Source organism: Mesorhizobium sp. B2-1-3, assembly GCF_006442495.1.
Taxonomy (GTDB): domain Bacteria; phylum Pseudomonadota; class Alphaproteobacteria; order Rhizobiales; family Rhizobiaceae; genus Mesorhizobium.
Map to the genome: position 1 here is coordinate 446,552 of NZ_VFWL01000002.1, position 44,045 is coordinate 490,596.

Genomic DNA, 44,045 nt, shown 5'->3' on the forward strand with positions numbered 1-44,045 from the left:
GCCAGCGAGGGCGGCGAGGGCAAGGACGGTGTCACCACCATCTCCTCCTTTGGCGGATCGGTGGCGGGCAAGGCGCAGGCCGCGGCCGGCTCGCTGTTCGACGCCATGGCAAAGGAGCCTGAGAAGCCGAAATTCAAGACGGTCATCGTGACGCGTGGAACGACGGCCGAGGAATATCAGGTTCCTGCGCGGGACCAGAAATAGGAATATCAGGTTCCTGAGTGGAACCAGAGCAGGACCGGTGGGGACCGGACGGGACGGGAACAATGTTCAGGCAACTTCAATATCGAACGACAGGCCGGTTGCACGTCGCGCAGGCGATGGCGATGGCGGTGACGATGGCGGCGGCCGGCATCTTCGCCGGCCCGGCCAGGGCGGACAACGACATCGTCTATGTCTCGGCGACCAAGAACGCCTCGATCAAGGTCGCCAAGGGCAAGCCAAAGACGATCATGACGAGCGCGGCCTTCTACCAGATCGTCATCGGCGATCCGGAGATCGCCAACGTCAACCCGCTGACCGACAAATCCTTCTATGTGCTGGGCAACAATCTCGGCACCACTGGCATTGCCCTGTTCGACGAGAACAAGCAGCTCGTCGGCACCGTCGACATCGAAGTGACGCTCGATACCGACCAGTTGGCCGACACGATCCGCGCCAGCGTGCCGGACGCCAAGATCAAGGTCGGCTCCGCCAATGGCCGCGTCGTGCTGTCGGGCGAGGCGGATGACGCGGTCGCCGCCGAAAAGGCAAACAAGATCGCCACCCGCTTCTCCGGCAATGAGGAGGTGATCAATTCGGTCAACATCTCGTCCTCGCAGCAGGTCCAGCTCAATGTCCGCTTCGTCGAGATCAACCGCCAGGCGGGGCAGGGTCTCGGCGCCAAATACAGTGCCAATTTCGCTTATGGCATGGGCGGACGCGACGTTACGATTGCTCCCGGCACCATTGAGCCGGCGGGGACCGGCGAGATCATCGGCAAGCTGCTGTCGAACGGCGTTTCCATCGACATCGCCATCAAGGCACTGGAAGAGCGCGGCCTGGCTCGTCGGCTGGCCGAGCCGAACCTGATCGCCCGGTCCGGCGAGACGGCGAGCTTCCTGGCCGGCGGCGAGTTTCCGATCCCGGTTTCCGAAGACAACGGCAAGATTTCCGTCAGCTACAAGAAGTACGGCGTCAGCCTGGACTTCACGCCCACCGTTCTGAAGGACGGGCTGGTCAGCCTCGACATCGCGCCGGAAGTCTCCTCGATCGACGCGTCGGCTTCCTACAATATCGGCAGCATCTCGGTGCCCGGCTTCATCGTGCGCCGCGCCAGGACGTCGGTCGACCTGAAGAACGGCCAGAGCTTCATGATCGCGGGGCTGCTGCAGTCGCAGAACGACATCACCACCTCGCGCATACCGGGCCTCGGCAAGATGCCTGTGCTCGGGGCCCTGTTCTCGTCGAAATCCTACCAGCGGCGCGAGACGGACCTGGTGATCATCGTCACGCCTTACCTGGTCAAGCCGGTGGATCCATCGAAGAAAATGGCCGAGCCGACCGATGGCACGCAGCCTGCCAGCAATGTCGACTATTTTCTCAACAACACCGAGGAGGTGAGGGCGTCGGACACCAATCGCGCATTGGCGCTGGCTGACGGCAGCGCCGCGCGTGCCGCTCCCGCCACCAAAGTCGGGCATTTCCTCGACCTGCCGAAGGACTGAAGCCATGCGTCTGGTCTTGAGCTCGAGCGTCGCCTTGCTGCTTGCCGGCTTCACCGCCGGCTGCACGAGCGACGATTATGTGCGCAGCGAAGGCGTGACGAGCGGCGCCGGGGATGCCCAGGCCGCCAACACCGTCATGCAGATGGTTGATCCCTGGAAATACGGCGTCCAGAACACCAGGCTTCTCGTGCCTGCCCAGCGCGGCAGCACGGAACCCGCCACCGCCGAGCAGGCGGCCAGCGCCAAGGCATCGCAAGCCAGCGCCGACAATTGATCCGAGATCATAGGCTGACAAGTAATGGCAAACCGCATCAAGACCAGGAAAATCCTGCTCATATCGACGGACAGAACCTTCGCGCAGGACACCCGGACGGCGTTTGCCGCCTCGGAGATCATCCAGCTCTCGACGGTGGAAAAGAACATCACCGAACTTCGCGGCGAGGTCCAGGAGGCCGATCTCGGCGCGATCATCGTCGATATGGACGCAGCGAAGCTTGAGGAGATCGATGCGCTGCAACGCGTCATGCGTCGGCTGGAAGGCAAGGCGCCGGTCGTGGTCGTCACCCAGGAATTCAACGCCGCCGCCGCGCGCATCCTCGTGCAGCTCAAGGTCGCGGATTTCCTGGTCAAGCCGATCACCACGGCCGATCTCGTACGTTCGGTGGTGCGTGCGCTGCAAGGGCCGGGGCGCGAGGAAAACACCGAGTCGCAGATCTACACCTTCATGCCCGCGGCTGGCGGCGTTGGCACCACGACGCTGGCTTTGCAGACCGCGTTCCAGCTGCATCATTCAGTGACGCGCGGCGCCTCGACCTGCGTGGTGGACCTCAATTTCCAGCAGGGCGCCTGCGCCGAATATCTCGACCTGGAGCCGCGTTTCGACATCACCGAAATCGAGAACCAGCCGGAGCGTCTCGACAGGCAATTGCTCGACGTGATGCTGTCCAAGCATGCCAGCGGGCTTTGTGTTCTGGCCGCACCGACGCAGCCGGCGGAGATGCGCTCGTTCAAGACCGATGTCGTGGTGCGGATGCTGGACCTCGTCTCGGCCTATTTCGACAATGTCGTCATCGACATGCCGCGCACCTGGTTTCCGTGGACGGAGACGGTGCTGCTCGGCTCCAACAAGCTCTACATCGTCGCCGAAATGACGGTACCGTGCCTGCGCCACACGCAACGCCTGATCCAGGCGGTCTACGAGACCGCCGGCAAGGAAGTGAAGCCGAACGTCATCGTCAACCGTTTCGAGCAGAAGATGTTTGACAGCGGCATCAAGCAGGCGGACGTCCAGGAAATCCTCGGCGAGCATTTCGTCGGCGGCATCGCCAACAATTACCGGCTGGTGCGCGAGGCCGTCGATCGCGGCGTGCCGCTGCACGAGATCGATGCCAATGCCAACGTCGTCAACGACCTGAAGAGGATCATCCTTCCGGAGGAAGTGGCGGCGGCGCCGGGCAAATCGAAATCGCTGTTCGGCTTCGGCAAGAGCCTTTTGAAGAGGAAGGCCGGATGAGCAGCCGCTTTTCCACCTTGCAGAACCGCGATGCGCGTCCGCAGCGCTCCGCCGAGCCGACGGCGGTTGCGCACCACGCGGTCGTCATCCCGACGAGCCGGAAGGTCTTGCCGGCGAAAATCGAAGCCGTGCCGGGCAAGAGCGCCAACAAGGTGCTCGATGCGCGCGTGCGTATCCACCGGTTGCTGCTCGAGGAGATCAATCTTGTCGCGCTGGAGCGGCTGCCCAGGGACGAGATGCGCCGGCAGGTGCATGATTTCGTGTCGGAAAAGACGCGCGAAGAGCGGATGGCGATCAACACCGTCGAACTCGATGCCCTGGTCGACGACATCGTCGACGAGATGGTCGGGCTCGGCCCGCTCGAGCCGCTGCTCAAGGACCCCGACATCAATGATATCCTGATCAACGGCCATCAGAACTGCTTCGTCGAAAAGAAGGGCAAGCTGCAGCAGGTCCACATTCCGTTCAAGGATGAGGCGCATCTGCTTAGAATCATAAACAAAATCGTTGCCGCGGTCGGCCGCCGCGTCGACGAATCGCAGCCGATGGTCGACGCCCGCATGCTGGACGGCTCGCGTTTCAACGCCGCCATCCGCCCGGTCGCGGTCGACGGGCCGCTGGTGTCGATCCGCAAATTTTCCAAGAACAAGCTCGGCCTGCACCGGCTGGTCGAATTCGGCGCCATCACCCAGAACATGGCCGAAGTGCTTGCTGCGGCAGTACATGCCCGCAAGACGACGATCATTTCGGGCGGCACCGGCACCGGCAAGACGACCATGCTCAACGCGCTGTCGGCCTTCATTCCCGAGGACGAGCGGCTGATCACCATCGAGGACGCGGCGGAGCTTCAGTTGCAGCAGCCGCATGTCGCGCGCATGGAAACCCGGCCGGCCAACATCGAAGGCCATGGCGAGCTCAAGCAGCGCGACCTCGTCAAGAACGCGCTGCGCATGCGGCCCGATCGCGTCATCCTCGGCGAGTGCCGCGGCGAGGAGGCCTTCGACATGCTGCAGGCCATGAACACCGGCCATGAAGGGTCGATGGCCACCATTCACGCCAATACGCCGCGCGATGCCATTTCGCGGCTCGAGCAGATGCTGGGCATGACCGGCATGCCGATGACGGTGCAGTCGATCCGCAGCCAGATCGCCAGCGCCATCGACATCATCGTCCAGTTGACCCGGCTCTCCGACGGCAAGCGCAAGGTGACGAGCGTCGCCGAGGTGACGGGCATGGAAGGCGACGTCATCCAGATGCAGGAGATCTTCCGCTTCGTGCGCACCGGCATGGACGCCGACGGCACGATCCTCGGCCATTTCGAAGCGACCGGGATCCGGCCGCGCTTCCTGGAGGACCTGCGCGCCATGGGCATCGAGTTTCCCGGGCGCTATTTCGAACCCGGCCGGCCGCAGGAGTAACCAGGTGTTGGACGGATTCAGCGCGATCTATGTCGTCTATGCCGGGGCTGCATTGACCGGCATCATGATCGCCGAGGCCGTTTACCTGCTCTATGCCGGCCGCAGCGACAGGCGCACCGCCATCAACCGGCGCATGAAGCTGCAGGAAAACAGGATCAGCCAGGAACAGGTGCTGATCCAATTGCGCAAGGAGCGCGGTCTCGATGCGGGCACGTCGCTGTTCTCGCCTGACCGTTTTCGCGCCCTGCGCGCCCAGTCGGGCATGATCATGCCGCTGTCGAAGTTCCTGATGATCACTTCGGGGATGGCGCTGGCTGCGGCCCTTGCCGCCATCTGGTATGGCTTGCCGCTGCTGATGGGCGCCATTCTGTTTGTCGTGGTGGTGCCGGTGCTGCCGGTGATGGCGATGCGCTCAATGCGCAAGCGCAGGCTGAAGCGGTTCGGCATGCAGTTGCCGGAAGCGCTGGAACTGATTACGCGCGGCCTCAAGGCCGGCCATCCGGTACCGGTGGCCATCGCCATGGTGTCGCGCGAAATGCCCGACCCGATCGGCACCGAGTTCGGCGTGATTGCCGATGAGGTGACCTTTGGTTCGGATCTGGTTTCGGCGCTGAATTCGCTGTTCGACAGGGTCGGCCATGAGGATCTGCCGCTGTTCGTCACCGCCGTGTCGATCCAGACGAGTTCTGGCGGCAATCTGCGCGAAATCCTCGACGGACTGTCGACGACGATCCGCGAACGCGGCAAGCTGCGCCGCAAGGTGCGCGCCATTTCAACCGAAGGCCGTCTGTCGGCCTATATCCTGACGGCCGTGCCGGCGCTGCTGTTCACGACCATCATGGCATTCATGCCTGGATATTACAGCGACGTCTGGGGCGTGCCGAAGACGTGGTACATGGTTGGTGGCTCGGTCACCTGGCTGATGCTGGGCAATCTGATCATGTTCAAAATGTCGAACTTCAAATTCTGACATGCAGAAGGTCGTTGAATTCCTCGCCTCGCTCGCGCCGACCTCGCTGATGCCGGTGGCTGTCCTGCTGCTGGCCGTGGGCGCTGCCGCTTTTGCCTGGCCGATGGTGGTGGCAAAGGGCGATCGCAACGAAGTCAGGCGCAGACTCAAGGTCGACGAGGGTCCAGTGGCCGCCAGGCCGGAACCGGCCCAGAAGAAGAATACCGGTGTCGTTCGCGAGAAGGCGGTGAAGAAGGCGCAGGAGTTCTACGCCAAGAGCGATCCGGAAAATGTCGCCCGCCTGCGCTTGAAACTCATCCAGGCGGGCTACATGGAGCCGCGCGCCGTCGGCATGTTCTTCCTCATCCGTTTCACGGCGATGGTGGGCATCGCGCTCGCCGTCTTCGTGCTCAACCGCTGGATGGCCAGTCCCGACGCCACGGTGACCAGCCGCTGGGCCTTCGTCGTGTTGTCGGGCGTGGCCGGCTATTTCCTGCCAGGGCTGGTGCTGACCCAGAAGATACGGGAAAAGATGCGCGAATACCGCAACGGCTTCCCCGATTTCATGGACCTGATGATCGTCTGTTCGGATGCCGGCATGAGCATGGAAGCGGGCGTCGAGCGCGTCTCGAAGGAACTCGCAAAGACCTACCCGTCGCTCAGCCAGAACCTGCAGCTCGTGTCGCTAGAGCTGCGGGCCGGGCGCAGCCTCGACGATGCACTGAAGGCGCTCGCCGATCGCCTGAGCCTGGACGAGGTGCGCTCCTTCGCCACGCTGCTGCAACAGTCCAAGGAGCTTGGCACCAGCCTGTCGGGGGCGCTGCGCGTCTTTTCCGACGAGATGCGCCACAAGCGCATGTCGCTGGCCGAGGAAAAGGCGCATGCCTTGCCGGCCAAGATGTCGGTGCCGGTCGTGGTTTGCATCCTGCCGGTGGTGCTGATGATCGCGGTCATTCCGATCATCGTCAAAATGACCGGCCACTAGGATTTGCTGATATTCAGTGAAGCCGGCGATCTGCAAAGTCCGCAAATGAATGAGAAGTCCATGCGAATGCTGTTGCGCGCTTTTGTCCTCGGCCTTGCCGCGGCCAGTCTGTCGCCCGTCTGGGCTGCAGCCGATTGCGGCGATGCCGCTGCCCTGGTGCAGCAGGCTTATCCCAAGGCCCGCAAGAGCGCTGACGGTGCCTCGTTCACGCTCGAACCCCACACCAGCATCGCCCTGACGTCCGCATTTGGCGACCCGCCGGGGCTGGTCTGCAAGATCTGGCCCGCCCATGAGGCCCTGCTGTTGGTCGCGGTGCCGCTGATGGACAGTTCGCAACCCAGCGACTACGCGCATGCCGGCGATATCGAGCTTCTGGTCATCGACAGGAAAAGCCGGCAGGTGCGCCAGCGTCTGCTGCAGCCCGGGCTGATGAATGATGATGCCATCGCCATCCGCAAGTTCGAACTTGATACCGGCCGGTATGCGCTGGCGCCCGATGTCTCCGCCTTCGGCCTGCGCATCGAAATGGCGAACAATTCGCTGCCTAACCCTTTCAGTGAAACCGACCTGCGGCTCTATGCCGAGGACGGCGATGCACTGCGGATGGTGCTCGATGGCCTGGTCGTGGCCGGCAATGGCGGCGAGGGCGATACCAATTGCGCCGGATCCTTCCATATCAGTCAGGTGAGCCTGGCGATGAGCCCGGCCAAACATCATGGCTACCACGACATCGCGGTGGTCGAACGGATGGATACCGACAATCCGTTGCCCGACAGCAATGGCGAGTGCCAGTCCCACCCCGGCAAGTCCGTGAGCCAAACCTACCGGCTGCGCTATGACGGCAGCCGGTATACGGTTCCGGCGGGACTCAAGGCCCTGGAACCGTGAGAACGCCGCTGGCCGTGATCGAGGCGTTGCGGCCTGGTGGTTAATAGCTGGTGTACCCAAGGCCTAATTTTGGCGGCGTTTCGGCACCTAAGTTTAATTGCTCTGGAATAGTGTGTTTCCTGAAGAACGACCCGGCAAAAAACCGGGCGATGGGGCAGGGGCATGCGTCACAGCAATTTAACGGCAATGGCCGCGATGGCGGCCGTCTTGATGATGTCTGGTTGTACGACGAGTGGCGTCGACACCACCAAAACCACCGCCATTCAACCGGCCGCGAAGGACGTCGGCACATCCGATCTGGCGGAAGGCAAGGCGCAGTTTCGCGACGCGAATTACGGCCTTGCCGAACAGCGTTTCCGCAAGGCCGTCGAGTTGAAGGCCGACAATGCGGAAGCCTGGATGGGGCTCGCCGCTTCCTATGACGAACTCGGCCGTTTCGACTTCGCCGATCGTGCCTACGACCAGTTGCTCAAGATCGCCGGGCGCAAGCCGCAGATCGTCAACAATATGGGCTATTCGCAATTGCTGCGCGGCAACAGGAAAAAGGCAAGGGCGCTGCTGCTCGAAGCCAAGGCCGGCATGGCCGACCCCACGGTCGTCGATGCCAATCTTGCCCTCCTGAACAAGGGCTGACGGCTGTCTGGTGGCCATGATGTCGCGAGGACGATTTTGGGACACTCGGCGTCGACGCTTTGTAAACCCTATCCGAAGGTCTCAGCCGAAAGATCAGTTGAAAATCATGTCTGATGGCTGTCGCTGACCTAGAATGCAGCGGTAAGGCCGACGCTCAGGGAACCCCCGCCCAATATGCTGGATTTCAGTTCGCTCCTGCTCGCAGCCGCGCTGTCGGGCATCTGCCTCAGCATCACCATGTTCGCGATCTGGTTCGCCGCGCCCCGGGCCAGCTTCGTGCTGACGGTGGGGTGCGGCATTCTCGTGCTCGTTGTGCATGTCATCCTGTTCTGGCGATACACGAAGGAGCCTGATCCGCTGCTTTGCCAGGTCGCGCTTGCATTGCTCAGCCTCGGTTTCCTGGTCATCTGCCTCTCGGCCATGCAGTATCTCGGCGTGCCGGATTACCGGCGTGCCATTTTGCCGACATTGGCCGCCATGACGATCTGCGCGGCGGTGACTTCCCTCGGTCTCGACGGGGTAGGCTTCATCGTTACCTATGTAACGGTGACTGTGCTGCTCTCGGCGATCGGAACCATGTTCTGGCTCAACGGCAGTCATGATCGCAAAATCCTGCTGGTGGTTTCGTTCCTAGGCGGCACCTGTGCGGTGTCGTTTGCACTTTGCGCGGTCGTCCTGGTGGCCAAGGGGCAATGGACGCTCGGGGCAGCCCCCGATAACTGGGCCGAACGCCTGAATTCGGTCGTGGCCGTGGCCTGCATGACCGGTCTCGGCGCATTGACGCTTTCCCTGCATCACCTGCAGGCGCAGATCGAGCTGAAGGCCGAGACGATGACCGATCCGTTGACCGGGCTGATGAACCGCCGGGGATTGATGTCGCTCCATGGCGAACGGGCCTTCGGTCCGTTCATGGCTGTCGTCATGTTCGACCTCGATCATTTCAAGAAGACGAACGACATCTATGGTCACCCGGTGGGGGATCAGGTTCTGTGCCGCTTCGCCGCAGTCATCAGAAAATATGCCAGAACTGGCGTCGACGCCTTTCGTCTCGGCGGCGAGGAATTCGCGATCGTCATGTCCCGGGTGACCGAAGAGAGGGCTTACGAGCTCGCAAGCAAGATCGGCGTCGCCTTCGGCACCGAGATCGTTGCGACCTCCCACGGTCCCTTGCGCAGCACTGTCAGCGGAGGCATCGGCTTTGGCGGCGCCAACGGCAACAGCCTCGGCGAGGTGCTGGCCGAGGCGGACGCAGCGCTCTATGCCGCCAAGCGCGCGGGCCGCAATTGCGTCGTCAGCCACAAAAGGATGGGCAAGGCCGAGCCGATCAAGCCGGCCTTGCGCTCAGCATAGTTTGCGAGACTATTCGGCCGCGCCCAAATAGTCCGATAGCGGCGGGCATGAACAGACCAGGTTGCGGTCGCCGGCGACATTGTCGATGCGCGATACCGGCGGCCAGTATTTCGCCGCCATGTCGGCGTCTCCAGCGGGGTAGGCCGCTTCCAGGCGCGAATAGGGATGGCCCCACTGGCCGGCCAGCGCCTCCGCGGCGGTGTGCGGCGCATTGACCAGCGGATTGTCGGCCAGGGGCCACTCGCCCCTCGCAACCTTGGCCGCTTCGCCCGCGATGGCGATCATCGCCTCGCAGAAGCGGTCGAGCTCGCGCTTGGGCTCGGATTCGGTCGGCTCCACCATCAGCGTGCCGGCGACCGGGAACGACATGGTCGGCGCATGGAAACCGTAGTCGATCAACCGTTTGGCGATGTCCTCGACACTGATGCCGGCGCTCTCCTTGAGCACGCGGGTGTCGAGGATGCACTCATGGGCAACGCGGTCGCTCCTGCCCTTGTAAAGGAGCGGGAAGTGTGGGGCGAGCCGCGTCGCGACGTAGTTGGCCGAAACGATCGCCGTCTCGGTCGCCTGCTTCAGGCCGGAAGCGCCCATCATGCGGATGTACATCCAGGTGATGGGCAGGATGGAGGCACTCCCGAAAGGTGCGGCGGCCACGGCATGCGCGGAGCCTTCGGTGACATGGCCCGGCAGATAGGGCTTCAGATGCGCCCTGACGCCGATCGGGCCGACACCCGGGCCGCCGCCGCCATGGGGGATGCAGAAGGTCTTGTGCAGGTTCATGTGGCAGACGTCGGCGCCGATGTCGCCCGGGCGGGCGAGGCCGACCAGGGCGTTGAGGTTGGCGCCGTCGAAATAGACCTGGCCGCCATGCTCATGGATGAGGGCGCAGAGATGTCGCGCGCCCTCTTCATAGACGCCATGCGTCGAGGGATAGGTGAACATCAGCGCCGCGAGATTCCTGGAATGCTCGTTGGCCTTGGCCCTCATGTCGTCCATGTCGATATTGCCGTCCTCCAGGCAGCGAACGACGACCACGCTCATGCCGGCCATCGCCGCGCTCGCCGGATTGGTGCCGTGCGCGGAGGACGGGATCAGACAGACCGTGCGATGGCCCTCGCCGCGCGAGCGGTGATAGGCGCGGATGGCCAGCAATCCGGCATATTCGCCCTGGCTGCCGGCGTTGGGCTGCAGGCTTACCGCATCGAAGCCGGTAATCTCCGAAAGCCAGCCTTCCAGATCGTCGATCATGGCGCGGTAGCCTGCCGAGTGCGCGGCCGGCGCGAAGGGATGCATGTTGGCGATTTCAGGCCAACTCACAGGCATCATCTCGGCCGCGGCATTGAGCTTCATGGTGCAGGACCCCAGCGGGATCATCGCGCGGTCGAGGGCCAGGTCCTTGTCGGCCAGCCGGCGCAGGAAGCGCATCATCTCGGTTTCCGACTTGTTCTCGTGGAAGACGGGTTGGGTAAGAAACTCCTTGCCGCGTGGCTTGCCGGGCATGGCGGCGGCGGCCTCCGCGCTCGGCTTGGCCCCAAACAAGGCGGCAATGGCTTGCAGGTCGGCTTCGTCAGAGGTCTCGTCGAAGGCGATGCCGACACGGTCGGCGTCGATGACGCGCAGAAGCCGGCCGCCCTTTTCGGCGGCGGCGGCGATCTGCGCGGCCTTTCCCTTCGTCTCCACCGTCACCGTGTCGAAGCGGCTCGTGCCGATCACCGGCAAGCCTGCCGCCTTGAGCCCGGCTGCCAGGCGGCTGGCCAGCGCGTGGATGCGCCCGGCGATTGCCTGAAGGCCGGCGGGGCCGTGCCAGATCGCGTAGGCTGTCGCCATGTTGGCAAGCAGCGCCTGCGCGGTGCAGATGTTGGACGTCGCCTTGTCGCGGCGGATGTGCTGCTCGCGCGTCTGTAGGGCAAGCCTGTAGCCTGGACGGCCCTTGCTGTCGGTCGACTGGCCGACCAGGCGGCCGGGCATCAGCCGGGTCAATTTGTCGGCAACGGCGCAGTAGGCGGCATGCGGGCCTCCAAAGCCCATCGGCACGCCAAAGCGCTGCATCGGACCGACGGCAATGTCGGCGCCGAGCCTTGCCGGCGTGTCGGTCAGTGTCAGGCCGAGCGGGTCAGCGATGAAGACGACCAGAGCGCCGGCCGCGCGCGCCTTGTCGATGGCCGCCTTGTGATCACCATAGACGCCGAAAGTGTCCGGCCAGGAGACGAGCAGGGCGGCTGTGTTGTCGTCGATCGTCTCGCCGTCGATCTCGATGCCGAGCGGCTCGGCGCGGGTGCGCGCCACATCCAGCGTCTGCGGGTGCGGCGTGCCGGCGAGAGCCACCTTGGTGCGCTTGTCGCGGTGATGGCGCAATGCGATACCGATCGCTTCGGCGACCGCTGTCGCTTCGTCGAGCAACGAAGCCGACGCCACAGGCAGGCCGGTCAATTCCGCAACCAAGGTCTGGAAATTGAACAGCATTTCCAGGCGGCCCTGGCTGATCTCCGCCTGGTAGGGCGTATAGGCCGTGTACCAGGCCGGGTTCTCGAACAGGTTGCGCTGGACGACCGGCGGCACGTGCACGCCGTGATATCCGGCGCCGATGAAGCTCTTCAGCACCGTGTTCCGGGCCATGGTCGCCGACAATTCGGCCAGCGCTTCGGCTTCGCTGGCCGGCGCGGGCAGGGACAGCGGCTGGTCGAGGCGGATCGATCTCGGCACAGCCTGGCTGATCAGCGTCTCGACCGAGGGCACGCCGATGACGGCCAGCATGGCTCTCACATCGGCAATGCCGGGTCCGATATGGCGGGCCGAGAAGGGGTAGGGTGCTGCGGTCATGTCAATGCGTCCTGATTTCAGCCGATATGGGCTTTGTAGGCGGCCTCATCCATGAGGCTGGCGAGCTGGCTTTCGTCGGCAAGCTTCATTTTCCATAGCCACCCGGCGCCGGTCGCCGCCGAATTGACCAGCGACGGATCGGACGACAGCGTTGCGTTGGCCTCGGTGATCTCGCCGTCGACCGGCGCGTAGACGTCGGAGGCCGCCTTGACGGATTCGACCACGACGGCGGTGTCGCCCTTGGCGAGCTTCTTGCCTGTTTCGGGCAGTTCGACGAAGACGAGGTCGCCCAGCTGCTCCTGCGCGTAGTCGGTGATGCCGACGGTGGCGATGCCGCCCTCGACGCTGAGCCACTCGTGATCGGCGGTGAAATAGGTCTTTGCCATCTGAAAATTATCCTTTGCGGTAGCGATGCGGGAGGAAGGGCAGGGAAGAAACGTCGACGGGAATCTTCGTTCCGCGCACGTCGGCGAAAACCCGAGTTCCGGGTTTCGCCAAGGGCGTCGGGACATAACCCATGGCGACGGGATGGCCGGCAGACGGGCCGAAACCGCCCGAGGTTACGTGGCCGGCGGGATTGCCGTCGGCGTCAAAGAGCGTGGCGCCGGCGCGCACCGGCTGGCGGGCATCCGGCCTCAGGCCGACGCGCTTCTGAGCGGAGCCGCGCTCGACGGCGGTGCGCAGCGCGTCGGCGCCAATAAACGTGCCGTTCGCGCGGATGTCCTTCGGGATGGCCCACATCAGCGCCGCGCTTGCCGGATCGGTTTGCGCGGTGATGTCCTGGCCGTGCAGGCAGAGGCCGGCTTCCAGCCGCAGGCTGTCACGGGCGGCAAGGCCGATCCACAGCACGCGCTCGTCTTCGAGCAGCTTCGCCACGAGACCGCGCGCGTCTGCCTCAGGCAGGCCGATCTCAAACCCGTCCTCGCCGGTGTAGCCGGACCGGCTCATGAACCAGTTCTTTCGCGGTTCGATGCCATGCATGAACAGCAGCGACCCGGTCTCGATACCGGCGCGCGAAAGTGCCGCCCAGGCCTCGGGACCCTGGATGGCGAGGAAGACCCGGTCGAGCGGTTCGACCTTGACATCGAAGCCGGTCGCAAGCTCGCGCAAATGCTTCTCGTCGGCGATCGCGTTGCCGGCATTCGCGACGACCATGAAGTTGGTATCGCCCAGCCGGGTGACGATCAGATCGTCCAGGATCCCCGCGGCCTCGTTCAGGAAAAATGTCAGCTTCGACTGTGAGATTTCGAGCGCGCCCGCATCGAGCGGACAGGCAAGGTTGAGCAGGGGAATCGCGCCCGGCCCGATGACCTTGAACAGTTTCATGTGCGAGATGTCGAACAGGCCCGCATGTTCGCGGGTGTGAAGATGCTCCTTCATGACGCCGGCCGGGTAGGTCAGCGGCATCGACCAGCCGACAAAGGCGCCAAAGCGCGCACCGGCAGCTGCGTGGATGTCTTCGAGAGGAAGGTGTTTGGTGTCGCCCGTCATGTGTTCTCCAGAGTCGCACGCAATCGGTCGCGAATGGCGACCAGTCCGTGCCCCTCTGTCTGAAGCCTGAGAGACTCGCGCCCCGTAACTCTGTCGGCAGCGCTTACACCTTCGGCGCGGGGGCAGGCCCCGACTTTCCAGAGTGTCTTTCCCGTCTACGGTTCTTTTGCCTGAGAGATTTCGGGCGATTTCCCCTTCGGCGACAGCTCTCGCTGCTCTCTCCCGCAAACAGGTAGGGCTCGCAAAAGCCCTCGACTCGTCATCCATAGCCCGTCAACGACGGATTGTCACCTGCATGCGACGTGCAAAATAAAATGGCGGCATCGTGCCGATTGCGATCAGATCCCGCCATACCAGTCGTAGCCATTGTCTTCCCAATAACCGCCCCGTCCGCCTCCTAAGGCGGCGAAGCCGTCGACCAGCTCGATCTTGTAGAGATATTTCGGCATCTTGTAGCCGAGCTGGCGCTCGACCCGGACACGCAGCGGCGCGCCGTTCTCGACCGGCAGCGGCTTGCCGTTGACGCCGTAGGCCAGGATCGTCTGCGGGTGGCGGGCGTCGATGAGGTCGATGCTGCCGTAATATTTGATGTCGCCCGAGAGGCTGCGGTCGATCGTGTCCAGGCAATGGAACATGACGTAGCGCGCCTCGGGTTTGACCACCGCCTGGTCGAGGACCAGCGACAGCGGCGTGCCGGTCCATTTGGCGATGCAGCTCCAGCCTTCGACACAATCATGGCGGGTGATCTGCGTTCGGCTCGGCATGTTCATGAGCTGCTCGCGGGTCAGCGACAGCGGCTTTTCGACCAGGCCCGAGACCTCCAGCCGCCAGTCGGCGAAGTTGTTGGCGAGCAGGGTCTTGTAGGTATCGTCGTCGGGTGACGTCACCCCGTTGGGGCGCATCGGCTGACGGATATCGGCTTCAGTAAATTCCGGCGCCAGCGAATCACGGCCCGCGAGCAGACGTTGCGCGCGGTGTGTGAGATCGTTGGCGTTTTCGAGGAAGCTGCGCAGGCCGTCGCCCACGCCGAGCTGGCTGTCGAAAGCATCGCAGCCGGAAAGCGTGATGCCGGAAAGGCCAAGGCTGGCCGCGGTCAGGAATTTCCTGCGGTTGATCTCGAATTTTGCCATGTCAGGCGCTCCTTTCGGAGGATTTTGCGTCATGGGCCGGCGGATCGGTCCGATACCATCCAGTGACGATCGAGCGCAGTTCGTTGATCGGGCCGGCGGCGACGATCATCAGAATATGGATGATGAAGAAGGCGACCAGCAGCACCATGACGGTGAAATGGATGGTGCGCGCCGTCTGCCGGCCGCCGAGCAGGTCGTTGAGGAACGGCAGCACCGAATTCATGCTTGGCGACATTGCGAGCCCCGTGAGGATCATCAGCGGCAACAGCACGAACAGCACGCCGCCATAGGCCATTTTCTGCAGCGTGTTGTATTCGCGCGTGTGGTGGAATTTCAGCCTGGCGTGATTGGCGATATCTTGCGGTAGGCGCCTGAGATCGTCCAGGCGAGGGGCGAGGTCACGTCTGATGTGGCCGTTGACCAGGCTGGCGACCAGCCACACAAGCAGCGTCGTCGTCAGTACCCAGGCGAAGAAGAAATGCACGACGCGTGCCGTGCCGAGGTCGTAGTATGACGGGATCGTCGCCCAGGACGGGAAGGCGCGGGGCGTCTCTTGTCCTGCCGGCCCAGACCAGCCGAGCACGCCGGTCGTGTCGAAGCGGTGTCCGAGGATTTCGGTATAGCCGCGCGGCCCGGCATTCGTGTTCTCGGCGCCGATAGCGAAGACGGTGTTGTTGTAGTCGAAGCCGGACTGCTTGCCGAGATAGAGCTGCGGGCGGGCGTTGAAGATCTGGAGGCCGGAAAGCAGCATGAAGAAGAGCGAGATGGCCCACAGCCAGTGCGTCAGCCGCGTCCAGGCCGATTGCCGGTAGATCAATGTCGTGGCCTTCGTAGCGTCACTGTCCGCGCTGGCGGCGGGTTGGTTCATGGCAACCGATTCCATCTGGTCTCGCTTCCTGGCCGTTCCATCCGGCGCGGCCGCTGTCTGCATCATTCTCCTCCTGATACGTCGCCAGCCAAGCCGATGTTTCATCGATCACGAAAATATCAGATCGAAGCTCAAGGGCCGCCCAGGCTGACGGCGAGATTGACGGCGGCGGCGACGATGACCGTGTTGAAGAAGAACGACAGGATCGAATGAACAAGCACGACGCGGCGCATGTGGGTTGTCGAGATGTTGGTGTCGGCGGTCTGCGCCGTCATGCCGATGACCGTCGAGAAGTACAGAAAATCCCAGCCTTCCGGCCGTTTGTCGCCGGGGAACAGCAAGCCGCCGACCGGGATTTTCTTCTTGGTTCCGGCATCGACCAGGTCGCCGTCCATCCAGTACACATGCGCATAGTGCAATGCCGCCATGGCGTGGATGGTGAACCAGCCGAGGGGAATCGATAGCAGCGCGAAGCCGAGCTCCATCGCGTTCGAACTGCCTTTCTGGTTGATCAACTGGAACAGTGCTGTGATGGCAACGCCAACGACGACCAGCGTTACGGCGAAGATGACCAGCACGGGCTGATCGGCGGCCCGCGCATTCTTGCTGAGATAGATGCCGGTGAATTTGGGCATCTGGGCGACCACCAGCGTGACATAGGCGGCAAAAAAGGCGTTGGCGCCGATCGAATAAGCGAGCGGCGCGTGAAGCAGCAACGCCAGCAGAAGCGCAAAGACGCCGACACAAGCCGACACCGCGAACAGCATGTGCCGGTGCATGGGCGTGCTGGAGGGGATTTCGGCGGCCATGATGGTTCCGAATGGCGCTGGGCTTCTACTGCGGTGTGGCGGATTTTAGAGCGCGCCGCAAGATGCGGTCGAGTTCGCCGAGAAACCGTGAGCGGTCTTGCGGTGCGAAGCTCGCATTGTAGCCCTTGCTTTCGCCGGTCTCGCGCAGATGCTGCTTCAAGTCGCGCATTGCCACCGCCATGCCGATCGTTTCCGGCGTGAATGGACGTCCGGTCGGCCCCAATACATGGGCCCCGAGCGCCACCGTGCGTGCGGCCAGTGGAATGTCCGCGGTCACCACGATGTCGTTGGGTTTTGCGTTTTCCACGATCCAGTCGTCGGCGGCGTCGGCACCCTTGGACACGACGACATTGCGGATCATGGGGTCGCGGGAGGGGCGCAGGCCGCCATTGGAAACATAGGTGACGACGACGCCGTGGCGCTCGGCAACTTTTTCGACTTCGGCTTTGACCGGGCAAGCGTCTGCGTCGACGAGGATGGCGGGTGCGGGCATTGTCTCTCCAAATGAGCATGGGGCCGGCAACCCGTCCGGCCCCATGCCTCAAATCTCATGGTCGTCAGGCCGGAAGCGCTCCCGACCTCTTGGCGGTCCAGGTGGCGATATAGTCCATCAGGCCGGGGTTGAGGCAGTCATAAGGTTCGAGGCCGATCGATTTCAGTTGGCCGCGAATGCTGTCCATGCGGCTCGGGTCGACACCGGATTCGATGATCGAGGAGACAAAGGCGGTAAAGCCCGGCGGCGACCAGCCATCCTCCTCGAAGCGCTCGGGATGGATGAAGGACAGGCCCTTGAACGGATGGTCGCGCTCGACGGGTCCATGCATGTGGACGCCGCAGCCGGTGCAGGCATGGCGCTGGATCAACGCGCTCGGGTCCACCACCTTCAGCTTGTCGCCGTTCTCGGTGACGGTGACGTCGCCGGTGCCGGCTACGGCCACCACCGAGAACACCGCCCCTTCGGGCTTCCAGCATTTGGTGCAGCCGCAGGCGTGGTTGTGGGCGATCTGGCCCTTGACCTTCACCTTGACCGGATTGCTGGTACAGGCGCAGACCAGCGTGCCGCCGATAAAGCTCGCACTCTCCCTGGGCAGACCATTGTCGATTTTCGGATGCAGTTTTTCCGCCATGCTTTTCTCCTCCCATTTTTGACCACAGAGGTCGCGGGCCCGTTGCCCGCGGCGTGGGGCCGCCCTCAGTAAACCACGACACTCCTGATCGACTTGCCCTCATGCATGAGGTCGAAACCCTTGTTGATGTCCTCGAGCTTCAGCGTGTGGGTGATCATCGGATCGATCTCGATCTTGCCGTCCATGTACCAGTCGACGATCCTGGGCACGTCGGTGCGGCCGCGCGCGCCGCCGAAGGCGGTGCCCATCCAGGTCCGCCCGGTGACCAGCTGGAAGGGCCGCGTCGATATCTCCTGGCCGGCGCCCGCCACGCCGATGACCACCGACTTGCCCCAGCCGCGATGCGAAGCCTCCAGCGCCTGGCGCATCACCTTGGTGTTGCCGGTGCAGTCGAACGTGTAGTCGGCGCCGCCGATCTGGTCGGCGCCGCGCTTGGTCATGTTGACGAGATGGGGAACGATGTCGCCGTCGATCTCCTTCGGATTGACGAAATGCGTCATGCCGAAGCGCTCGCCCCAGGCTCGTCTGTCGTTGTTGAGATCGACGCCGATGATCATGTCGGCGCCGGCAAGTTTCAGGCCCTGGATGACGTTGAGGCCGATGCCGCCGAGGCCGAAGACCACCGCGGTCGCGCCTTGCTCGACCTTGGCGGTGTTGATGACCGCGCCTACGCCGGTGGTCACCCCGCAGCCGATGTAGCAGATCTTGTCGAAGGGCGCGTCGGGATTGACCTTGGCCACGGCGATCTCCGGCAGCACCGTAAAGTTGGAGAAGGTCGAGCAGCCCATATAGTGAAACAATTTTTCGCCCCCGATCGAGAAGCGCGAGGTGCCGTCCGGCATCAGGCCCTGGCCCTGCGTGGCGCGGATGGCGGTGCACAGATTGGTCTTCCGCGACAAACACGACGGGCACTGCCGGCATTCGGGCGTATAGAGCGGGATCACATGGTCGCCCTTTTTGACCGAGGTGACGCCCTTGCCGACATCGACCACCACGCCGGCGCCCTCATGGCCGAGAATGGCGGGAAACAGGCCCTCGGGATCGGCGCCCGACAGCGTGAACTCGTCGGTGTGGCAGATGCCGGTCGCCTTGATCTCGACCAGCACCTCGCCCTCGCGCGGGCCGTCGAGGTCGACCTCCATGATCTCAAGCGGCTTTCCGGCAGCAACGGCAACAGCGGCGCGGGTTTTCATCTGGCAATCCTCCAACGCAATTTTGCGCTCAGGCTTTCAGGTTTTGGCCTGCTCATCAACCGCCAGATGAGACGAAATATCGGCTTTCTTGACGCAGGTAGCATACCCTTGACCGCAGGCGTTCGCGCCCACGCACACGGTACTTGAGACATGGCGACATAATCCATAGAACTGGACCGTCCGCCGGAGGGGAATTTGCCCGCATGTTCACCAAAATCCTGATCGCCAACCGTGGCGAGATCGCCTGTCGCGTCATCAAGACCGCGCGCAAGATGGGCATCGCCACGGTCGCTGTCTATTCCGACGCCGATCGCGATGCCGTGCATGTCGAGATGGCCGACGAGGCGGTGCATATCGGACCGTCGCCAGCCGCGCAGAGCTATCTCGTGCCCGAGAAAATCATCGCGGCGTGCAAGGCGACCGGCGCTCAGGCCGTGCATCCCGGCTATGGCTTCCTGTCCGAGCGTGCATCATTCTGCGAGGCGCTGGAGAAGGACGGCATCGTCTTCATCGGGCCGAAGCCGAAGGCCATCAAGGCGATGGGCGACAAAATCGAATCGAAGAAATTCGCCAACGCCGCCAATGTTTCGACGGTTCCCGGCTGGCTCGGCGTCATCGAGAACGCCGACCACGCGGAGAAGATCGCCGGAGAGATCGGCTATCCCGTGATGATCAAGGCCTCGGCCGGTGGCGGCGGCAAGGGCATGCGCATCGCCTGGAACCAGGCCGAGGTGCGCGACGGCTTCGACCGCGCGCGCTCAGAGGCCAAGAGCTCGTTCGGCGACGACCGCGTCTTCATCGAGAAGTTCATCGTCGATCCACGCCACATCGAGATCCAGGTGCTGGCCGACGCGCATGGCAACGCGCTCTATCTCGGCGAGCGCGAATGCTCGATCCAGCGCCGCAACCAGAAGGTGGCCGAGGAGGCGCCATCGCCTTTCCTCGATGCCAGGACGCGCAAGGCCATGGGCGAGCAGTCGGTGGCGCTGGCCAGGGCCGTCGACTACCAGAGCGCCGGCACGGTGGAATTCATCGTCGACGCTGAGAAAAACTTCTATTTCCTTGAAATGAATACACGATTGCAGGTCGAGCATCCGGTGACCGAGCTTGTCACCGGTATCGATCTGGTCGAGCAGATGATCCGTGTGGCCGCCGGCGAGAAGCTCGCCTTGAAGCAAAGCGACGTGAAACTGAATGGCTGGGCGGTGGAGAGCCGGCTCTATGCCGAGGATCCGTATCGCAACTTCCTGCCGTCGATCGGCCGCCTGACGCGCTATCGACCGCCGCAGGAAGGGCAAGTCGGCGACGTCGTCATCCGCAACGACACCGGCGTCACCGAGGGATCGGAGATTTCGATGTTCTACGACCCGATGATTGCCAAGCTGTGCACCTGGGCGCCGACCCGGCTGGAGGCAATCGACGCGATGTCCGAAGCGTTGGACAGTTTTGTCGTCGACGGCATCGAGCACAACATCCCTTTTCTGGCGGCGCTCATGCAGCATCCGCGCTGGCGGGAAGGGCGGATTTCGACCGGATTCATCGCAGAGGAATATCCCGACGGCTTTGCGCCGATCCTGCCCGACCATGACGACAAGGCCGTGTTGGCGGCGGTCGCCACCGTGGTCGAATTGCTGCGCCGCGACCGGCTCGACCGGCTGGGCGGGCGCTTGGCGCCGCATTCGGGGGCACTCAAGCGTCACTGGGTGGTGAAGATTGGCAAGGACTATCTGTCCGCGTCCATCCTGGAGGGCATGATCTCCATTCCGATGGAAGTCGACTTGTCCATCGAGGGCGGCAAGCCGCTGACGGTTTCGTCGGCCTGGCGGCCGGGCGAACTGGTCTGGCGCGGCAGCGTCGGCGGGCACGAAATGGTGGCGCAACTGCGCCCGGCGCCAAACGGCCTTCGCATCGCCTGGAAAGGGCTTTCGGTGACGGCGCGCGCCATGCTGCCGCGCATTGCCGTGCTGGAAAGGCTGATGCCGGAAAAGCTGGAGCCCGACACGTCCAACCTGCTGCTATGTCCCATGCCCGGCCTCGTCGTCTCGATCGCCGTCGCCGAAGGCCAGGAGGTCAAGGCCGGCGAGACTCTGGCCGTCGTCGAGGCGATGAAGATGGAGAACGTGCTGCGCGCCGAGCGCGATCTCGTGGTGGCGAAACTCAACGTCAAGCCGGGCGACAGCCTGGCCGTCGACGCGGTGATCATGGAATTCGCCTGAAGCGAGGGCGGGCGGAAGCCTGTGGCCGATGTTCGTTTGTGCTGGACTGGCATCGCCCGGTGCCGGACAATACATCTTGATCGACTCAAGTCCTTCGGGAAACGCGAAAAACCATGGCGGATGACAGACTTCCACGCGACCCCTTGCTGCGCGAAGCGGCAGTGAAGGCGGCGGCGCCAGAAGCGCCGGCGCGTCCTTTCGTGCATCTTCGCGTCCACTCGGCCTATTCGCTGCTGGAAGGCGCGCTCCAACTCGGCAAGATCGTCGGCCATGCGGTCAAGGACGAGTGTCCGGCAATCGCGGTCACCGACACCAACAATCTGTTCGGCGCGCTCGAATTCGCGCAGAAGGCGGTGAAGGACGGCATCCAGCCGATCATCGGCTGCCAGATCGCGCTCGCCTTTTCCGGCGAGAACGTCGACGGCCAGCGCGACCGCCGGCGGCAGGGGCCCGAGATGCGGCCAGTCGTGCTTATCGCGGCGACCGAGGCCGGCTATTCCAATCTGGTCAGGCTGGTAAGCCGCGTCTATCTGGAGACGCCGCCCGGCGAGGCGGTGCATCTGACCAGCGAGATGCTGGAGGGCCAGGCCGACGGGCTGATCTGCCTCAGCGGCGGTCCCCGCGGCCCTATCGGCGCGGCTCTGAAGGAGGATCGACGCGATCTCGCGGAGACCCGGCTGTCGACCCTGAAAGCCCTGTTCGGCGATCGGCTCTATGTCGAACTGGAACGAGTTTCCGGTTACGACCGGCTGATAGAACATTCCACGATCGATCTCGCCTATGCCCACGAATTACCGCTCGTCGCCACCAACGAGGCGTTCTTCTCCTCGCGCGACGATTATGACGCGCATGATGCGCTGATCGCCATAGCGGAGGGCTCGGTCGTCGCCGTGGACAATCGCCGCCGGCTTTCACCGGATAACTTCCTGCGTAGCCAGGCTGAGATGGCAGCGTTGTTCGCCGATCTGCCGGAAGCGATCGACAACACGGTCGAGATCGCGTTGCGCTGCTCCTACTATCCGAAAACCCGCAGCCCGATCCTGCCGCGCTTTACCGGCGGCGACGCGTCGGACAAGGACGCAGCCGAGAAGGCCGAGGCCGCCGAACTTGCCCGCCAGGCGCGTGAAGGGCTGGAGGCCCGGCTTGCCGCGCACGGACCGACGCCGGGCTATACGGTCGAGCAATACCGCGAGAGGCTCGAGTTCGAGCTCGGCATCATCGAGAAGATGAAATTCCCAGGCTACTTCCTGATCGTTGCCGACTTCATCAAATGGGCCAAGTCGCAAGGCATTCCAGTCGGGCCGGGGCGCGGCTCGGGTGCGGGCTCGCTGGTCGCCTATTCCACCACCATCACCGACATCGATCCGCTGCGTTTCTCGCTGCTGTTCGAGCGCTTCCTCAATCCGGACCGCGTGTCGATGCCCGATTTCGACATCGACTTCTGCCAGGACCGCCGCGAAGAGGTGATCCGCTATGTCCAGCAGAAATATGGACGCGACCAGGTCGGCCAGATCATCACCTTTGGAACGCTGCAAGCCCGCGCCGTGCTGCGCGACGTCGGTCGCGTGCTGCAAATGCCTTACGGCCAGGTCGACAAGCTGTCCAAGATGGTGCCGCAGAACCCGGCCAATCCGGTAAAACTGGCGGACGCCATCGCCAACGAGCCGCGTTTTGCCGAGGAGGCCGAAAAGGAGCCGATCGTCCAGACGCTGCTCGACATGGCACAGAAGCTGGAAGGGCTTTATCGCCATGCGTCGACGCACGCCGCCGGCATCGTCATCGGCGACCGGCCGCTGTCGGAGCTGGTGCCGATGTACCGCGATCCTCGTTCGGACATGCCGGTCACCCAGTTCAACATGAAATATGTCGAGCAGGCCGGGCTGGTGAAGTTCGACTTTCTCGGCCTGAAGACGCTGACGGTGCTGGAGACGGCGGTGAAGCTGATACGCCGCCGCGGCATCGACATCGATCTTGCGACGATACCGCTCGACGACCCCGAGACCTACGCCATGCTGTCGCGCGGCGAAGTGGTCGGCGTGTTCCAGGTGGAAAGTGCCGGCATGCGCAAGGCGCTGATCGGCATGCGGCCCGACTGCATCGAGGACATCATCGCGCTGGTGGCGCTGTACCGGCCGGGGCCGATGGAGAACATCCCGACCTACAACGCCAGGAAGCACGGCGAGGAGGAGATGGCGTCGATCCATCCCAAGATCGACCATCTGGTGAAGGAGACGCAAGGCGTCATCGTCTACCAGGAACAGGTGATGCAGATCGCGCAGGAATTGTCCGGCTATTCGCTGGGCGAAGCCGATCTTTTGCGCCGCGCCATGGGCAAGAAGATCCGCGCCGAGATGGACAAGCAGCGTGAGCGCTTCGTCTCGGGCGCGGTCGAGCGCGGCGTGGCCAAGCCGCAGGCCGACTTCATCTTCGACCTGCTAGCCAAGTTCGCCGACTACGGTTTCAACAAATCGCACGCGGCCGCATACGCCGTCGTCTCGTACCAGACCGCCTATCTCAAGGCGCATTATCCGGTCGAGTTCCTGGCGGCGTCGATGACGCTCGACATGGGAAACACCGACAAGCTCGCGGATTTCCGCCAGGATGCGCTGCGCCTCGGCATCGAGGTGGTGGCACCGTCGGTGATATCAAGCTTTCGTCCCTTCGAGGTCGGCGAGAACCGCATCTACTATTCGATGGCCGCGCTCAAGGGAGTCGGCGACGCGGCGGTGGAGCATATCGTCGCCATGCGCGGCGAGAAGCCGTTCAAGAGCCTGGCCGATTTCTGCGAGAGGGTCGATCCGAAAATCGTCGGCAAGCGCGTCTTCGAAAGCCTGATCATGGCCGGAGCGCTAGACTGTTTCGGCCATGACCGCGCCGCGATGATGGCTGGCGTCGAGCGGATGATGGGGCTGGCGTCACTGGCGCAGCAGAACGCCGTCTCAGGCCAGGCCGACATTTTCGGCGCATCCCTGGGGGCGCAGTCGCAGGCGCTCAACCTGCCGGTGACGGAACCGTGGCTCGCCGCCGACCGCCTGCACCGCGAATTCCAGGTGGTCGGTTTCTATCTCTCCGCCCATCCGCTGGACGAGTACAAGGCGGCGCTGCAGAAGATGCGGGTGCAGAACTGGGCGGAGTTTTCGGCCGCGGTCAAGCGCGGTGCCACCGCAGGGCGCCTCGCCGGCACCGTGACCACCAAGCAGGAGCGCAAGACGCGGACCGGCAACAAGATGGGCGTGGTGCAGTTCTCGGACACGTCCGGCCAGTATGAGGCGGTGCTGTTTTCCGAAGGATTGGCGCAGTATCGCGACATGCTGGAGCCGGGCCGCTCCGTGGTCATCACCGTGGCGGCGGAGGACAGGCCGGAGGGCGTCAACCTGCGCATCCAGACAGTGCAGTCGCTTGAGGACGAGGCCAGCCGCATCCAGAAGGCACTGCGCATCTTCGTCAGAAACGATGCGCCTGCCTCGATCATTCAATCGCAGCTTACCCAGCGTGGTGAAAGTCAGGTGAGCATCATCGTTATCAAGGAAGAAGCGCAGGGCGAGGTGGAGATTGCCCTGCAGGGGGGCTACCGCGTCTCGCCGCAAATCGCCTCGGCGATGCGCGCCGTGCCAGGCGTGGTCGAAGTGGAGCTGGTGTGATCGCCCCTTCCGGGGACTGGTGGCAATCCGCCGGGCGGCATCCGCCGCTCAAGTCACCGCAATTGCCATGAAGACGAAAGACAGCGACGGATTGCAGGACCGTTCCACAATGGCGTGGCTGCGCGACACGCTGCGCAAGCTCTACCACGGCCGCACGCCGGCGGCTTTTCGGTTTCAGCTGGTTGCGGTCATCATCGACCTGGCCATCATTGCCTTCTTCATCGCCACGCCCGTCATCCAGCAGTCGGCCTCATTCCTGTGGCTCGACTATGCGGTGGCGGCTCTGGTCGCCGCCGACCTGGTTGCCAGGCTGCTTGCCTCGAACGACATGCTGCGGCTGATGAAGCAGCCGACCTCCTGGGTGGACATTTTCATCCTTTTGACGCTGCTGATGCCGACGGCGCTGGCCAATCTCGGCTTTCTGCGCATTCTGCGGCTGTGGTCGCTGTCGCGCAGCGGTTCGCTCTGGCGGCATTTCGAGATGCAGGGCCTGCGGCCCTGGCGCGAAGCGAGCCACGCGGTGATCAATCTCTTGACGTTCCTCTTCGTGATCACCGGTTTCGTCTACACTTTCTTCTTCCGCAGCGGAGCGGGGCTGGAAAGCTACATCGACGCGCTTTACTTCACCGTCGCGACGGTGACCACGACCGGGTTCGGCGACATCGTGCTGCCGGGAATGGCGGGGAAACTGACGGCGATCGTGACCATGATCATCGGCATATCGCTGTTCGTCAGGCTGGCGCAGGCGATCTTCCGACCGGCCAAGGTGTTCTTTCCCTGTCCGCAATGCGGCCTGCAACGGCACGAGCCGGACGCCGTTCACTGCAAGGCCTGCGGCCACCTCCTCAACATACCCGACAGCGGTGATTGAGGGGCGATTGAGGCGCGCTACGATGCCGCCGCTTGCGCCGGCTTTGGCTGCCGGCGCTGCAGGTTGAGCATATTGCCCATCAGGATCAGCAATGCCCCGCCTGCGGTGAAGGCGTCGATCTGCTCCTGGTAGAGCAGCCAGCCGATCAATGCCGACAGCGGCACGCGCAGGAAATCCATCGGCGAAATGACGGTGGCATCGGCGTAGCTCAGCGCCCAGGCCATGCAGAAATGCGACGACATGCCGGTGAAGGCGATCAGCAGAATCCACGGCCACAGCTCGAGCGACGGGTTGCGCCATTCGTAGAGCGCCGGGACCAGGCCGAGCACCGACTGGATGATCAACATCCAGAAGATGATTCGCACAACGCTGTCGGTCCGCGTCAGCGACTTGACCAGGACCAGCGAGATGCCGAAGCACATTGCCGCGCCCAGCACGACCAGATGTCCCGGATCGACCGAGCCGACGCCTGGGCGCACGATGATCACGACGCCGATCAGCCCGAGCGCCACGGCGCCGAGCTTCGGCCGGGTGAGCCTTTCGCCGAGAAAGGTGACCGCAAGGATCGCCGTCCAGATCGGCGTCGTGAATTCGATCGAGATCAGCACCGCCAAAGGGATCAGCGTCAGGGCGTAGAGCCACGCCGCTTGGCCGGTATAGTGAACCACGTTGCGCGTGACATGGGCGAGGGGGCGCCCAGTGCGCATGGCGGCAAAGCCGCCATTTTGCATGACCAGCGGCAGCAGGATGAAAAAGCCGATCACCGAGCGCAGCTCCAGCACCTGGAAAACGTTGAGCTCGGCCGTGGTGGCGCGGCCCGCGACCGACATCGCCAGGAACGAGGCGATCGACAGCGCCATCCAGAACGCGGCCTTGGGGATGGAAGGGGTGGGTGCCATTTCCGCTATGTCGCAGGCCGTGGCTTTTGCCGCAACCGCTAGCAGCCGCATTCTTCTGGGCCAGCCGGATGTTGCAAAACAGTCATGTTGAAGGCGGAACCTGGCACGGCAGGGGGCGTTGAGTTCCGAATATCGGAAGTGCTTCGCAGGTGCTTTTCAATGTCGATAGGAGAATTTCGATGAGATCATTTGCGCAATTTGCGCTTGCTGGCTGCCTGTTGGTCACGGCAGGCGCGGCACATGCCGACGAGTCCAGATTTCTCCAGTCGTTCAAGGGCAATTTCACCGGCAAGGGCATCGTCAAGGTGACTACCGACGCGCCGACGGTGAATGTGTCCTGCACGTTCAGGTCAAACGCGACGTCGACCTCATTGTCGCTCGATGGCAATTGCCGAGGGCTTATCGTGGTGACGCGCGCCATCAGCGCGGACCTGAGGACTGCCGGAGCGAAATATAGCGGCACTTATGTCGGGTCCCGTACCGGGCCTGCGCAATTGAACGGCACCCGTTCGGGCAACGCGATCAATCTCGGCATCCGTTGGGCCAAGGAGGTCAATGGTGACCGAAAGGCGCAGATGAAGGTCGAGAAACGAGGCGAGAACGGCATGCGGCTGACGGTGATCGACACTGATCCGAAAACCGGCAAGAGCATGGTGACAAGCAGGATCGATCTGCAGCGCACCTAAATCTCGACAGCTGATATCCATTATCAGTCTTCCAGCGGCTCTGGCGGGTGGGTGTCGCGGCCTTTGCCGAACGTATAGCCAGTTTCCACCGCCTTGCGGCCGAACTTGTCGCGCAGCGCGTCGATGGCGCTTTCGGCCATGGCCCGCTTGCGCGACTGGATATCGACCAGATCGGGCGGATCGGCCTTGTCATCGGCGGAAAGATCGCTGACGCCGATGCCGAGCAGCCGGTATTTGGTGCCGTCGGTTTCCTTGCGCAGCAGCTCGACCCCGGTCGAAAAGATGCGGTCGGCGAGCCGGGTCGGGTCGCCGAGCTGGCGGTTGCGGGTGCGGATCTTGAAATCCTGCGTCTTCAGCTTGAGCACCACCGTGCGCCCGGCGATGCCGGATTTCTTCAATCGGGCCGAGACCTTTTCCGAAAGGCCCCGTAGCACCGAGACCAGCTCGTCCAGCGAAGCGATATCGGTGTCGAAAGTGGTTTCGGCCGATACGCTCTTGGCGTCCTGGTCGGGATCGACGCGGCGGACGTCCTCACCGCGCGAGAGCCGGTAAAGCCGGTCGCCCATCACGCCATAGCGGCGCATGAGGTCGCCACGGTCCATCTTCTGGAGCTGGCCGATGGTGCGGATGCCGTCCTGTTCGAGCGTGGCGTTGAATGCCTTGCCGACCCCCCAGATCATGCTCACCGGCTGTGCGGCGAGGAAACCCACGGCTTCCGCTTCGCCGATGACCGAGAAGCCGCGCGGTTTGCGGAAATCCGACGCCACCTTAGCCAGGAACTTGCAGTAGGACAGACCTGACGAAACGGTGATGCCGATCTCCTTCTCGACGGCCAGCGCGAAACGGGCCAGCACCACGGCCGGCGGCAGGCCGTGCAGCCGTTCGGTTCCGGCAAGGTCGAGAAACGCCTCGTCGATCGAGAGCGGCTCGACCAGCGGCGTCAGCGCCTGCATCATGGCGCGCACCTCGCGCCCGACGACCACGTATTTTTCCATATTGGGCGGGATAACCACCGCTTCGGGGCAAGCCTCGAGCGCCTTGAACATGGGCATGGCGGAACGCACGCCCCTTATCCGGGCGATGTAGCAGGCGGTGGAGACGACGCCGCGCTTGCCGCCGCCGATGATCAGCGGCTTGTCCTTCAGCGCCGGGTTGTCGCGTTTTTCGATTGCCGCATAGAAAGCGTCGCAGTCGATGTGGGCCAGATGCAGCCGGTACAGCTCGGGATGACGGGCAAGCCTGGGGCTGCCGCATCGCTCGCAGCGCCTGGCGTCGCCGCGCTGAAAGGCCAGGCAGTCGCGGCAGAAACCGCGATCAGGATTATTGACAGGAGCCGCCATCGCTGCGAACATAAAGAGAACAAACACAATGGTACGACAGTGCAAGGCTAGCGACAAGCTTGGCCTGGGGAGAACGCATGAGCACGACCATAGTGCCGCTGGCGCCTGAGCTCTGGCCTGAATTCGAAGATCTCTTCGGCAAGCAGGGCGCCTGCTACGGCTGCTGGTGCACGCATTTCCGGCTGGCGCCGGCGGCTCGTCGCGAAAGCAGCCGCGAACGCAACAAAGACCACATCAGGGCGCGCATCGAAGCAGGCCCGCCCCCGGGCATGCTGGCGTTCGAGGACGGCAAGGCAGTCGGCTGGATGCAGATCGGGCCGCGCGCCGACGTGCCCGAGTGGAACAACCGGGGCCGGGGCTCGGCTCCGGTCGATCCCGCGGACGCATCGGATCCGAGCGTCTGGGCAATTTCCTGTTTCTTCATCCGCGCCAAGGCACGGGGCCGGGGCATCAGCCATCGCCTGGTCGAAGGCGGCATCGATTTCGCCCGCAGGAACGGCGCGCGAATGGTGGAAGCCTGCCCGATAGACCTGTCGAAGGATTCACGCTCCATCGGGCTGTTCGTGGGCTCGTCGCGCGTGTTCGAGAAGGCCGGGTTCGAGCGGCTCCTGGAACGCAAGGCGGGCCGGCCGTTGATGCGGCTGGTGCTGGAGCCGAGCGCCTGAACTTCGCCGTCTTGCAGTTGTGACGGTCTTTCCCTACCAGAAGTAGGAGACGATTTTGCCTTTTCGACCAAACGGAGAATTCTACGTGAACCGGATGTTGCCAATCGCCTTTACCGCGCTTCTGCTCAGCGCGCCCGCTTTCGGCCAGAGCGTCGACAGCCAGGGTGCGAAGCAGCTATCCGAGAACCTGTCCCGCTATGTCGGCAAACAGGCCCTCGACAAGGGCATCCTGAAGGTCTCGGTCGAAGGCGGCGCCTACAAGATCATGTTCGATTTCAAGGCGCTCGCCGGCACCTTGCCCGACCAGAAGCTGTTGAAATTCGACTTTGCGCCCTACGCCCTGCTGGTCAAGCCGCGCAGCGACGGAACCTGGGATGTCTCGATGGATCTTTCGCACAGCGCCTCCTTCGAGTTCAACGGGCCGCAGGGGCTGCAGAGCACGCAATTTTCTATCAAGGACGGCAAGGGTTCCGGTGTCTACGACCCCAATCTGGCGGCCTTTACCAGCGGCACCAGTTCGATGGCGGGCATGACGATGGTGTCGCAAGATGCCAAGCAGCACATGGAAGTCAGCGCCGACGGCGGCACCGCGACCATGGCCGCCACCAAGGCTGCCAATGGCGGGGTCGATTTCGCGTTGTCGCAAAAAGTGTCGAACTTTGTCGAGGCGATCAAATTCGATGATCCCGAAAGCGGACTGAAATTCCCGGTCACCGTGAAATCACCGGAACTGTCGGTGGATGCCAAAGGCAAGGGCGTGCAGACCAAGCCGCTGCTCGATCTCCTGGCATTTGCCGTCGCCAATGAGAATGAAGCCACGCTGAAAGCCAACCAGGCGCAGCTCAAATCGCTTCTGCTCGCCGCGCTTCCTGTGTGGGAACGCATCGACGGGACATACGGGTTCAAGAATTTCGCGGTCGAGAGCCCGGTCGGCACGTTTGGTGCGGCGCAGCTCAGCACCGCCTTCGGAATGGATGGCGTCGCCCAGAGCGGTACGATCGGCTACGGGATCAAGGCATCTGGGTTGACCGTGCCGCAGCAGCTTCTGCCGAACTGGAGCATGGCGCTGCTGCCGACCGATATCGACCTGAACTTCGGCGGCGCCAATATCGATCTCGACAGCATGGCGAAGAAGGCAATCGAAGCCTTTGATCTTAACAAGAACCCGCCGCTGTCGGCCGAATTCGGAGAGCAGCTCAAAACCGACTTCATGGCCAAGACGCCGAAGGTTGTCATTGGCCATAGCACCATCAAGAACAAGGATACCGAAATTGCCTTGGAAGGCGAAATGACTTTTCCTGGCGAGAAGCCGGAAGCCAATGTGACGGTGGACGTGGCCGGCTTCGACAAGATCGTCGAGGGCTTGCAGGAAGCGGCGAAATCGGAACCGGAGGTGGCGCAGTACGTGCCTGTGGCCCTGATGGTGAAAGGGTTCGGCAAGACCTTGACGGACGGCCGCATGGAATGGGTCGTCAACGCCAAGCCGGACGGTTCGGTCATTGTCAATGGCGTCATGCTGAAGCCGGCCGATCCTGCCGAGGACGACAGCATTGACGATGGCGGCGACGAGACGGACCAGGCGGATCCGACACCGTAGCCACTCGGCTCACCAAAGCGCGTCGCCTTCGAACGGATTGGCGCGACGCGCCTCAAGCCTTCGTTTTATGCTTGTCGCTCAAACCGGGCGACAAGAGTCAGACTTCGCTCGACCTGGCGATCGGGGCGCCGCCTTGGGATCGTCACTCATATGGAATGCTCGTGGTTATCGTCGCCCAGCGGCAGCGCGCGCAACGCCTTGCCGACGGAAGCCGGTGGCGTGCCGGTTTCCTCGGCAAAACGCAGCAATGTGGGTTCGTGGGCGAGAACGAACTGCAGCACACCGGCCAGAAATCCCGGCTCGCCGGCAGCTTTGCGGATCGAATGCGCCTCGATGCCGGTGATCGCCAGGAAGCGAGGCAGCAGTTCGGGATCAGAGGCGACGAAGGCCAGAGCCTTCACGGCAATGGTTTCGGCCTCCTCGCGCATTGACGCTGCGTTTGCCATCACTACCTTTCAGGGTATGCGGAATGTGAGTCTCTTCCGCAGTAATGGCAAGCGTCGCTTGCGGCAAGTCGTTACCTCTTCAGTGCGGGACCCGAGGTGGAAACGGAGCAGCTTTTCTCGCCGCAGGTTTCCGTTTCGTCAATCATATTGCCGTAGAGTCGACCAGGGTTTGGTGCGTCCCGGAAGGGCGCATAACGGCCGCGTTCGAGCGAAACAGCGGCCGGGACGGGATATCGATGCCTAAGAAGGTCATGATCGTCGAGGACAATGAGCTCAACATGAAGCTCTTTCGGGACCTCATCGAAGCAAGCGGTTACGAGACAGTTCGCACCCGCAACGGTCTGGAAGCGCTCGATCTGGCGCGTCAGCACCGGCCGGATCTCATTTTGATGGACATCCAGTTGCCTGAAGTGTCTGGGCTGGAGGTGACGAAATGGCTGAAGGAAGACGACGACCTGCACGTCATCCCGGTCATTGCCGTCACCGCCTTCGCGATGAAGGGCGACGAGGAGCGCATCCGCCAGGGCGGCTGCGAGGCTTATATCTCCAAGCCGATCTCGGTGCCGCGCTTCATCGAAACCATCAAGTCTTACCTGGGTGATTCCTGATGCACCTTGCCGCCAAAGCCGGAGCCTTGTGAAATGACCGCTCGGATTCTCGTCGTCGACGACATCCCTGCCAATGTCAGGCTGCTGGAGGTTCGGCTGCTGGCCGAATATTTCGAGGTGTTGACCGCCACCAACGGCCTGGATGCAATCGAGACCTGCGAGAACGGCAAGGTCGACGTCGTGCTGCTCGACGTCATGATGCCGGACATGGACGGCTTCGAGGTCTGCCGCCGCCTGAAGAGCGATCCGGCGACGTCGCATATTCCAGTGGTAATGATCACCGCACTCGACCAGGTTTCCGACAGGGTGCGCGGGCTTGAGGTCGGCGCCGACGATTTCCTGACCAAACCCGTCAACGACCTGCAACTGATGACGCGCGTCAAGAGCCTCGTCAGGCTGAAGTCGCTGACCGACGAGTTGCGGCTGCGCGCTTCGACCACGCGCAACATCGGCATCGAAGAGTTGCTCAGCCGCAATTTCGCCTCCGAGGACACGACGCCGAAAGTGCTTCTGATCGATGAGCGCAAATCGTCGATCGAGCGCGTCCAGAAGATGCTGCGCGACTGTGCTGACCTGGATGTCGCCAGCGATCCGCATGCCGGCTTCTTCCAGGCGGCGGAGACGCCCTATGAATGCGTGATGATCTCGACGAGCTTCGCCGATTTCGATCCGCTTCGGCTCTGCTCGCAACTGCGCTCGCTCGATCGCACACGCTTCCTGCCGATCATCCTGCTGGCGGAGGAGGGCGAGGAGGAGCGCATCATCCGTGGTCTCGAACTCGGCATCAACGACTATCTGATGCGGCCTATCGACCAGCAGGAACTGACGGCGCGGTTGCGCACCCAGGTGCGCCGCAAGCGCTACAACGACCAATTGCGCGCCAGCGTGACGCAGACGATCGAAATGGCGGTGACCGACGGGCTGACCGGGCTGCACAACCGCCGCTATCTCGACAGCCATCTCCAGACGCTGTTCGACCGCGCCGTGGCGCGGCGTCGGCCGCTGTCGGTGATGATCACCGACCTCGATCGCTTCAAGTCGATTAACGACACGCACGGCCATGACGGTGGCGACGAGGTGCTGCGGGAATTCGCGCGGCGGCTGCGCAAGAACGTGCGCGGCATCGATCTGGCCTGCCGGTTCGGCGGTGAGGAGTTCGTAGTGGTCATGCCTGACACCGATGGAGCGATCGCCGAAAAGGTGGCCGAACGCATCCGCGCCGAAATCGCCCAGATGCCGTTCGTCATCGGGCCTGACGGCAAGGCCATCGAGGTCACCGTCAGCGTCGGCGTGTCGTCGGTGCTGAAGGGGGTGGATACCGTGGCGGCGCTGATGAAACGCGCCGATCTGGCGCTCTATGAAGCCAAGAGCGGTGGCCGCAACCGCGTCGTCGCCAAGGCTGCCTGACGGACCGGGTAAGAGTATCCGTCAATCCGGCAAGGTTACCCATTTACCTTAATCCAAGCGATTCACGAGGCTTGGTTAAGAAACTGTTGATTTTCATAAGCTCTTGCGCAAATGTGCGGCCACAGACAGAGCGACGCCGGCACGAGGAAAGACAGCCGGGTCGATCAAAAAATACCCCATGATGCTCAGGTCCGCCGCATCTCCTGGGTCCGTGGGGTCGGCCGGCCGGCGCTGGCATATAGTGGCCTCCTCGTACCGCTGCCAAACGCCGACCGGCCCCCTTTCAAAATAGCATCAGGATTCTGCGCCAAGCTCCGGATATGAGGAGCTTTTTGCGCACAGGATATCGACAGCATTTGGACTGTAAAAGGCGAGCCACGATGTGAAGAGCTGCGGCGCACGCTCTCTTGCCATCCGGCGGAGGGCGTTGCTCCTCACTTCATACATATGGCGCCCAAGGGGCTTGCTTCAAGCCCGGGTTCCTCCCGTAAAACCGCGGCCCTAGCCAATGGGAGCGGAGTGACGGGAATGCGTGCACCGACAGATGGATCGCGTCGAAATCATGCGGTGATTGTCGCCGGGGGCGGCCCGACAGGATTGATGCTGGCAGGCGAACTCGCATTGGCGGGCATCGACGTCGCCATTGTCGAGCGGCGCCCGACCCAGCAGCTGATTGGCTTGCGCGCGGGTGGCCTGCACGCACGCACAATCGAGGTGCTCGACCAGCGCGGGATCGCCGACCGGTTCCTCTGCCAGGGGCGATGCTTCCCGACCGTCGGCTTCCACATGATCCGTTTGGACATCAGCGACTTTCCCAGCCGGCACAACTATCTGCTGGCGCTGCGGCAAAACCACATCGAGCGGATATTGGCCGACTGGATCAGCGAATTGGGGGTGCCGATCCATCGCGGACAGGAAGTCACGGATTTCATGCAGGACGACAGTGGCGTGGATGTGGGGCTTTCCGATGGCCGACGGATGAAGGCGCAGTACCTCGTCGGATGCGACGGTGGACGCAGCACGATCCGCAAGGCGGCGGGCATCGAATTCGCTGGATGGGATCCGACGATGAGCTGGATGATCGCCGAGGTCGAGATGTCGGAAGAACCGCCATTGGGCTTTCGCAGCGACGCCCACGGAACCCATGCGATAGGCAAGATCGAGGACGGCGACCGGTTGGGCATCGTGCTGACCGAGAAACGACTGATCATCGGTGGTGAACCGACATTGGACGATCTCCGCGAGGCGCTCACCGTTATCTATGGCACCGATTTCGGCGTCCACAGTCCGACCTGGCTCTCTCGTTTCACCGATATGACGCGCCAGGCTGCCGCTTACCGCGACAGACGTGTCCTGCTGGCCGGCGACGCTGCGCATATCCATCCCCCAATGGGCGGACAGGGCCTCAACATCGGCGTGCAGGACGCGGTCAACCTGGGTTGGAAGCTGGCCCAGGTCGTCAAACGGGCATCACCGGACAGTCTGCTCGACAGCTACCATGCCGAGCGCCATCCGGTCGCCGCCCGCGTGTTGCGCAACACGATGGCGCAGGTCGCGCTTCGCCGCATGGATGACCGCACCAAAGCCTTGGGCGACACCATCGCCGAACTGCTCGCCATGGATGAACCACGCAAACGAATCGCCGCAGAGATATCCGGCCTGGGTGTCCACTACGACCTCGGGGAGGGGCACGCGCTGCTTGGGTGGCGAATACCCGACCTCGATCTGCTCACCGCCAGCGGGCCGGTGCGGCTGTTTACCTTGCTGCACCATGCCCGACCGGTGCTGATCAACCTCGGCACGCCCGGCAGACTTGACATCAAGCCGTGGGCGGATCGGGTCCAGCAGGTCGACGCCGTGTACGACGGCGACTGGGAGCTGCCAGTTCTCGGGGCCGTCGCCGGGCCCGACGCGGTGCTGATCCGCCCCGACGGGTACGTGGCATGGGTTGGTTCCGGAAGCCAACAGGGACTGGCCGATGCGCTGACCACCTGGTTCGGGCCGCGCGTTGATGTGGCGTAGCAGGGTCGAGGCCGGCCTGGCGCATCGCCCGCAAACGCGTGCTTGTCATGCGTTGCGAGCTTTTACGGTGTTAGGTCTCCTGACATCCCGTTGACAGGAGGTACCATCTGTGCAGAAATTGGTTGGACCATTGGACCACTTGGAACGCGCGTGGATCAAAACAGCCTGCCACCTATTCAGACGACGGCGCGTGACGACGCCGTGCTGAAGGCGTTGGTAGGCTTTGTTCGTGCCGAGGCCCTCCAGCCGGGCGAGCGGCTGCCAACGGAACGCATCCTGGCCGAGCGGCTGAAGGTCAGCCGCAACACGGTGCGCGAGGCGCTGACGCGCTGGGAAGGGCTCGGGCTGGTCGAGCGCCGGCAAGGCAGCGGCACCTATCTCAAGGCAGCCGTTTCGCCGGACATGTTGCATCTGCCGCTGACGCTTGCGGGCGGCAACGACTTCACCAGCCTGATGCAGACGCTTGAAATCCGTCGCGCGCTGGAGGCGGAAGCCGCCGCCCTTTGCGCCGAACGCGCGAGCCAGACCGATATCGCCGAAATCGAGCGCAAGCTCGACATCATGGAGCAGGCGTTCCGCACGCGCGAGGGCATGTCTTCGGAAGAGGACTGGGAGTTCCACCAGGCGATCTACAGGGTTTCCGGCAACCCGCTGTTCGAACAGATCATCGCCGCCATGCACGAATTGTTCCACCGCTTCTGGGAGCATCCGCTGGGCGTGCGCGATTTCGGCCACGCCAGTTTTCCCTATCATCGGACCATTTACGAGCGCATCGCCGCGCGCGACCCGCACGGCGCCCGCGCCGAAGCGCTCAAGCTGATCGCCACCGTCGAGGACGATCTCAAGCGCGGCGCCGCCAAACTCAAACTTTCGAGCCAGACATGAACGAGCATCCCTCAGGTTTCGATCACGACTATCTTGCCGAGGCGGCGACGCTTCTGGCGCATGACGAACCTTTCCCCGGTGGGGCGGTGGTGCCGCCGATCTACCAGACATCGCTGTTCACCTTCGCCAACTATGCCGAGATGGCGGATACTTTTGCCGGCAAACGGAAGCAGCCGATCTATTCGCGCGGCGACAATCCGACGGTGATGGAGTTCGAGGCACGCGTCGCCGCGCTCGAGGGCGCCGAGGCCGCGCGCGGCTTTTCCAGCGGCATGGCGGCGATCAGCGCCACGGTGCTCGCCTTCGTCGGCGCCGGCGAGCGCATCGTTGCGGTGCGCAATTGCTATGGTGATGCCTATCGGCTGTTCGAGCGGCTTTTGCCGCGGCTCAACATCAGGGTCGACTATGTCGACGGCTCCGATCCGGATGCGGTGGCGGCGGCCCTTCCGGGCGCCAGGCTGCTCTATCTGGAGAGCCCGACCTCGATGATGTTCGAGTTGCAGGACTTGGCTCACCTGACCCGGCTGGCGAAGGAGCAGGGCATCGTCACCACGATCGACAATTCCTGGGCGACACCGGTGTTCCAGAAGCCGATCACGCATGGCGTCGATCTGGTGCTGCATTCGGCTTCGAAATATCTCGGCGGCCATAGCGATACGGTCGCCGGCGTGGTGGCAGGCTCGGCCGCCCACATCAAGCACATCAACGAGCAGACCTATTCCTATCTCGGCGGCAAGCTTTCGCCCTTCGAGGCCTGGCTCTTGCTGCGCGGGCTGCGCACGCTGCCGCTGCGCCTGCCGCACCACATGAAGAGCGGGCTTGCCATCGCCGAACGGCTGAAGGCGCACGGCAATGTCGAGCGCGTCAACCACCCCGCCTATTCGAACCATCCGGGCAAGGCGACGCTTGCTGGTTACGCGGGGTTGTTCTCCTTCGAGGTCACCGAGGATATCGACATCCCTGTCTTCGTGGATGCGTTGAAATATTTCCGCATCGGCGTGAGCTGGGGCGGCCATGAGAGCCTGGTCGTGCCCGCCAAGGCGTCGCTGGAGCAGACGCCGGGACTGAATTCGATGGCGCGCTTCGGCGTCAGCCCCCGAACCATCCGCTTCAATGTCGGATTGGAGAATGTCGAGGACCTGTGGGCCGACGTGGCGCAGGCCTTCGAAAAAGCCAGAAAATAACAAGCCGCTTCAAAATGGGAGTCTTGAAGATGAAAAAACTGACCGTTATGCTTGCCACAGCCGCGGGATTGGCAATTTCCGCCGGAAACGCGCTGGCCGATTCGACCCTGAAAATGGTCGAAGTCATCACCAGCCCGCCGCGCACGGAGTTCCTGAAGAAGCAGATCGCCGAATTCGAAAAGGCCAATCCCGGCATCAAGGTCGAGCTGGTCTCGCTGCCCTGGGGCCAGGCCTTCGAGAAATTCCTGACCATGGTGCAGGCCGGCGATACGCCCGACGTGGTCGAGATGCCGGAACGTTGGATGGGCCTCTACGCCAACAATGCCCAGCTCGAGGATCTCGGCCCGTACATGGCCAAGTGGGACGACGCCAAGACGCTCGGCGACCGTGCCAAGCAGTTCGGCTCGACCGTCAACAACACCCAGTTCATGATCCCTTACGGCTACTATGTGAACGCGTTGTTCTGGAACAAGAAGCTGTTCAGGGAAGCCGGCCTCGACGGCCCGCCGGCCACGCTCGACGAGTTCGTCGCCGATTCCAAGAAGATCTCGGCGTTGCCCGGCAAATACGGCTACTGCCTGCGCGGCGGGCCCGGCGCCTTCAACGGCATGCACATGTTCATGAACATCGCCGCCGGCAAGGGCGGCTACTTCAACGAAGACGGCACGTCGACCATAAACGAGGAGGGCTCGGTCAAGGGCCTGCAGATGCTGGCAGACATGTACAAGCAGGGCCTGGCGCCCAAGGATGCGGTGAGCTGGGGTTTCAACGAAACCGTCACCGGCTTCTATTCCGGCACCTGCGCCATGCTCAACCAGGATCCGGATGCGCTGCTGGGTATAGCCGACAAGATGAGCGCAGACGACTTCGCCGTGGCGCCGCTGCCGGTCGGGCCGAGCGGCAAGTCCTATCCGACGCTCGGCTATGCCGGCTGGGCAATGTTCGCCAATTCGCAGCACAAGGACGACGCCTGGAAGCTGATGGCGACGCTGCTCTCGCCCAAGGACAATCTGGAATGGGCCAAGGAAGTCGGCGTCGTCCCGATCCACAACGGCGCCGACCAGGATCCGCATTTCAAGACCGAGCAGTTCAAGGGCTGGTTCACGGAGCTCAGCGACAGCGCCAAATATGAAATGGTGACGCCGCCGACGCATCTGGAGAATCTCGGCAATTTCGTCGACCAGGTGGCGATCAAGAATTTCCAGGAAGTGCTGCTGGGCCAAAAGACGGCCAAGGAGGTTGCCGACCAATGGGCCGCCTTCCTGACCAAGGAACAGCAGGACTGGATGGCGAAGAACAAGAAGTAGTTTTTCTTCCTTCTCCCCGTTCACGGGGAGAAGGTGGCCCGATAGGGCCGGATGAGAGGCGGCGCTACGTTCTGTCAGCCTGGCGCTGCCCCTCATCTGCCTGCCGGCATCTTCTCCCCGTATACGGGAGAAGGGTGCTGTCGCCTTCGCCGGCACCCACTCACCACTGTTGAGCCCAAATGACCTATGCCGTTTCCGAAATACGACCCGCCGGGAGGCCGCGCCGCAAGCGGCTGACGCACGCTGCCACCGAACCCTGGCTTTATCTCAGCCCGGCGATCATCCTGCTGGTCGTGGTGCTTTTGGTGCCGCTGGTCATCGGCATCAGCTATTCGTTCCGTAAGTTTTCGGCCTTCAAGTCGGAATATGTCGGGCTCGGCCAGTACCAGGCGATGCTGTCGGATGCCGTGCTCGGCCAGGCGCTGGTCAATACGTTGTGGTGGACGCTCTCCAGCCTGTTCTTCCAGTTCTTCTTCGGCCTTGGCCTGGCGCTGCTGCTCGACAAGCCGTTTCGGGGCCGCAAGGTGGTGCAGGCGCTGGTGTTCCTGCCCTGGGCGGTGCCGTCCTTCCTGTCGGGCCTGACATGGGCATGGCTGTTCAATCCGATCATCGGGCCGCTGCCGCACTGGCTGTTCGCGCTGGGGCTAAAGGCCGAGCCGACCAACGTTCTCTCCGATCCCTCGACCGCCATGTGGGGGCCGATCGTCGCCAATGTCTGGTTCGGCATCCCGTTCTTTGCCATCACGTTGCTGGCGGCACTGAAATCCATTCCCTCGGAACTGCATGAGGCGGCAGCGATCGACGGCGCCTCGCCCTGGCAACGCTTCACCAAGGTGACGCTGCCGTTCCTGGCGCCGACCATCGCCATCACGGTGATGCTGCGTACCATCTGGATCGCCACTTTCGCCGACCTGATCTTCGTCATGACCGAGGGCGGGCCGGCCGGGTCGACCAACACGGTGCCGGTCTACATCTATGTCAGTGCCTTCAAGTCGCTGGACAAGGGCTACGCATCGGCGGTTGCCGTGCTGCTGCTCTTCCTGCTCATTGCCTATGCGATCGCGCTGATCGCCATCCGCCGCTCCCTGGTGAGGCACGTCTGATGATTGCGGGACGCTCATCTTCGCAGCGCTTCTTCGGCGGCGTCGGGCTCTATGCGGCCATCGCGGCCTATGTGATCTTCGCCCTGTTCCCGATCTTCTGGACGCTGAAGATATCGGTTACACCGGAACGGCTTCTCTATTCCGAAGGCATCACCTTCTGGCCGTCGCAGATGACGTTGCAGAACTTCGTCACCGTGCTCGAGGCGACCGACTTTCCGCGCTATTTCCTCAACAGCGTCATCGTCTCGGTTTCGACGGCTGCATTGGTGACTGTCATCGCGACGCTTGCCGGCTATGCTATGTCGCGCTTCACCTTTCGCGGCAAGGCGGCACTGGCGCTGATGCTGCTTTTGACCCAGACTTTCCCGCTAGTCATGGTCATTCCACCGATCTATCGCGTGATGGGCCAGATCGGCCTGATCAACAGCCTGACCGGGCTGATCATCATCTACACCGCCTTCAATACCGCGTTTGCAACCTTCCTGATGCAGTCCTTCTTCGACGGCATACCGAAGGACCTGGAGGAGGCGGCGATGATCGACGGCTGCACACGCGCGCAGGCGATGCGCCGGGTGATCGTGCCGCTGACGCTACCCGGCATGGGCGCCACGCTCGGCTTTGTCTTCACCGCTGCCTGGAGCGAACTCCTGTTCGCGCTGATGCTGATCTCCAGCGATGACAAGAAGACCTTCGCCGTCGGCCTGCTCACCTTCATCGGCAAGTTCGCCGTCGACTGGGGGCAGATGATGGCGGCGTCGATCCTGGCGCTGATCCCGGTCTGCATCTTCTTCGGCTTCCTGCAACGCTATCTCGTCACCGGCCTCACCGCCGGCGCCGTGAAGGGATAATCGATGGCTTCCGTTACGCTGGAAAAAGTCCGCAAAGACTATGGCGCCGTGCGTGTGCTGCACGCGGTCGACCTCGACATCGCCGACGGCGAGTTCGTCGTCCTCGTCGGTCCGTCCGGCTGCGGGAAATCGACGCTTCTGCGCATGATCGCCGGTCTGGAGGAGGTTTCCGATGGCGAGATCCGTATCGGCGAGCGGCTGGTCAACGACGTCGCGCCGAAGGACCGCGACATCGCCATGGTGTTCCAGTCCTACGCGCTCTATCCGCATATGGACGTGTCGAAGAACATGGGCTTCAGCCTGATGCTGAGGAAGGCGGAAAAGCAGGCGATCGACGCGCGGGTCGACGGCGCCGCCAGGCGGCTTGGGCTGGACAATTTTCTGCAACGCCTGCCGCGCCAGCTTTCCGGCGGCCAGCGCCAGCGCGTCGCCATGGGCCGGGCCATCGTGCGCGATCCCAAGGTCTTTCTTTTCGACGAGCCGCTTTCGAACCTCGACGCCAAGCTGCGCGTGCACATGCGCGCCGAGATCAAGGCGCTTCACCAGCAACTGAAGACCACATCGGTGTATGTCACGCATGACCAGATCGAAGCCATGACCATGGCCGATCGCATCGTCGTCATGCATGACGGCGTCGTCCAGCAGGTCGGCGCGCCGCTCGACCTCTATGACCGGCCGGCCAACATGTTCGTCGCCGGATTCATTGGCTCGCCCGGCATGAATTTCCTGCCGGCGAGTGTTGAGAAGGGCGGCAAGGCGGATGCCGTGCTGTCCGATGGCCAGAAACTGCGATTGCCGGATGGCCTGCCGCTCAGGGAAGGCGATGCGGTTACCGTCGGCTTGCGGCCGGAGCATATAAGGCTGGCGGATGACGGCCCGCTGCAAGGCGAAGTGGTGGTGGTCGAGCCGCTCGGCCTCTCGACGCAGTTCTACGTCAAGCTCGCCGGCCAGCAGCTTTGCGTGTTCGCCATGGGCCGCGCCGGCGTGAAGCCTAGCGAGACGGTGCGGCTATCGGCCGATCCGGCGGCGCTGCATGTTTTCGACCCGAAAAGCGCCGACCGGATAGGGTAGGGGCGCGGCCGCCGAGCGGCCACTCTGTTGCCCGCTGGGCATATTCTAACCATACGGCCTTTTGGCGAGTCGAGACTTGCTTGACCCGGGCCAACCGCTTTGCGGAGCCACATTAATAGAAACCTCCTCCTGCCGCCATCATGTGGCGTCCTTTCATCAATCAGTTTGGTTCTTGAATCGCCGCAACGCGGCGGGGGGGGAGATTTATAATGCCTGCGAATAACAACTCCGCCGACGCTCGTATCGCTGAACCATGCCGCGAGAATGACCAGCCTAGGCCGGTGAACCGGTATGTCAGAAGACGGCTTCCGTCTGCCATCAGGCTCGGAGACCGGAGAATTGCTTTCATACGCAGCGAAATCATGGAACAGATTCAGTCGCGAATTGACGCCTAGCGGACAGCGAGGGCAGCAGTATCAAGCCACGCTCTATCCCAGGGCGGCCGGCAAAGCAGCCTAAATCTCTTTGAACTCCACCGTCCGCGGCGGGATATGAGCTAGGCTCAGCCGTTTGGTATTCTTGATTTCTGGTCAACTGCCGCCCTACTTTGGGCCATCATCAGGGACCTAGACGAATGATCTCGGTTTGCGGATACATCGGGGCGGTGATCGGTTGGAAGGCGCTCGAAAATGCCGGCGACATCCTAGATAAGATCGGCGAGACGCTGTTTGGCGGACGTTATAAAGCGATCTACGAGGACGTCGCATCCAAGCTGCGCGCTCATACAGGCGCGGTTCCAGCAAACCACGATTTGGAGCACGCCATTCGACTCAGTGAACTCACCTCTTCACTCGTGATGGTGCGCATGTATGTCGATACGCAAGAGGCCGACCAGTTGCGGCTTGGCGGACGGCCGCCGGAGCGTCGCGCGAGGATTCAGTTCGCTAGTGCCGCGCGCCGCTATCTGCATAAGCAGATCGGATTGGGCGGGCCATTCAAGCTAGAATCCAACAAGGACGTTGTCGATGAAATAGAGACAAACTTGGACGGCGCGCTATCGGCTCGCGACTTTGCAGCGGTCCAGGCGAGTCTGGATGCAGCGTGCAAGCGCGTTCTGCGCGATCTCATCGCTGGAACGGAGCAGGGAAAGGACCAACTGGCCGTTCCTGCCGATTTCGCGTCATTTTTTCGTGGAAAGGCGACGGATGATGAGCCGGGCTGGGCTCTTATTTTCCTTGCCTTCATGCGGGAGGCATTGAAGCAAAATCACAAAGCGGAGGTCGCCTTCATCGCGTCTCGCCTTGGGTATTTGCGCAATTCGCTACCGAAACTCGAAGCCAAATTTGACCAATTTTTGCAGATAGCGAATTCGATAAAGAACGACACATCTGATATTAAAGATGATATATCTAAAATCCTAGCAATAGTTCAGAAACGTGAGTCTTACGTAATTGGTGGAATCCAATTTGAATTTCCTATTAAAATTGAAATAGCCATAAATGATCGTGGAGAGCTTATCATTTTCCACAATCGGCCATTTAACAATGATTTATCTAAACTAGAATTCAATATGGAAGAAAGTCGACTCTCTCTAGTAATGATTAAAGGATTCTCTTGTAATATACCCATACGATCTGAGTTATCTGTGTTTATGAGAAAGTCTACTCAGGCTCTAATGGTGCTTGTGAACGAGGGAGGTGAAAATCTAGTCGAGGGTGACTATGTGCCATTGCATGTCATGAAAAGGTACTTGGAACCATTTTCTTCTGGCTAGGGCAAAGCTGCATAGAGACAAATTCTCTGGATCCCTGCTGAGGCGCCGTGGCTTTTGTCGTAGAGATTTATGCGGTGACGACGCGCACGCCTTTCGCGGTTTATGGGAGCCGCTCGACAAGGCCCCTGCCTCGCGCGGGCTTTGTGACTATAGCAGCCCTATCGGTAGCGCGATCCATTACGTTGGCCGTTATGCTGGGTTTGACTACCATCCAATGAAATCAATGCTTTAGGAACAAAAAAACGCCGCCCGATGGGCGGCGTTTCGGCATTCTCTTGGAAAAACCAGATTACTTGATCTTGGTTTCCTTGAACTCGACGTGCTTCTTGGCGACCGGGTCGTATTTGCGGAACGACAGCTTGTCCGTCTTGGTGCGGCTGTTTTTGCTGGTCACGTAGAAGAAACCGGTGTCGGCGGTCGACAGAAGCTTGATCTTGATGTTTGCGGCTTTGGCCATGGTATCAGTCCGTTTGTTCGTGGGGTTTTGGCCGCTGGAGCACGGGCAAACACCCGGACGCGGGAAACTTGCCGCGACACATAAAGAACGCGCCCGGAAAGTCAAGCCCGACGCGCCTTGCTGTCGTAAGCACATGAGTTGTCCGGATTAGGTAGCACGTGAGTTGTCCGGTTTTATCGCCAGCGGATGGAGGCTGGG

Annotated in this window: 39 protein-coding genes and 1 riboswitch (1 of these 40 cut by a window edge); of the genes, 26 read left to right on the forward strand and 13 right to left on the reverse strand. The window is 62.5% G+C overall.

The features are described 5' to 3' along the window. The 10 genes from cpaB to FJ973_RS06850 all read left to right on the forward strand — a co-directional run. Positions 1 to 204 carry the end of a Flp pilus assembly protein CpaB gene (cpaB, locus tag FJ973_RS06805; RefSeq protein WP_246671066.1) on the forward strand. Its footprint begins 723 nt before the window's first position, so 204 of the gene's 927 nt are visible here — the last part of the coding sequence; its start codon lies off the left edge, out of view; its stop codon occupies positions 202 to 204. A 116-nt stretch (positions 205 to 320) separates the two neighbouring features. Further along, complete coding sequence (locus FJ973_RS06810) at positions 321 to 1,706, forward strand: type II and III secretion system protein family protein (protein ID WP_181170884.1); 1,386 nt, start codon at positions 321 to 323, stop codon at positions 1,704 to 1,706. A 4-nt stretch (positions 1,707 to 1,710) separates the two neighbouring features. Further along, positions 1,711 to 1,980, forward strand: a complete 270-nt coding sequence (locus FJ973_RS06815; protein WP_140555357.1) for a hypothetical protein — start codon at positions 1,711 to 1,713, stop codon at positions 1,978 to 1,980. A gap of 24 nt (positions 1,981 to 2,004) precedes the next feature. Beyond that, positions 2,005 to 3,219, forward strand: coding sequence for a response regulator (locus FJ973_RS06820; protein WP_140555359.1), 1,215 nt, complete (start codon positions 2,005 to 2,007; stop codon positions 3,217 to 3,219). Further along, positions 3,216 to 4,637: a CpaF family protein gene (locus FJ973_RS06825; RefSeq protein WP_140495847.1), complete on the forward strand. Its 1,422-nt coding sequence runs from the start codon at positions 3,216 to 3,218 to the stop codon at positions 4,635 to 4,637. The genes FJ973_RS06820 and FJ973_RS06825 overlap by 4 nt, the downstream gene beginning before the upstream one ends. Before the next feature lie 4 nt (positions 4,638 to 4,641). Beyond that, on the forward strand, positions 4,642 to 5,607 hold the full coding sequence (locus FJ973_RS06830; RefSeq protein WP_140495848.1) for a type II secretion system F family protein: 966 nt from the start codon (positions 4,642 to 4,644) through the stop codon (positions 5,605 to 5,607). Position 5,608: 1 nt separating this feature from the next. Beyond that, a complete protein-coding gene (locus FJ973_RS06835) occupies positions 5,609 to 6,571 on the forward strand; it encodes a type II secretion system F family protein (RefSeq protein ID WP_140495849.1) in 963 nt (320 codons plus the stop codon). A gap of 156 nt (positions 6,572 to 6,727) precedes the next feature. Beyond that, positions 6,728 to 7,459, forward strand: a complete 732-nt coding sequence (locus FJ973_RS06840; RefSeq protein WP_224705105.1) for a hypothetical protein — start codon at positions 6,728 to 6,730, stop codon at positions 7,457 to 7,459. 162 nt (positions 7,460 to 7,621) lie between these two features. Next, positions 7,622 to 8,092: a hypothetical protein gene (locus FJ973_RS06845; RefSeq protein ID WP_140495850.1), complete on the forward strand. Its 471-nt coding sequence runs from the start codon at positions 7,622 to 7,624 to the stop codon at positions 8,090 to 8,092. A 174-nt stretch (positions 8,093 to 8,266) separates the two neighbouring features. Continuing rightward, the gene (locus tag FJ973_RS06850; protein WP_140495851.1) at positions 8,267 to 9,442 is read left to right on the forward strand and encodes a diguanylate cyclase; all 1,176 of its coding nucleotides are present in this window, start codon (positions 8,267 to 8,269) and stop codon (positions 9,440 to 9,442) included. 9 nt (positions 9,443 to 9,451) lie between these two features. On the opposite strand, the gene gcvP is transcribed toward FJ973_RS06850, so the two are convergent. The 9 genes from gcvP to FJ973_RS06895 form a co-directional block, all read right to left on the reverse strand. Next, complete coding sequence (gene gcvP, locus FJ973_RS06855) at positions 9,452 to 12,262, reverse strand: aminomethyl-transferring glycine dehydrogenase (protein WP_140555361.1); 2,811 nt, start codon at positions 12,260 to 12,262, stop codon at positions 9,452 to 9,454. A 17-nt stretch (positions 12,263 to 12,279) separates the two neighbouring features. Then, positions 12,280 to 12,648, reverse strand: a complete 369-nt coding sequence (gcvH, locus tag FJ973_RS06860; RefSeq protein WP_140495853.1) for a glycine cleavage system protein GcvH — start codon at positions 12,646 to 12,648, stop codon at positions 12,280 to 12,282. A 7-nt stretch (positions 12,649 to 12,655) separates the two neighbouring features. Beyond that, a complete protein-coding gene (gene gcvT / locus FJ973_RS06865) occupies positions 12,656 to 13,753 on the reverse strand; it encodes a glycine cleavage system aminomethyltransferase GcvT (protein WP_140555362.1) in 1,098 nt (365 codons plus the stop codon). A 148-nt stretch (positions 13,754 to 13,901) separates the two neighbouring features. Beyond that, positions 13,902 to 13,988: riboswitch (glycine riboswitch) on the reverse strand. A gap of 103 nt (positions 13,989 to 14,091) precedes the next feature. Continuing rightward, positions 14,092 to 14,883 (reverse strand): molybdopterin-binding protein, encoded by a 792-nt coding sequence (locus FJ973_RS06870; protein WP_140517017.1) that lies wholly within the window; start codon positions 14,881 to 14,883, stop codon positions 14,092 to 14,094. 1 nt (position 14,884) lies between these two features. Beyond that, positions 14,885 to 15,766 (reverse strand): cytochrome b/b6 domain-containing protein, encoded by an 882-nt coding sequence (locus FJ973_RS06875; RefSeq protein WP_140555405.1) that lies wholly within the window; start codon positions 15,764 to 15,766, stop codon positions 14,885 to 14,887. Between the two features lie 116 nt (positions 15,767 to 15,882). Further along, complete coding sequence (locus FJ973_RS06880; RefSeq protein ID WP_140555364.1) at positions 15,883 to 16,560, reverse strand: DUF1345 domain-containing protein; 678 nt, start codon at positions 16,558 to 16,560, stop codon at positions 15,883 to 15,885. A 25-nt stretch (positions 16,561 to 16,585) separates the two neighbouring features. Next, complete coding sequence (locus FJ973_RS06885; RefSeq protein ID WP_140495857.1) at positions 16,586 to 17,053, reverse strand: YaiI/YqxD family protein; 468 nt, start codon at positions 17,051 to 17,053, stop codon at positions 16,586 to 16,588. A 64-nt stretch (positions 17,054 to 17,117) separates the two neighbouring features. Continuing rightward, the gene (gfa, locus tag FJ973_RS06890) at positions 17,118 to 17,687 is read right to left on the reverse strand and encodes an S-(hydroxymethyl)glutathione synthase (RefSeq protein ID WP_140495858.1); all 570 of its coding nucleotides are present in this window, start codon (positions 17,685 to 17,687) and stop codon (positions 17,118 to 17,120) included. A gap of 65 nt (positions 17,688 to 17,752) precedes the next feature. After that, entirely contained in the window at positions 17,753 to 18,880 is a 1,128-nt protein-coding gene (locus FJ973_RS06895) for an S-(hydroxymethyl)glutathione dehydrogenase/class III alcohol dehydrogenase (RefSeq protein WP_140497529.1), read from the reverse strand. Positions 18,881 to 19,083: 203 nt separating this feature from the next. Here FJ973_RS06895 and FJ973_RS06900 point away from each other — a divergent pair, with 203 nt between their 5' ends. The 3 genes from FJ973_RS06900 (at position 19,084) to FJ973_RS06910 (ending at position 25,608) form a co-directional block, all read left to right on the forward strand. Continuing rightward, positions 19,084 to 21,096, forward strand: a complete 2,013-nt coding sequence (locus FJ973_RS06900) for an acetyl/propionyl/methylcrotonyl-CoA carboxylase subunit alpha (RefSeq protein WP_140501521.1) — start codon at positions 19,084 to 19,086, stop codon at positions 21,094 to 21,096. Positions 21,097 to 21,209: 113 nt separating this feature from the next. After that, positions 21,210 to 24,737 carry a DNA polymerase III subunit alpha gene (dnaE, locus tag FJ973_RS06905; protein WP_140555365.1) on the forward strand — a complete coding sequence of 1,176 codons (3,528 nt, stop codon included), beginning with the start codon at positions 21,210 to 21,212 and terminating at the stop codon, positions 24,735 to 24,737. A gap of 67 nt (positions 24,738 to 24,804) precedes the next feature. Continuing rightward, complete coding sequence (locus FJ973_RS06910; protein WP_140501525.1) at positions 24,805 to 25,608, forward strand: potassium channel family protein; 804 nt, start codon at positions 24,805 to 24,807, stop codon at positions 25,606 to 25,608. A gap of 17 nt (positions 25,609 to 25,625) precedes the next feature. Here FJ973_RS06910 and FJ973_RS06915 read toward each other — a convergent pair whose 3' ends face one another. Further along, entirely contained in the window at positions 25,626 to 26,507 is an 882-nt protein-coding gene (locus FJ973_RS06915; RefSeq protein ID WP_140501527.1) for a DMT family transporter, read from the reverse strand. Positions 26,508 to 26,686: 179 nt separating this feature from the next. Between FJ973_RS06915 and FJ973_RS06920 the strand changes: the two genes are divergently transcribed. Next, complete coding sequence (locus FJ973_RS06920) at positions 26,687 to 27,193, forward strand: hypothetical protein (RefSeq protein WP_140501529.1); 507 nt, start codon at positions 26,687 to 26,689, stop codon at positions 27,191 to 27,193. Positions 27,194 to 27,216: 23 nt separating this feature from the next. Here the strand turns inward: FJ973_RS06920 and FJ973_RS06925 are convergent, their stop codons facing one another. Then, positions 27,217 to 28,545, reverse strand: coding sequence for a DNA polymerase IV (locus FJ973_RS06925; protein ID WP_140555367.1), 1,329 nt, complete (start codon positions 28,543 to 28,545; stop codon positions 27,217 to 27,219). A gap of 65 nt (positions 28,546 to 28,610) precedes the next feature. Here FJ973_RS06925 and FJ973_RS06930 point away from each other — a divergent pair, with 65 nt between their 5' ends. Then, the gene (locus tag FJ973_RS06930; RefSeq protein WP_140518294.1) at positions 28,611 to 29,198 is read left to right on the forward strand and encodes a GNAT family N-acetyltransferase; all 588 of its coding nucleotides are present in this window, start codon (positions 28,611 to 28,613) and stop codon (positions 29,196 to 29,198) included. Positions 29,199 to 29,292: 94 nt separating this feature from the next. After that, the gene (locus tag FJ973_RS06935) at positions 29,293 to 30,795 is read left to right on the forward strand and encodes a hypothetical protein (RefSeq protein WP_140555407.1); all 1,503 of its coding nucleotides are present in this window, start codon (positions 29,293 to 29,295) and stop codon (positions 30,793 to 30,795) included. 146 nt (positions 30,796 to 30,941) lie between these two features. Here the strand turns inward: FJ973_RS06935 and FJ973_RS06940 are convergent, their stop codons facing one another. Next, the gene (locus FJ973_RS06940; protein WP_140501536.1) at positions 30,942 to 31,241 is read right to left on the reverse strand and encodes a DUF3572 domain-containing protein; all 300 of its coding nucleotides are present in this window, start codon (positions 31,239 to 31,241) and stop codon (positions 30,942 to 30,944) included. A 236-nt stretch (positions 31,242 to 31,477) separates the two neighbouring features. Here FJ973_RS06940 and FJ973_RS06945 point away from each other — a divergent pair, with 236 nt between their 5' ends. The 10 genes from FJ973_RS06945 (at position 31,478) to FJ973_RS07000 (ending at position 43,390) form a co-directional block, all read left to right on the forward strand. Continuing rightward, on the forward strand, positions 31,478 to 31,849 hold the full coding sequence (locus FJ973_RS06945; protein WP_140501538.1) for a response regulator: 372 nt from the start codon (positions 31,478 to 31,480) through the stop codon (positions 31,847 to 31,849). A 33-nt stretch (positions 31,850 to 31,882) separates the two neighbouring features. Further along, positions 31,883 to 33,256 (forward strand): PleD family two-component system response regulator, encoded by a 1,374-nt coding sequence (locus tag FJ973_RS06950; protein ID WP_140518293.1) that lies wholly within the window; start codon positions 31,883 to 31,885, stop codon positions 33,254 to 33,256. Between the two features lie 528 nt (positions 33,257 to 33,784). Next, on the forward strand, positions 33,785 to 35,278 hold the full coding sequence (locus FJ973_RS06960) for an FAD-dependent monooxygenase (RefSeq protein WP_140555368.1): 1,494 nt from the start codon (positions 33,785 to 33,787) through the stop codon (positions 35,276 to 35,278). A 150-nt stretch (positions 35,279 to 35,428) separates the two neighbouring features. Continuing rightward, positions 35,429 to 36,163 carry a FadR/GntR family transcriptional regulator gene (locus tag FJ973_RS06965; RefSeq protein ID WP_140501544.1) on the forward strand — a complete coding sequence of 245 codons (735 nt, stop codon included), beginning with the start codon at positions 35,429 to 35,431 and terminating at the stop codon, positions 36,161 to 36,163. Further along, the gene (locus FJ973_RS06970) at positions 36,160 to 37,347 is read left to right on the forward strand and encodes a PLP-dependent transferase (protein WP_140555370.1); all 1,188 of its coding nucleotides are present in this window, start codon (positions 36,160 to 36,162) and stop codon (positions 37,345 to 37,347) included. Before FJ973_RS06965 ends, FJ973_RS06970 begins: the two co-directional genes overlap by 4 nt. Before the next feature lie 29 nt (positions 37,348 to 37,376). Next, positions 37,377 to 38,654, forward strand: a complete 1,278-nt coding sequence (locus FJ973_RS06975) for a sugar ABC transporter substrate-binding protein (RefSeq protein WP_140555372.1) — start codon at positions 37,377 to 37,379, stop codon at positions 38,652 to 38,654. Between the two features lie 179 nt (positions 38,655 to 38,833). Further along, positions 38,834 to 39,757: a sugar ABC transporter permease gene (locus FJ973_RS06980; protein ID WP_140555374.1), complete on the forward strand. Its 924-nt coding sequence runs from the start codon at positions 38,834 to 38,836 to the stop codon at positions 39,755 to 39,757. After that, positions 39,757 to 40,605, forward strand: coding sequence for a carbohydrate ABC transporter permease (locus tag FJ973_RS06985; RefSeq protein WP_140501552.1), 849 nt, complete (start codon positions 39,757 to 39,759; stop codon positions 40,603 to 40,605). The genes FJ973_RS06980 and FJ973_RS06985 overlap by 1 nt, the downstream gene beginning before the upstream one ends. Before the next feature lie 3 nt (positions 40,606 to 40,608). Continuing rightward, a complete protein-coding gene (gene ugpC, locus FJ973_RS06990; protein WP_140555376.1) occupies positions 40,609 to 41,676 on the forward strand; it encodes a sn-glycerol-3-phosphate ABC transporter ATP-binding protein UgpC in 1,068 nt (355 codons plus the stop codon). A gap of 574 nt (positions 41,677 to 42,250) precedes the next feature. Beyond that, on the forward strand, positions 42,251 to 43,390 hold the full coding sequence (locus tag FJ973_RS07000) for a hypothetical protein (protein ID WP_140555378.1): 1,140 nt from the start codon (positions 42,251 to 42,253) through the stop codon (positions 43,388 to 43,390). 289 nt (positions 43,391 to 43,679) lie between these two features. Here FJ973_RS07000 and rpmG read toward each other — a convergent pair whose 3' ends face one another. Further along, positions 43,680 to 43,847, reverse strand: a complete 168-nt coding sequence (gene rpmG / locus FJ973_RS07005) for a 50S ribosomal protein L33 (RefSeq protein ID WP_006201775.1) — start codon at positions 43,845 to 43,847, stop codon at positions 43,680 to 43,682. Positions 43,848 to 44,045: the final 198 nt, after the last annotated feature.

Coding starts and splice junctions, on each gene's coding strand:
- FJ973_RS06810 (WP_181170884.1), top strand. CDS start 321: ATGGCGATGGCGGTGACGATGGCGGCGGCCGGCATCTTCGCCGGCCCG.
- FJ973_RS06815 (WP_140555357.1), top strand. CDS start 1,711: ATGCGTCTGGTCTTGAGCTCGAGCGTCGCCTTGCTGCTTGCCGGCTTC.
- FJ973_RS06820 (WP_140555359.1), top strand. CDS start 2,005: ATGGCAAACCGCATCAAGACCAGGAAAATCCTGCTCATATCGACGGAC.
- FJ973_RS06825 (WP_140495847.1), top strand. CDS start 3,216: ATGAGCAGCCGCTTTTCCACCTTGCAGAACCGCGATGCGCGTCCGCAG.
- FJ973_RS06835 (WP_140495849.1), top strand. CDS start 5,609: ATGCAGAAGGTCGTTGAATTCCTCGCCTCGCTCGCGCCGACCTCGCTG.
- FJ973_RS06845 (WP_140495850.1), top strand. CDS start 7,622: ATGCGTCACAGCAATTTAACGGCAATGGCCGCGATGGCGGCCGTCTTG.
- FJ973_RS06850 (WP_140495851.1), top strand. CDS start 8,267: ATGCTGGATTTCAGTTCGCTCCTGCTCGCAGCCGCGCTGTCGGGCATC.
- gcvP (WP_140555361.1), bottom strand. CDS start 12,262: ATGACCGCAGCACCCTACCCCTTCTCGGCCCGCCATATCGGACCCGGC.
- gcvH (WP_140495853.1), bottom strand. CDS start 12,648: ATGGCAAAGACCTATTTCACCGCCGATCACGAGTGGCTCAGCGTCGAG.
- gcvT (WP_140555362.1), bottom strand. CDS start 13,753: ATGACGGGCGACACCAAACACCTTCCTCTCGAAGACATCCACGCAGCT.
- FJ973_RS06870 (WP_140517017.1), bottom strand. CDS start 14,883: ATGGCAAAATTCGAGATCAACCGCAGGAAATTCCTGACCGCGGCCAGC.
- FJ973_RS06875 (WP_140555405.1), bottom strand. CDS start 15,766: ATGGAATCGGTTGCCATGAACCAACCCGCCGCCAGCGCGGACAGTGAC.
- FJ973_RS06880 (WP_140555364.1), bottom strand. CDS start 16,560: ATGGCCGCCGAAATCCCCTCCAGCACGCCCATGCACCGGCACATGCTG.
- FJ973_RS06885 (WP_140495857.1), bottom strand. CDS start 17,053: ATGCCCGCACCCGCCATCCTCGTCGACGCAGACGCTTGCCCGGTCAAA.
- gfa (WP_140495858.1), bottom strand. CDS start 17,687: ATGGCGGAAAAACTGCATCCGAAAATCGACAATGGTCTGCCCAGGGAG.
- FJ973_RS06895 (WP_140497529.1), bottom strand. CDS start 18,880: ATGAAAACCCGCGCCGCTGTTGCCGTTGCTGCCGGAAAGCCGCTTGAG.
- FJ973_RS06900 (WP_140501521.1), top strand. CDS start 19,084: ATGTTCACCAAAATCCTGATCGCCAACCGTGGCGAGATCGCCTGTCGC.
- dnaE (WP_140555365.1), top strand. CDS start 21,210: ATGGCGGATGACAGACTTCCACGCGACCCCTTGCTGCGCGAAGCGGCA.
- FJ973_RS06910 (WP_140501525.1), top strand. CDS start 24,805: ATGAAGACGAAAGACAGCGACGGATTGCAGGACCGTTCCACAATGGCG.
- FJ973_RS06915 (WP_140501527.1), bottom strand. CDS start 26,507: ATGGCACCCACCCCTTCCATCCCCAAGGCCGCGTTCTGGATGGCGCTG.
- FJ973_RS06920 (WP_140501529.1), top strand. CDS start 26,687: ATGAGATCATTTGCGCAATTTGCGCTTGCTGGCTGCCTGTTGGTCACG.
- FJ973_RS06925 (WP_140555367.1), bottom strand. CDS start 28,545: ATGTTCGCAGCGATGGCGGCTCCTGTCAATAATCCTGATCGCGGTTTC.
- FJ973_RS06930 (WP_140518294.1), top strand. CDS start 28,611: ATGAGCACGACCATAGTGCCGCTGGCGCCTGAGCTCTGGCCTGAATTC.
- FJ973_RS06935 (WP_140555407.1), top strand. CDS start 29,293: ATGTTGCCAATCGCCTTTACCGCGCTTCTGCTCAGCGCGCCCGCTTTC.
- FJ973_RS06940 (WP_140501536.1), bottom strand. CDS start 31,241: ATGGCAAACGCAGCGTCAATGCGCGAGGAGGCCGAAACCATTGCCGTG.
- FJ973_RS06945 (WP_140501538.1), top strand. CDS start 31,478: ATGCCTAAGAAGGTCATGATCGTCGAGGACAATGAGCTCAACATGAAG.
- FJ973_RS06950 (WP_140518293.1), top strand. CDS start 31,883: ATGACCGCTCGGATTCTCGTCGTCGACGACATCCCTGCCAATGTCAGG.
- FJ973_RS06960 (WP_140555368.1), top strand. CDS start 33,785: ATGCGTGCACCGACAGATGGATCGCGTCGAAATCATGCGGTGATTGTC.
- FJ973_RS06970 (WP_140555370.1), top strand. CDS start 36,160: ATGAACGAGCATCCCTCAGGTTTCGATCACGACTATCTTGCCGAGGCG.
- FJ973_RS06975 (WP_140555372.1), top strand. CDS start 37,377: ATGAAAAAACTGACCGTTATGCTTGCCACAGCCGCGGGATTGGCAATT.
- FJ973_RS06980 (WP_140555374.1), top strand. CDS start 38,834: ATGACCTATGCCGTTTCCGAAATACGACCCGCCGGGAGGCCGCGCCGC.
- FJ973_RS06985 (WP_140501552.1), top strand. CDS start 39,757: ATGATTGCGGGACGCTCATCTTCGCAGCGCTTCTTCGGCGGCGTCGGG.
- ugpC (WP_140555376.1), top strand. CDS start 40,609: ATGGCTTCCGTTACGCTGGAAAAAGTCCGCAAAGACTATGGCGCCGTG.
- FJ973_RS07000 (WP_140555378.1), top strand. CDS start 42,251: ATGATCTCGGTTTGCGGATACATCGGGGCGGTGATCGGTTGGAAGGCG.
- rpmG (WP_006201775.1), bottom strand. CDS start 43,847: ATGGCCAAAGCCGCAAACATCAAGATCAAGCTTCTGTCGACCGCCGAC.